General features: G+C 69.5%; 36 protein-coding genes and 2 pseudogenes (1 of these 38 only partly in view). 35 read left to right on the forward strand and 3 right to left on the reverse strand.

Translation table 11 applies throughout. The features are described 5' to 3' along the window. The 7 genes and pseudogenes from PKE99_RS25715 to PKE99_RS25740 form a co-directional block, all read left to right on the forward strand. On the forward strand, positions 1-246 hold the 3' end of the coding sequence (locus PKE99_RS25715; RefSeq protein ID WP_051738052.1) for an LLM class flavin-dependent oxidoreductase. 693 nt of this gene lie to the left of the window's left edge; 246 of the gene's 939 nt are visible here — the last part of the coding sequence; its start codon lies beyond the left edge, outside the window; its stop codon occupies positions 244-246. Continuing rightward, complete coding sequence (locus PKE99_RS25720; RefSeq protein ID WP_037051295.1) at positions 233-1,009, forward strand: SDR family NAD(P)-dependent oxidoreductase; 777 nt, start codon at positions 233-235, stop codon at positions 1,007-1,009. Before PKE99_RS25715 ends, PKE99_RS25720 begins: the two co-directional genes overlap by 14 nt. After that, a pseudogene (locus tag PKE99_RS39070) lies at positions 1,006-1,287 on the forward strand (SDR family NAD(P)-dependent oxidoreductase); the annotation flags it as partial. The gene PKE99_RS25720 and the pseudogene PKE99_RS39070, both read left to right, overlap by 4 nt. An 89-nt stretch (positions 1,288-1,376) precedes the next feature. Beyond that, positions 1,377-1,742, forward strand: coding sequence for an SDR family oxidoreductase (locus PKE99_RS25725; RefSeq protein WP_269323048.1), 366 nt, complete (start codon positions 1,377-1,379; stop codon positions 1,740-1,742). A gap of 16 nt (positions 1,743-1,758) precedes the next feature. After that, positions 1,759-2,883: an acetyl-CoA C-acyltransferase gene (locus PKE99_RS25730; protein WP_197040813.1), complete on the forward strand. Its 1,125-nt coding sequence runs from the start codon at positions 1,759-1,761 to the stop codon at positions 2,881-2,883. 1,214 nt (positions 2,884-4,097) lie between these two features. Continuing rightward, a pseudogene (locus tag PKE99_RS25735) lies at positions 4,098-5,343 on the forward strand (IS256 family transposase). Between the two features lie 824 nt (positions 5,344-6,167). Next, positions 6,168-7,646, forward strand: a complete 1,479-nt coding sequence (locus PKE99_RS25740) for an APC family permease (RefSeq protein ID WP_051738053.1) — start codon at positions 6,168-6,170, stop codon at positions 7,644-7,646. A gap of 17 nt (positions 7,647-7,663) precedes the next feature. Here PKE99_RS25740 and PKE99_RS25745 read toward each other — a convergent pair whose 3' ends face one another. After that, entirely contained in the window at positions 7,664-8,875 is a 1,212-nt protein-coding gene (locus tag PKE99_RS25745; RefSeq protein ID WP_037051297.1) for an RsbRD N-terminal domain-containing protein, read from the reverse strand. 325 nt (positions 8,876-9,200) lie between these two features. Between PKE99_RS25745 and PKE99_RS25750 the strand changes: the two genes are divergently transcribed. From PKE99_RS25750 to PKE99_RS25790, 9 genes are all read left to right on the forward strand, one after another. After that, a complete protein-coding gene (locus PKE99_RS25750) occupies positions 9,201-12,086 on the forward strand; it encodes an aminotransferase class III-fold pyridoxal phosphate-dependent enzyme (RefSeq protein WP_197040814.1) in 2,886 nt (961 codons plus the stop codon). A 9-nt stretch (positions 12,087-12,095) separates the two neighbouring features. Continuing rightward, entirely contained in the window at positions 12,096-13,532 is a 1,437-nt protein-coding gene (locus PKE99_RS25755) for a gamma-aminobutyraldehyde dehydrogenase (protein WP_037051304.1), read from the forward strand. Between the two features lie 28 nt (positions 13,533-13,560). Next, positions 13,561-13,917 carry a RedY/HapK family protein gene (locus tag PKE99_RS25760; RefSeq protein WP_037051307.1) on the forward strand — a complete coding sequence of 119 codons (357 nt, stop codon included), beginning with the start codon at positions 13,561-13,563 and terminating at the stop codon, positions 13,915-13,917. After that, positions 13,914-15,644: a phytoene desaturase family protein gene (locus PKE99_RS25765; RefSeq protein WP_037051310.1), complete on the forward strand. Its 1,731-nt coding sequence runs from the start codon at positions 13,914-13,916 to the stop codon at positions 15,642-15,644. The genes PKE99_RS25760 and PKE99_RS25765 overlap by 4 nt, the downstream gene beginning before the upstream one ends. Continuing rightward, complete coding sequence (locus PKE99_RS25770) at positions 15,637-18,444, forward strand: FAD-binding and (Fe-S)-binding domain-containing protein (protein ID WP_037051313.1); 2,808 nt, start codon at positions 15,637-15,639, stop codon at positions 18,442-18,444. The genes PKE99_RS25765 and PKE99_RS25770 overlap by 8 nt, the downstream gene beginning before the upstream one ends. Beyond that, entirely contained in the window at positions 18,441-19,916 is a 1,476-nt protein-coding gene (locus PKE99_RS25775; RefSeq protein ID WP_197040815.1) for an NAD-dependent succinate-semialdehyde dehydrogenase, read from the forward strand. The genes PKE99_RS25770 and PKE99_RS25775 overlap by 4 nt, the downstream gene beginning before the upstream one ends. Before the next feature lie 258 nt (positions 19,917-20,174). Beyond that, on the forward strand, positions 20,175-21,884 hold the full coding sequence (locus PKE99_RS25780; RefSeq protein WP_037051316.1) for a gamma-glutamyltransferase: 1,710 nt from the start codon (positions 20,175-20,177) through the stop codon (positions 21,882-21,884). Positions 21,885-21,896: 12 nt separating this feature from the next. Continuing rightward, positions 21,897-23,255: an MFS transporter gene (locus tag PKE99_RS25785; protein WP_051738054.1), complete on the forward strand. Its 1,359-nt coding sequence runs from the start codon at positions 21,897-21,899 to the stop codon at positions 23,253-23,255. Positions 23,256-23,264: 9 nt separating this feature from the next. After that, positions 23,265-24,257 carry a LacI family DNA-binding transcriptional regulator gene (locus PKE99_RS25790; RefSeq protein ID WP_051738055.1) on the forward strand — a complete coding sequence of 331 codons (993 nt, stop codon included), beginning with the start codon at positions 23,265-23,267 and terminating at the stop codon, positions 24,255-24,257. Positions 24,258-24,416: 159 nt separating this feature from the next. On the opposite strand, the gene PKE99_RS39075 is transcribed toward PKE99_RS25790, so the two are convergent. Next, complete coding sequence (locus tag PKE99_RS39075) at positions 24,417-24,773, reverse strand: hypothetical protein (RefSeq protein ID WP_369075879.1); 357 nt, start codon at positions 24,771-24,773, stop codon at positions 24,417-24,419. A gap of 196 nt (positions 24,774-24,969) precedes the next feature. Then, positions 24,970-25,263 (reverse strand): transposase, encoded by a 294-nt coding sequence (locus PKE99_RS25795; RefSeq protein WP_037051379.1) that lies wholly within the window; start codon positions 25,261-25,263, stop codon positions 24,970-24,972. A gap of 664 nt (positions 25,264-25,927) precedes the next feature. Here PKE99_RS25795 and PKE99_RS25800 point away from each other — a divergent pair. The 19 genes from PKE99_RS25800 to PKE99_RS39080 all read left to right on the forward strand — a co-directional run bounded on the left by PKE99_RS25800 (position 25,928) and on the right by PKE99_RS39080 (position 43,875). Next, a complete protein-coding gene (locus PKE99_RS25800; protein WP_156067981.1) occupies positions 25,928-27,412 on the forward strand; it encodes an ATP-binding cassette domain-containing protein in 1,485 nt (494 codons plus the stop codon). A gap of 128 nt (positions 27,413-27,540) precedes the next feature. After that, complete coding sequence (locus PKE99_RS25805; protein ID WP_156067983.1) at positions 27,541-28,644, forward strand: ABC transporter permease; 1,104 nt, start codon at positions 27,541-27,543, stop codon at positions 28,642-28,644. 89 nt (positions 28,645-28,733) lie between these two features. Beyond that, complete coding sequence (locus PKE99_RS25810) at positions 28,734-29,813, forward strand: sugar ABC transporter substrate-binding protein (RefSeq protein WP_051738056.1); 1,080 nt, start codon at positions 28,734-28,736, stop codon at positions 29,811-29,813. Between the two features lie 41 nt (positions 29,814-29,854). After that, a complete protein-coding gene (locus PKE99_RS25815) occupies positions 29,855-30,490 on the forward strand; it encodes a hypothetical protein (RefSeq protein ID WP_051738057.1) in 636 nt (211 codons plus the stop codon). A gap of 128 nt (positions 30,491-30,618) precedes the next feature. Beyond that, entirely contained in the window at positions 30,619-31,284 is a 666-nt protein-coding gene (locus PKE99_RS25820; RefSeq protein WP_037051331.1) for a hypothetical protein, read from the forward strand. A 199-nt stretch (positions 31,285-31,483) separates the two neighbouring features. Beyond that, on the forward strand, positions 31,484-32,650 hold the full coding sequence (locus PKE99_RS25825) for an acyl-CoA dehydrogenase family protein (protein ID WP_037051336.1): 1,167 nt from the start codon (positions 31,484-31,486) through the stop codon (positions 32,648-32,650). A 41-nt stretch (positions 32,651-32,691) separates the two neighbouring features. After that, positions 32,692-33,918: a CaiB/BaiF CoA transferase family protein gene (locus PKE99_RS25830; protein ID WP_037051340.1), complete on the forward strand. Its 1,227-nt coding sequence runs from the start codon at positions 32,692-32,694 to the stop codon at positions 33,916-33,918. A 79-nt stretch (positions 33,919-33,997) separates the two neighbouring features. After that, positions 33,998-35,740, forward strand: a complete 1,743-nt coding sequence (locus PKE99_RS25835) for an AMP-binding protein (RefSeq protein WP_051738062.1) — start codon at positions 33,998-34,000, stop codon at positions 35,738-35,740. A gap of 69 nt (positions 35,741-35,809) precedes the next feature. Then, the gene (locus tag PKE99_RS25840; RefSeq protein ID WP_051738058.1) at positions 35,810-36,832 is read left to right on the forward strand and encodes an SDR family NAD(P)-dependent oxidoreductase; all 1,023 of its coding nucleotides are present in this window, start codon (positions 35,810-35,812) and stop codon (positions 36,830-36,832) included. A gap of 49 nt (positions 36,833-36,881) precedes the next feature. After that, positions 36,882-37,709 carry an IclR family transcriptional regulator gene (locus PKE99_RS25845; RefSeq protein ID WP_231498381.1) on the forward strand — a complete coding sequence of 276 codons (828 nt, stop codon included), beginning with the start codon at positions 36,882-36,884 and terminating at the stop codon, positions 37,707-37,709. Between the two features lie 398 nt (positions 37,710-38,107). After that, positions 38,108-38,266: a hypothetical protein gene (locus tag PKE99_RS25850; protein WP_197040819.1), complete on the forward strand. Its 159-nt coding sequence runs from the start codon at positions 38,108-38,110 to the stop codon at positions 38,264-38,266. Position 38,267: 1 nt separating this feature from the next. Then, on the forward strand, positions 38,268-39,197 hold the full coding sequence (locus PKE99_RS25855) for a hydroxymethylglutaryl-CoA lyase (RefSeq protein ID WP_156067985.1): 930 nt from the start codon (positions 38,268-38,270) through the stop codon (positions 39,195-39,197). A gap of 34 nt (positions 39,198-39,231) precedes the next feature. After that, positions 39,232-39,996 carry a CoA transferase subunit A gene (locus PKE99_RS25860; RefSeq protein ID WP_037051346.1) on the forward strand — a complete coding sequence of 255 codons (765 nt, stop codon included), beginning with the start codon at positions 39,232-39,234 and terminating at the stop codon, positions 39,994-39,996. Further along, complete coding sequence (locus tag PKE99_RS25865) at positions 39,993-40,634, forward strand: CoA transferase subunit B (RefSeq protein WP_037051349.1); 642 nt, start codon at positions 39,993-39,995, stop codon at positions 40,632-40,634. The genes PKE99_RS25860 and PKE99_RS25865 overlap by 4 nt, the downstream gene beginning before the upstream one ends. After that, on the forward strand, positions 40,631-41,440 hold the full coding sequence (locus PKE99_RS25870; protein WP_051738059.1) for an enoyl-CoA hydratase-related protein: 810 nt from the start codon (positions 40,631-40,633) through the stop codon (positions 41,438-41,440). Before PKE99_RS25865 ends, PKE99_RS25870 begins: the two co-directional genes overlap by 4 nt. Before the next feature lie 24 nt (positions 41,441-41,464). Continuing rightward, the gene (locus tag PKE99_RS25875) at positions 41,465-41,956 is read left to right on the forward strand and encodes a VOC family protein (protein ID WP_197040817.1); all 492 of its coding nucleotides are present in this window, start codon (positions 41,465-41,467) and stop codon (positions 41,954-41,956) included. A gap of 163 nt (positions 41,957-42,119) precedes the next feature. Continuing rightward, on the forward strand, positions 42,120-42,659 hold the full coding sequence (locus PKE99_RS25880; RefSeq protein ID WP_037051352.1) for a cupin domain-containing protein: 540 nt from the start codon (positions 42,120-42,122) through the stop codon (positions 42,657-42,659). A gap of 114 nt (positions 42,660-42,773) precedes the next feature. Beyond that, positions 42,774-43,604: an SDR family NAD(P)-dependent oxidoreductase gene (locus PKE99_RS25885; protein WP_051738061.1), complete on the forward strand. Its 831-nt coding sequence runs from the start codon at positions 42,774-42,776 to the stop codon at positions 43,602-43,604. A 4-nt stretch (positions 43,605-43,608) separates the two neighbouring features. Then, positions 43,609-43,875 carry an alcohol dehydrogenase catalytic domain-containing protein gene (locus tag PKE99_RS39080; RefSeq protein ID WP_197040818.1) on the forward strand — a complete coding sequence of 89 codons (267 nt, stop codon included), beginning with the start codon at positions 43,609-43,611 and terminating at the stop codon, positions 43,873-43,875. Positions 43,876-43,943: the final 68 nt, after the last annotated feature.

Here is a 43,943-nt window from a genome sequence, read left to right on the forward strand (position 1 = left end):
CGGGCATTCGTCGGCCACGATCGGTCCCGAGGCGGTGCGCTGAACGACGTGATTACCGGCGGGCCCGCGGAGATCGTCGATCGGCTGCTCGCCGAGACCCGGGCCCTGGGCCCCAACACGGCCCTCAACCTGAGAGTGCAGCTCCCAGGCCTTGGCCAGGGCGCCGTACTCGAGCAGATCGCCGCGCTCGGCGCAGACGTGCTTCCTGCGCTCGCTCACGAATGGAGTTCCCGTGCCGCACTCTGACCGACCGGTTGCCCTGGTCACCGGTGGTTCCTCCGGGATCGGAGAGGCCACCTGCCGACTGCTCGCCGCCCAAGGCCACCGCGTGGTCGTCGGGGGGACGGACCCGCACCGGACCAAGACCGTCGCCGACTCGGTCGACGGCGTCGCCCACACCGCTGACGTGAGCGACTCCGGCCAGGTCAACGCCATGGTGGAGGCCGTGCTGCGCGATTTCGGCCGCCTCGACGTCGTCGTCACCGCTGCCGGGACCGACGACCCCGAGACGAAGGCCGTCCTCGCCGAGCAAATGCGCGCCGGGGGCCCGATCCTACGCACCCCCGACCTCACCGACACGGCCTGGCGCCGGCTCATGGCGGTCAACCTCGACGGCACGTTCTTCGTCGTCCGGGCCGCGGTGCGAGCGATGCTGCCCGCGGGCCGGGGGGCAATTGTCACGGTCGCCTCCGGGGCGGCATACGAGACAATTCCCGGCTACCCGAACTATGCCGTGTCCAAAGCCGGCGTCGTCGCGCTGACCCACAGCGTAGGCAAGGAGATGATCGGGCACGGCATCCGCGTCAACGGCGTGGCCCCGGGCCTGGTCAAGACGCCGATGCTTACTCGGTCGCCGTCCGGGCTCAAGGGGCGGCCCGGCGGACACCCGCACCGCACCCACGCCGAGCCGGAGGACATCGCCGCTGTGATCGGGTTCCTCACGTCCGACGCCGCTGTAAACATCGCGGGCGAGATCATCATCGCAAACGGTGGGCGGGCGACGGCTTGAGCACCCTGACCTTTGATTTCACCGGCCGCACGGTCGTCGTCACGGGAGCAGCCCGCGGCGTCGGAAGGGCGATCGCCGACCTGTTCCACACCTCGGGTGCGACGGTTGTCTGTGTGGACGCCGACGCCGCCGCCCTCGCCGCCACCGCAGAGGAGATCGGCGCCGTCGCCGTCGCAGCGGACGTCTCGGACACCGCGGCGATTGAGGCGCTGTTCGAGCAGGTCGTCGCCGACACCGGCCGGGTCGACGTCGTCGTAAACAACGCCGGGATACTGCGCGACGGGATGCTCTGGAAACTCAGCGACGCCGAATGGGACGCCGTCCTGGCGGTCCACGCGGCGGAACCTTCCGGACGACCCGAGCCGCCGTGCCGCACCTGCGCCGCCAGGGCGGCGGCCGGATCGTCAACGTCACCTCCTACAGCGGGCTGCACGGCAACGTCGGCCAGGCCAATTACGCCACCGCCAAGGCCGGAATCATCGGGTTCACCCGGACCGCGGCCAAGGAGCTCGGCCGCTTCGGTATCACCGTCAACGCCATCTCACCCAACGCGGACACCCGCATGATCGCATCGATTTCCCCGGAGCGGCGCCGCGAAATCGAGGCGACCATTCCGCTCGGCCGCTTCGGCGACCCCGCCGAGATGGCTGCTGCGGTTGCCTTCCTGGCTTCTGATGGCGGCGCCTACATTACTGGTGCTGTGCTGCCCATCGACGGCGGCCTCTCCATCTGATCCCTTAAGGAGGACAATGATGCGCGAGGCCGTCATCGTCTCGACAGCGCGCACCCCGATCGGCAAGGCCTACCGTGGCGCCTTCCGAGACACTCCGGCCCAGCAGCTCGCCGCTCGCGCCCTCACCGCCGCAGTCGACCGCGCCGGTGTCGAGGGCGGGGAGGTCGAGGACGTCGTGCTCGGCTGCGCTATGCCTGAGGGCCGCCAGCGGATACAACACGAGACAGGCCGCGCTGCGAGCAGGTCTGCCGACGTCCGTCGCATGACAGTCGACCGGCAGTGCGGTTCGGGCCTCATGGCCGTCGCGACTGCGGCCAAGCAGATCGTCGCCGACGGCATGCGGATCGCGATCGGCGGCGGCGTTGAGTCGATCTCCCTAGTACAGAACGAGCACCGCAACACTCACCGCGCCCAGGACCCTTGGCTGGTCGAGCACGGGCACAACATCTACGTCTCCATGCTGGACACCGCCGAGACTGTCGCCCAACGCTACGGCGTGACCCGCGAGGCGCAGGACGAGTACGCAGTCGCCTCACAGCAGCGGACGGCCGCGGCGCAGGCCGCCGGAGTCTTCGAGGACGAGATCGCGCCCCTCGAGCTCGATCTCGACGAAGGCAACCGCCCGTCGACCACGCTCGACGGGCTGGCCTCGCTGAAGCCGGTGCATCCCGGACCCGACTCGACGGTGACCGCGGGCAATGCTTCTCAGCTCTCGGACGGTGCCGCTGCTCTGATGCTCGTGGAGGTCGGCGAGGCCGCTCGCCGTGGTCTTGAGCCCCTCGGCACCGATCGCGGGATCGCCGTTGCGGGCTGCGAGCCGGACGAGATGGGTATCGGCCCGATCGTCGCCGTCCCCCGTCTGCTTGAACGCCACGGACTCACGGTGGACGATATCGATCTCTGGGAGCTAAACGAGGCCTTCGCCTCCCAGGCCGTCTACTGCCGAGACCGCCTCGGCATCGACCCCGCCCGCTACAACGTCAATGGTGGGGCGATCGCCATCGGTTACCCGCACGGGATGAGTGGCGCCCGAATGGTGGGGCACGCATTGCTTGAGGGCAGGCGCCGTGGCGGTAGGTACGTCGTTGTGACCATGTGCATCGGCGGCGGCATGGGCGCTGCCGGGCTGTTCGAGCTTTGAGGGGCAGTGGTGGCTCAGTTGGCAGCGACCCAACGGTCCGATGTAATCGGCGAGATGGGGTTCGCAGGGGCATCACCGGATTGAGCAGCCGCGACATGAAACGTCGCCGTGGGCGGCGAAGCGGGCGAGGCCTTCTGCTCGCAAAGTCAGTGAGCTTTGTGACGGTCTCGCCATAAGCAGAGGGCCGAACCCGAGCTCACAAAACAATGTCGAGCTCCAAGGTTCCGCCGCCCAAGCCCGGGAGGCGGAGCTACGTGCTTGCTTAGACGGTGCTTTCCGGCGATGCGTGCATGATCTGTTCTTGCGTGAGGACTTCTAAGGTCGTAATAGCTGCACGGGGTCGGGCACACGGGCGACCCTAGCGGGTATTACCCGGGATTCCGTTTGTTATGCCAGGTAATGACTGACGCTTGCGAATGGTGAATAGCGAGGTTGAGTTACTGCCGCGCAATGGCAGAAGAGCGATATAGATGAACTCGGCATTCCCTTGCGGATGGCGTAGACTCATTCGGTTGCCGTCCGGCTGGCTCGCGGTACGGCGGCAGGATCAGTGCTTCGTTCGCAAGCGCCGGTACGGTCCACGCATCAGGGGCGGACCACCTGCGCCCGCCTTACCACGGCAACAAGCCGATAATCCAGATTAGGACAATCCGGCAGCTAGGCGGCCGGATCCTGGCGCCCTGGCGCATGGACCGGTACCGGTGCTTGCGGACGAAGCCCTGATCCCGCCACCGCACCGCGAGCCAGAATCGCAGAGCAGGCACGGGAAGTCGCCCACGTACTGAGCCAGCGAAGTAGAAGCCGGGTTCTTGCGCGCCCAGCCTCGTCAAACTCATAACGCGTCCGCGGCCGGTACCCCACGAACTTTTCGCAAGGCCATGACCTGCGGCTTCTCGGCAGGATCAATGCGCGCTGCAGGGGCCGAGCAGGCCTCGGTACCCAGATCGGACGCCTCCAGGGAGCTCGGGCCGGGCCCTGCGGGTTCGTCGGCTCCTGCAAGCCCAGCTGACGAATTCTGCGGTTTCTGCGGTTTCCGCGGCGGGAAGACACGTGCTCGGGCTGGCGACGACCGACTTGGTGGCTTGCCCAGAGTTGCGTCCCGTGGCGTGGTGTAGGTCCAGGCCCTGACGGCGTGGGTGAGCGCGTGTAGGGGGCCATCGTGCGACGGTCAGCGAGACCGGCTCAAAGGTGCTCGCGAAAGGACACGACGCACGATGACCCTGGACCAGTCTGCCCTGCTCGAGGTGCTGGAGACACTCAAGGCTGCACATGTCGAAGACCGAGTGCGCTCCGCAGCGGAGACGATCTATCAGGCGCTGATCGAGGCCGAGCTCAGCTCGGTGATCGGTGCTGGCCCGCATGAGCGCACTGAGTCCCGCACTGCGCAGCGCAAACGGCCACCGCCCGCGCACCCTGACCACAACGGTCGGGGACCTGGAGCTGCGCATCCCAAAGCTGCGCACCGGCTCGTTCTTCCCGTCGCTGCTCGAGCGGCGCCGCCGCATCGACCAAGCCCTGTTCGCGGTGGTCATGGAGGCCTACCTGCACGGGGTCTCCACCCGCAAGGTCGACGACCTGGTCCGCGCCCTCGGCGCGGACACCGGGATCTCCAAATCCGAGGTGTCGCGGATCTGCGCCGACCTCGACGACGAAGTCGACGCGTTCCGCGACCGGCCGTTGGCCGACCAGGCGTTCCCGTATGTGTTCCTGGACGCGACCTACTGCAAGGCCCGGGTCAACCGCTGGGTGGTCTCCCAGGCGGTGGTGGTCGGCACCGGGGTGGCCGCCGACGGGCGCCGCGAGGTGCTCGGGTTCGCCGTGGGCGACTCCGAGGACGGGGCGTTCTGGACGCAGTTCCTGCGCTCGCTCAAGGCCCGTGGGCTCGGTGGGGTGCAGCTGGTCATCGCCGATGCCCACCTCGGGCTGCGCCACGCCGTGCAGGCGGTGTTCGCTGGGGCCTCGGTGCAGCGGTGTCGGGTGCATTTCCTGCGCAACGTGCTGGCCCGGGTGCCGAAAGGGTCGGCGGAGATGGTCGCCGCGGCGGTGCGCACGATCTTCGCCCAGCCCGACGCCGAGCACGTCCACGAGCACTTCGAGGTCGTGGCCACCATGCTCGGCGCTCAGTTCCCGGTCGTGGAGGCGATGCTGCGCGAGGCCGAGCCGGAGCTGCTGGCCTTCGCCGCGTTCCCGGTCAGCCATTGGAAAAAGATCTGGTCCACGAATCCGCTGGAACGGCTGAACAAGGAGATCAAACGCCGCACCGACGTGGTCGGGGTGTTCCCCAACCCGGCGGCGCTGCTGCGCCTGGCCGGCGCGGTGCTCGTCGAGGCGCACGACGAGTGGCAGGTCGCGGATCGCCGCTACCTCTCCGAAGGCTCCATGGCCGCTCTCCGCGCCAAGGCTGAAGACGAACCAGTAGCGCCCGGCGAGCTCGTCGCGGCATCATCAGCGACAAGCTGACCGCCGCGCACGATCTACACCACCCCATGGGGCGTCATCCTTGCCCAGACCGGCAAGCAGCCCCCCGGCATACTCGCCGGCCCGCCGCCGCGGCTCTGACCTGGCTGGCTGGCTCGACATGAGCCCTACCAGCGCGTCCAACTCTACGACCCACTCGTCGACTGAACCGCGCCGGCGTGTCCGGAATGTCGGGGAGGCCGAAGGATTCCTGTGGCTAGGCAGAAGTCGGCCAGCAGGCCGGGGACCGGTCGGCCGAGCAAGGTGACCTTGGTGCCGGGTGCGTCCGGCGACCGACGAGCGCGACCCCGTCGGCCGTCGCGGCCTCCACCAGCTGTTGAGCGAACTGCTGGTGATCAATCCGAGCCCACAGCCTGGGCTCGATCGTGTCGGTCATCGCTGGTCCTTCCCAGCGGCCACGCCCGGAGCTCGAGACCACTGACGCCGGACTCGAAGGCCCGACCCTGTGAGCAGCACGCCGGGCGGCCCACGCCCCTCGTCGCCGCGCCACGGTTCACCGTCGCCGACACTTGGTTGCTCACCATGCTGCTCATCGCCTCGCGGTGCTCAGCCTCGTCCCGAGCCTCACGCTGCCCGGAGAGCGGGCCGGACCTGGACCTCAGCTGGCGATCATGGGCGGCCGAGCGGAACGCCGCTGTTACCTGGGCGGCCGTCTGCGATACTCGGCAGCAACCTCTCGCAACGTCATCCTCATCTCTGTGCACCGTGCACAGCGTCTGCCCGGCAAGTATCGCTCTCAGGGCCAGTGACCCGGCCGTTCGCCGCTGCTTCACTGACTCAACCCCCACATGAGAGACGGTGATCACATGACGGCGACGCCAGTCGTGCCCTCGGCGGACCCCGCGCGGTCCGCCGCCCCGGACGGTCTGAGCCGCGACAGCATCGGGGTCGCGGGAATCGTCTTCTTCATCATCGCGGCGGCCGCCCCGCTCACCGTGGTCATCGCGCTGTTCCCGGTGATCATGGGTTCCGGCAACGGGGTCGGGACGGCCGGAGCGTTCCTCCTGGTCGCCGCGGTGCTGCTGGTCTTCGCGGTCGGCTACGTCGCGATGAGCAGGCACGTGCGCAACGCCGGAGCGTTCTACTCCTACGTCAGCCTCGGTCTCGGCCGTCCCCTCGGTCTCGGCGCGGCCGGGCTGGCGATCTTCGGCTACAACGCGATCCAGCTGGGGCTCTACGGCGGCATCGGCTACTACGCTCACGAGCTCGTCACCGGCTGGATCGGAGTGGACCTGCCGTGGTGGCTCTACTCGCTGGTCGCCCTCGCGGCCTGCCTCGCGCTGGGCGCCAATCACATCCACTCGGGCGCTCGGGTGTTGGGCGTCCTGCTGTTCCTGGAGACGGTCGTGATCGTCGTGCTGGACGTGGCAATCCTGGTGAACTCGCCGACGCCGGCGTCCCAGTGGTCGTTCGACCCGATCTCGCCGACCACGGTGTTCGCCGGGGCGATCGGGGTGGCCCTGATGTTCGCGCACGCGTCGTTCATCGGCTTCGAGGGCAGCGCGATCTACAGCGAGGAGGCCCGCGACCCGCGCCGTACGGTGCCCCGCGCCACATACATCGCCGTGGTGTTCATGGGCGTGTTCTACGCGATCACTGCCTTCCTGATCGTGAACTCGTTGGGTGTGGGCAACGCGGTGGGAGTGGCTCAGGACTCCGGCGGTGACCTCGTGTTCGTGGTCAGCGACTCGGTGCTGGGCGGCTGGATGACCGGCGCTTTCCGCGTCCTGATCATCACGAGCATGTTCGCCGCGATCGTTACCTTCCACAACAACGTAGCGCGGTACCTGTTCTCGCTGGGCCGGCAGGGTGCGCTGCCCGCGGCGCTCGGCCGAACGCACGCTCGCAAGCAGTCCCCGGTCACGGCCTGCGTGGTGCAGACGGTCATGGTCGGGCTGGTCATCGTGGTCTTCGCGATCGCCGGGCTCGACCCCTACGCTGCCCTGTTCACCTGGATGACCGGTATCGGCGCCGTCGGGATCATCCTGCTGCAGTTCGTGGCGAGCATCGCGGTCTTCGTGTGGTTCCGCCGCACGAACCACGACAAGCGGGTGTGGAACACCGTGATCGCCCCGCTGCTTGGCATCGCGGGCCTCGCTCCGTTTCTGTGGTTCGCCCTCACCGAAATTGATGTCCTGCTGGGCACCGGCGGCTGGCTGGCCGCCCTGCTCGTTGGGCTCGTCTTCCTCTCCCTGTTGGGCGCGACGGTGTGGGGGCTGTGGCTCAAGCGGGCCCGGCCCGCCGTCTACGACGGGCTGCTCACCGGGGTGGGCGACCGGGCGTGAGGCGGCCGGGCGGACGGTCAACGGTCGGGCTGCGCCTCGGCCGCCGTCCGCCCCGGACGGGAGCGCAGCCACTCCAGGGCCATCGTCAGGCGGGCCGTGTGTTGCGGGACCGACAGGTCGAGACCGGTGGCGGTCTCGACGGTCTGCAGCCGGTTCCGGATGGTGTTGCGGTGCCGGTAGGTTCGCTCGGCGACCTCGGCGATCGAGCCGAATTCGAGAAAGCTGCGCAGCGTCCCCAGCAGACCCTCCGAGTCCCGCAGCGCCAGCAACGGGGCGAGCACCTCACGGGCCATGGGTCCGGTCAGCTCGTCCTGCCCGGACATGATGGCGCCGATCCAGTGCTCCCGGATCGGGCGCAGCCCTGGCGCCGCATCGCTGCGGCTCGCGGCGCGGGCGAACCGGACGCCGCGGGGGACCTCAGCCAGCCCGGCCACGTCCGCGGTGCCGCACCGCCAGCCGCCGAGTGGCTCGAGCAGGGCGTGCACGGCGGCGCTGTCCCGCTTGCCCCGGTTGACCACGCCGAGCAGCTCGTCCCCGAGGTAGCCGAGGTAGCAGGGCAACGACGCGCGCTGCAGCGCGGTCCGGCAGGACTCAAGCCTGCGGTCCTGGGTGGGCACGCCCTCCGCGACAACCACGACCAGGGGTGCGTCGGCCGGGATCCCAAGCAGCGAGGACACGTCCGTGACCACGCTCGGGTCGCGCTCGCCCTCGAGCACCAGGCGCTCGAAGGCCCGCGCGCGGATCTCCCCGCGGTGGCTGGCCAGGTCTCGCTCGGTGCGCCGGTATGCGTCGACCACCTCGACACTGTTCGCCTCGGTGGCCTCCCAGACCAGCAGAAGGCCGTCGAGGAACCCGGGATCCTCGGTGAGCCTGCGCCGCCTTCCCTCGCTGACGATCGCCTCCCAGAGCGTGCGCAGGTCCAGCTGGAAGGAGTGGATGAGGGCGGGCAACGGGAATCCCTGCTCGGCCCGCTGCCGACCGACGTCCGCGGTGGCTCGGGCCACGTGCGGGGGCACCGGCTCGCCGGAGAGCCGGGTGAGCGCCAGCTCGAGCGTGCGCCGCATGCCGGCGAGCTTCACTCCGGGTGCGGCCTCCATCCGCGCGTAGGCGGGTTCCTCGGCGTCCAACCGCTCCTGGGCGTGCCGGGCCAGCGCGTCGAGCTGCTCGGTGAGCAGCATCCGGGCGATCGACCGCACCGCCTCGGCGTGCGGGGCGGTCGCCTCAGCCATGGAACGACGATGCCGCAGTGATGTGCATGAAGCACACTAACTCAGCCGGTGTCGATGCGCGTACATCAGCTTAAAGGATCTCACATGCTGTTTCGCAGAGGATACTTCGTTCGGTGACGAGGGTGTTGTGCGTGGGGCACAGCAGGGGCGGCCGAGATCGCGCCGCTGGCCCATTGGTCCTGGCACCCCGTTGGCGTTGTATCGAGACGTACCCCGGTGACCCGAGAAAGTGAGACCTCCCGAAATGACCTTCGCGACCACTTCGGACTCGCGCCCGGTCACGGGTGCACGCCGCCCCGTCCTGCCGGCGGAGCTCCTAGCGGAGGTGCTGCGCCGTGACTTCGGGATCGCCGCCGCCGCGCAGACCCCGCTCGGCGGCGAGGTGGACCTGAACCTGCGGGTGGACGACGAGCAGGGCAGACCGCACTTCGTCCGAGCCAGTCGCGCGGAGCCCGGATCGGCCGACATCGCCTGGCAGAACGCGTTGCTGCGGCACCTCGAGGCCACGGTCCCCGAGCTGCCGGTGCCCCGGCTGGTCCCGACCCTGACCGGCGCCGACGGCGTCGACCTGGTGCACGACGGTGCCGCCTTCACAGTCCGCGTGCTGTCCTGGGTCCCTGGCCGCACCCTGGCCGACACTGCGGAGCACCCGCCCGCCCTGCTCACTGCGTTGGGTCGGATAGCCGGGCAGCTGAACCTTGGCCTCTCTGGCATGGCCCGCCCCGAGGGCGGACTCCCTCCGCACGACTGGGACATGCGGCGCGCGGCGGAGGTGGTGGGGGAGCCCGGCGACATCGTGACCGACCCGTCGGACCTCGCGGACGTCCGGCGGATCATGGCCTGGTACGCCCGGATCCACCCCGTGCTGGCCGAACTACCCCACGGCGTCGTGCACCAGGACCTCAATGACGCCAACGTGCTCGCCCTGGACGGCGAGATCTCCGGAGTCGTCGACGTCGGCGACGCCCTTTACAGCATCCGGGTCGCCGAGGTGGCCATCGCCGCCGGCTACGCCATGGTGCGCAAGGCCGATCCGCTGGCCGCCGCCGCGCACGTCGTGGCCGGCTTCCACTCGGTGGTGCCGCTGACCGCCGAGGAGATCGCCGCGATCTACCCGCTCGCCGCGGCCCGACTCTGCATGAACGCGGTGACCTGGAATCGGCGGGTCGCCGAGTCCGGCTCGGAGTACGGGCGCACCCGCTCCAGGCACACCTGGCCCACCATCCGGATGCTCGCGCAGGTTCCGCCGGACGCCGCCGAGGCGGTCTTCCGGGTGGCCTGCGGGCTGCCCGACCACCGCCCGACCGCGCCCGCCGAGGAGCTCGCCGCGGCCGTCGAGCGCGGGTTCGCCGGGGCCGGGAACATCGTCGCCCTCGACGCGCGTCCCGCGAGCGAGCTCTACGACGACGTCGACTGGACCGACGCGGCCGCCCTACGGGCCGCCGTCACCACCAAGCTGGCGGGCCGCCCCGGCGTGCTGGGACACCTCGAGGCCTCGCTTGCCTGGTCGGCACGCCGCCGCCCAGGCTCGGCCGAGCCCGCCACCGTGCGGGTCGGCAGCACCGTGCTGCTGCCCGCCGGGACAGAGGTCGCCGCGCCTGCGAACGGCCTGGTCGTCCGCGCCGGGAGTCCCCTGGTTGTCCGGCACGGCGAGGTCTTCAGCTGCTGGTGGTCCCTGGACGCCGCCGTCGAGCCGGGCGACCCGGTGACCGCGGGCCAGGTGCTGGGCACTGTGGCCGAGGGCGACGCCGAGCCCGGTTTCGGCCCCGGCGTGCAGGTGCAGCTGGTGCGCTCGGCGGACGTGGCCGCCTGGCCGCCACCACGGCGGGTGAGCCCCTCGTGCCGACGCACTTGGCGGCTGCTCACCACTGACCCCACGCCGGAGCTCGGCCGGCTGCCCGAGGAGCTCACCGTCGACGAGGTCGTGGCGGTGCGCGGTAGGCGGATCGCCCGATCGCAGCGCAACTACTACGCCCGGCCGATGAACCTGGTTCGCGGCCGCGACGTCTGGTTCTACGACGAGGACGGCCTGGCCTACCTCGACTCGCTCAACAACGTGACCCATGTGGGCCACGCCGAGCCCCGGGTCGCCGCGGCGAGCCACCGCCAGATGCGAACCCTCAACACCAACAGCCGCTTCGTGTACCCGCAGATCGCCCGGTACGCCGAGAAGCTCGTGGCCACCCTGCCCGAGCCCCTCGAGGTGGTGTTCCTGGTGTGCACCGGCAGCGAGGCCAACGACCTGGCGCTGCGAATCGCCCGCCAGGTCACCGGCCGGGTGGATCTGGTCAACATCGACGGCGCCTACCACGGCAACACCGGCGTCGTCACCGGGATCAGCCCGAACCGCTACAAGGGCCCGGGGGGGCAGGGCGCCCCGCCGACCACGCACGAGGTGCGGATGCCGGACCGCTACCGCGGCCCCTACGGCTACGACGACCCCGGCGCCGGCGCCCGCTACGCCCACGACGCCGCCGAGGTCATCGCTCGGATCGACGCCGACGGCCGGCGCCCGGCGGCGTTCATCGCGGAGTCGCTGATGGGCAGCGGCGGCAACATCGTGTTCCCGCAGGGCTACCTGCAGGGTGCGTTCGCCGCGGCCCGAAAGGCGGGCGCACTCTGCATTTCTGACGAGGTGCAGGTGGGCGTGGGCCGGCTGGGCTCCTGGTGGGGCTTCGAGCTGCAGGGCGTGGTGCCGGACATCGTGACGATGGGCAAGCCGCTGGGCAACGGACACCCGCTCGCCGCCGTTGTCACCACCCGGGCGATCGCCAACGCCTTCGACACCGGCATGAAGTACTTCAACACCTTCGGCGGCAACCCGGTGTCGTGCGCCATCGGCGAGACCGTGCTCGACATCGTGGAGCGCGACGGGCTGCGGGACAACGCTGTGAAGGTCGGCGGGTACTTCGCCGAGCAGCTCCGGGCGCTGGCCGAGCGGCAGCCGATCATCGGTGACGTCCGCGCCGAGGGCCTCTACCTCGGCGTCGAGCTGGTCCGCGACCGGGTGACGAAGGAGCCGGCCACCCGTGAGGCCTTCGCGGTGACCGAGCTGACCAAGGAGCGCGGCGTGGTCGTGTTCCCAAACGGCGTGCACGACAACGTCCTGAAGATCAAGCCCCCCATGACCTTCCGGCGCGAGCACGTCGACACCTACGTCGAGGTGCTCGACGATGTCCTGTCCCTGCCCGAACTCACCCTCGACAAGTAAGGACCCCTGATGCCGACCGAGCTGTTCCAGTACCTCGCGGGCGAGGCTGTCCCCGCCGCCTCCGGCGCGCTGGACGACGTTCTCAACCCGGCCACGGGCGAGGTCATCGCCCGGGTCCCCGCGGGCGGCGCCGAGGACGTCGAGAAGGCTGTCGCCGCCGCCGACGCCGCGTTCTGGCCGTGGGCCGAGACCCCGCCCGCGGAGCGGTCCGCGGCGCTGCTCAAGCTGGCCGACCGGCTGGAGGGCGCCCGCGAGGAGGTGGCGGTGCTCGAGTCGGACAACGTCGGCAAGCCGCTGCACATCGCCCGCGAGGAGGTCGACTTCGCCGTCGACAACTTCCGGTTCTTCGCCGGCGCCGCGCGGGTGCTGGAGGGTAGGGCGGGCGGCGAGTACTCGGCCACCCACACCAGCTTCATCCGCCGGGACCCGCTCGGCGTCGTCGGCAGCGTGGCGCCGTGGAACTTCCCGCTGGTCATGGCGGCGTGGAAGATCGGCCCGGCGTTGATGACCGGCAACACGCTGGTGCTCAAACCCAGCGAGCAGACCCCGCTCACCGCGCTCAAGCTCGCCGAGCTGGCCGCGGACCTGTTCCCGGCAGGCGTGCTCAACGTCGTCACCGGGCACGGCGGGACCGTCGGTGAGGCGATCACCACCCACCCGAAGGTCCGGATGACCTCGCTGACCGGTGACACCGCCACCGGCAAGCGGGTCGCGGTGGCCGCCAGCGGCAACCTGAAGCGGCTGCACCTGGAGCTGGGCGGCAAGGCCCCGGTCCTGGTCTTCGCCGACGCCGATCTCGACCTGGCCGTCCGCAAGATCGTCGAGGGCGGCTACGGCAACTCCGGACAGGACTGCATGGCCGCCTCGCGGGTCTATGTCGAGGCCCCGATCCACGACGAGTTCGCCGCGGCGCTGGCCAAGGCGGTCGGGAACGTCGCGATGGGCGATCCCCGCCTGGACACGACGGAGATGGGCCCGGTCATCTCGCAGGCCCACCTGGACCGGGTGACCGGCTTCGTGGACCGCGCCACGACGACGGGGGAGGGCGAGCTCGTGGTCGGTGGCCCCGCCTCCGGGCCCGGCTTCTGGTACAAGCCGTCGCTGCTGGTCGGCGTCCCGCAGCAGGCCGAGATCGTGCAGAAGGAGGTCTTCGGCCCCGTCGTCACCACCACCCCGGTAGCGGACGAGACGCAGGCCTTCGCCTTCGCCAACGACGTCGAATACGGCCTCGCCGCCTCGGTGTTCACCTCCAGCGTGTCCCGCGCACTGCGGGCGGCCCGCCGGCTCCAGTTCGGCACCGTCTGGATCAACGAGCACCTGCCGATCGTCTCGGAGATGCCGCACGGCGGCTTCAAGCAGTCCGGGCACGGCAACGACATGTCGATGTACTCGCTCGAGGAGTACACCGAGATCAAGCACGTCATGATCAACCTGGTCGAGGGCTGAGTCCCCCACACGAGTAAGGAGCCGGCCGATGAGCCACGACGCCCCCGACGGACGCACCCTGGTCGTCAACATGTTTCGGATGCGTCCCGGTGTCGACCCGGCGAAGTTCGCCGAGTTCTCCGCCGCCGTGGACCAGCCCCTGGTGACTGCCCACGCCGAGGTGGTGACCCGCTTCGACGCCTACGTCGTCGGCGGGACCACGGCCGAGGCCCTCGATGCCGACATCGTCGAGGTCCTGGAGGTCACCGACTGGGACACCTGGGTCCGGGTACGGGACAACGACCCGTCTTTGCGGCCGGTGATGTCCGGGTTCGACGAGCTCGTCGAGCCCGGCTCCGTCCGCTCCAACTTCGTCACCCCGATCCCGAGAGGCAGCACGCCATGAGCACCAGCTACGACGCCATCGTCATCGGGGCGGGTCACAACGGCCTGATCTCCGCCAACTACCTCGCCCGCGCCGGCAAGAAGGTGGTGGTACTCGAGGCGCGGGATGTGGTGGGAGGCGCCTGTACCACCGAGGAGCTGATCCCCGGCGCGAAGTGGTCCTCCTGCGCCTTCATCCAGGGCCTGCTCCGCCCGGAGATCATCACCGAGCTGGAGCTGGCGAAGTACGGCCTGGAGATGTACCAGACCGAGGCCATGGAGGTCGTCATCTTCGACGACGCCAGCCACATGTTCATGTGGAAGGACATGGACCGCACGCTCAAGGAGCTGGAGAAGTTCTCCAAGACCGACGCCAAGGCCTACCTCGACTTCGGCGTGCGCATCAAGAAGTTTGCCCAGATCATCACGCCCTTCCTGATGAAGCCGCCGACCAGCCGCTCCGAGGTGCTGGCGGCGTTCGAGGCCGAGGGCGCCGAGGACCTGTTCGACGAGTTCGTGCTCTCGTCCACGAAGGACCTGCTGGACCGCTACTTCCATTCCGAGCACATCAAGGGCCTGTTCACCTTCTTCGGAATGATCTCGGTGTGGGGCGGACCGTCGACCCCTGGCACCGGGTACGTCTACGGCCACCACTCGGTCGGCGAGTTCGAGGGTCACCTCGGGCAGTGGGGCCTGGTCAAGGGCGGCATGGGCGGCATCACGCTGGCTATGACCCGGGCCGCGGAGGCGCACGGCGCAGTCGTCCGGACCGGGGCGCCGGTGCAACAGGTGCTGGTCTCCGGCACGAAGGTCACGGGCGTCCGGTTGAAGTCCGGCGAGGAGATCCTCGCGCCGGTGGTGCTGTCCAACGCCGACCCGGCCCGCTCAATCCTGCAGCTGCTGCCCAAGGGCACGGTCAAGCCGTCGATCGAGAAGGCGGTGCAGCAGTACGACAACCGCGGCTCGATGGCCCGGATCCACCTGCTGGTCGACGAGCTGCCCGAGTACATCGGCTTTCCCGCCGGCCAGGGCCCACAACACGAGGCCCAGGCGATCATGGGCGCATCGGTGGAGAACTTCGAGCGCGCCTGGGAGGCCCAGCGCCGTGGCGAGCTGCCCGAGGACTTCGTGATCGAGGCGATGATCCAGTCGGTCACCGACCCGGGCCTGGCGCCGGAGGGCAAGCACACGCTGACCCTCGGCGTACAGCAGCTGCCCTTCGAGCTCAAGGGCACCACCTGGGACGAGATGCGGGACAAGTTCGCCGACGCCGTGCTGCAGGTGCTGTTCCGCTACGCGCCGAACCTGCGCGACCACATCCTCGACCGCGTGGTGATCACGCCGCTGGACCTGGAGCGTGACTACGGGCTCACCGGCGGGAATATCTTCCACGGGGCGATGTTCCTGGACCAGCTGTTCGGCAGCCGGCCCGCGCCGGAGCTGGCGGACTACCGCACCCCCGTCACGGGCTACTACCTCTGCGGCTCGGGCACGCACCCGGGCGGCGGGGTCATGGGCGCCAACGGGCACAACGCGGCCAAGGTCGTCCTCGACGACATGCACCACCCGGCCGGTCGGACCCCGGCGGCGGCGCAGGCGAGGCCCGCCGTCACAGGCCGGACGCCGGTCACGGACCGGTTCATGTCAGCTGTGATGGGCACGAAGTGGGGCCGCGAGCTCGGCTACCGCGTGGCCCGGCAGCCCGCGCTGCGCAAGGTCGTCAAGATCTTCACCCGCAGCGGTGTCTGAGACGCCTGTCGACCGCGCCGGCATCGACCGATCGGCCGGCACCCGTTCGCTCTACGCCTACGACGCATCGAGCTACCGGGTCCTCCCGGCCGGAGTCGCCTTCCCCGGCGACATCGCCGAGGTGCAGCGGATCCTCGCCGAGTGCCTGGGCAACGGGGTCCCGGTCACCTGCCGCGGTGCCGGGACCTCAATGGCGGGCAACGCCGTCGGCGCAGGGGTGGTGCTGGACTTCTCGCGGCACATGAACCGGGTCCGCGCGATCGACCCGGTCGCCCGCACCGCGACCGTCGAGCCTGGCGTGGTGCTCGACGCGCTGCAGGCCGAGCTTGCCCCGTACGGGCTGATGTTCGCCCCGGACCCGTCCTCGCACAGTCGAGCGACGGTCGGGGGGATGATCGGCAACGACGCGTGCGGCAACCACTCGGTGCGCTACGGCCGCACGTCCGGGCACGTCGTGGCCCTGGAGCTGCTGCTGGCCGACGGGACGCACCTGGTCGCCGAGCGCGGCGGCCTGCGTGCCGCCGACCCCACGGACGCCGCCGCCGTGGCCCGCGCCGCGGAGCTGGCGGAGGGCCTGCGCGGGATCATGGGGGAGCACCTCGGCCGGATCCGACTCGACCTCGGCCGGGTCCCGCGCCAGGTCTCGGGCTACCAGCTCCAGCATCTGCTGCCGGAGAACGGGTTCGACGTGGCCCGGGCGCTGGTGGGCAGTGAGGGCACCTGTGCGGTGGTCGTCGGGATCACGGTGTCCCTGGTGCCCCGGCCCGAGGCCGTGCAGCTCGTGGTGCTGGGCTATCCGGACATCGTGACCGGCGCGCGGGACGTGCCGGCCCTGCTGGAGTCCGCGCCAGCGGCCGTCGAGGGGATCGAGGAGACGATCGTCGACGCCCTGCGCGCCCGGCGCGGCCCGGCCAGCGTCGCCGGGCTGCCCGAAGGCCGCGCGTGGCTGTTCGTGGAGCTGGAGGGCCCCAATCCGGAGGCGCTCGCCCTGGAGGGCAAGCAGCTCGTGACGCGGCTGGAGGGGCTGGGCGGGCTGACCGCCGGGCGGATCGTCACCGACCCCGGGGAGCGCGCCGCGCTGTGGCGGGTCCGCGAGGACGGCGCCGGGCTCGTCGCCCGCCGACCCGACGGACGGTCCACCTGGGCCGGCTGGGAGGACTCCGCCGTCGACCCGGCGAACCTGGCCGACTACCTCGCCGACCTGCGGGCACTGCTCATCGCGCACGGCCTCGACGGCGTGTTCTACGGCCACCTCGGCGCCGGCTGCGTGCACATCCGGATCGACTTCGATCTGGAGACCGAGCAGGGCGTGGCCGCGATGGCCGCCTTCGCCGCCGACGCCGCGGACCTGGTGCGCGGGCACGGCGGCAGCGTCTCCGGGGAGCACGGCGACGGACGGGCCCGCAGCGCGCTGCTGGAGCGGCTGTACGGCCCGGAGCTGATCGCGGCGTTCGCGCAGTTCAAGCGGCTGTTCGATCCCGGGGACCTGCTCAACCCGGGGATAATCGTGGACCCGGCCCCGCTCGACGTCGACCTGGCCCCCTTCGTGCCCCTCCCACTCCCCGTGGGGTCCACCGCGTTCGCCTACCCCGAGGACCCCGCCGGGTTCGCGGGCGCAGCCGGCCGGTGCATCGGCGTGGGCCGCTGCCGCGCCGACGGCGGGGCGATGTGCCCCAGCTACCAGGCCACCCGCGAGGAGCGCGACTCCACCCGCGGCCGCGCCCGGATGCTGCAGGAGATGATCCGGCAGGGCCCGGTCGCCGACGGCTGGCGCTCCACCGAGGTGCGGGACGCCCTGGACCTCTGCCTGTCCTGCCGAGCCTGCGCGAGCGACTGCCCGGCCGGGGTGGACATGGCCACCTACAAGGCCGAGTTCCTGCACCTCCACCACAAGGGCCGGATCCGCCCGCGCACCCACTACTCGCTGGGCTGGCTGCCGGCGGCCGCCGCGCTCGCCCGCCGGGTCCCCGCGCTCGCGAACGCGGTGCTGCGGGCACCGGGAACCGCGTGGCTCGCCGGCATCGCACCGGAACGGGCGATGCCGCGCTTCGCCCGGCGCGGGGCGTACCGGCGGGCCCGCGCCCTGCCCGCGACCGGCGGCGGCCGGCTGTTCGTGGACTCCTTCACCCGGGCCTTCCGCCCCGAGGTGCTCGGTGCGGCGCAACGCGTGCTCGGCAGCGCGGGCGGCGCTCCGCAGCCGATCGACGGCGTGTGCTGCGGGCTGACCTGGATCAGCACCGGGCAGCTGGGCGTGGCCCGGCGGGTGCTGCGTCGCACGGTCGCGCGGCTCTCCTGGGGCACGGACCCGATCGTCGTCCTGGAGCCCAGCTGCGCCGCCGCCCTGAAGCACGACGCCCCGCGGCTGCTCTGCACCCCCGAGGCGGCCGCCGTGGCCGCGCGGGTGCGGACGTTCGCCGAGGAGCTGGAGCACCGGCTCGACGCGGGCTGGACGCCCCCGCCGCTGCCCGGGCCCGCCGTACTGCAGACGCATTGCCACGAGCGCGCCGTGTTCGGCGCAGGCCAGTCCCGGCTGCTCGCCCGGCTGGGGATCACCGGCGTCGCCGAGGCCACGGGCTGCTGCGGGCTGGCCGGGAACTTCGGGGTGGAGCGCGGCCACCACGAGGTCTCGACCGCCGTCGCCGAGCTGTCCCTGGCCCCTGCCCTGCGCGCGGCCGCACGGGACACCGCGGTGCTCGCCGACGGCTTCAGCTGCCGCACCCAGATCGACCACCTCGGCTCGCCGACCCGCCCCCGCCACCTCGCCGAGCTGATCGCCGACCACCTGGAGGAACCCCGTTGACCACCACCCTCAGCTCGCCCGCCGACGTGATCGGCACCGTCGACACCCGGTTGGTGATCGGCGGTAGGCGCACCGAGGCGAGCGACGGCGCCCGGTTCGACGTGCTCGACCCGGCCACCGGCGAGGTCCTCGCCGCGGTCGCCGACGCCACCCCGCAGGACGGTCGGGCGGCGGTGGTCGCGGCCGTCGCGGCCCAGGCCGGCTGGGCCGCCGTCCCGGCCCGCAAGCGCGGCGAGATCCTGCGCCGCGCCCACGAGGCGCTGCTCGCCGACACCGAGCGGCTCGCCACGATCATGACTCTGGAGATGGGCAAGTCCCTCACCGAGGCCCGAGGCGAGGTCCGCTACGCCGCCGAGTTCTTCCGCTGGTTCGCCGAGGAGGCTGTGCGGCTCGAGGGCTGGTACGGCCACACGCCGGACGGCGCGTCCCGGGCGATCGTGGCGAGCCAGCCGGTCGGCCCCTGCCTGCTGATCACGCCATGGAACTTTCCGCTGGCCATGGGCACCCGCAAGATCGGGCCCGCGCTCGCGGCGGGCTGCACGGTCGTGCTCAAGCCGGCGCCGCAGACGCCGTTGTCCAGCCTCGCGCTGGCCGACGTGCTGGCCGCGTCGGGCGTCCCCGAGGGCGTGGTCAGCGTGCTGCCCGGCAGCCGCGCCGCCGAGGTCGTCGAGCCGCTGCTGCGCGGCGGAGACATCCGCAAGCTCTCCTTCACCGGCTCGACGGCGGTCGGCCGGATCCTGCTGGAGCAGGCGTCCACGGCGATCGTGCGGACCTCGCTGGAGCTGGGCGGCAACGCACCCTTCGTGGTCCTCGCCGACGCCGACCTCGACGAGGCCGTCGACGGCGCGATGGCCGCCAAGATGCGCAACATGGGGGAGGCCTGCACCGCGGCCAACCGGATGTTCGTGCACCGCTCGCTCGCCGCAGAGTTCGGCCGCAGGCTCGCCGAGCGGATGGGCGCGCTGCGCGTGGGCAACGGGCTCGACGAGGGCACCGAGGTCGGTCCACTGATCGACGCACCGAGCCTGGCCAAGGTGGGCTCGCTGGTCGACGACGCGGTTTCCCGCGGCGCGCAGGTGCTGGTCGGCGGCGCGCCCGCCGAAGGCCCCGGCTACTTCTACCCGCCGACCGTGCTCACCGACGTCGCCCCGGACAGCGCGCTGTGCGCCACCGAAATCTTCGGCCCGGTCGCCGCCATTCAGGTGTTCGACGACGTCGACGACGCGATCGCGCGGGCCAACGCCACCGAGTGGGGGCTAGTGGGCTATGTGTTCACCCGCGACGTCGACCGGGCGCTGGCGGTCTCCGAGGCCCTCGAGGTCGGCATGGTGGGGCTCAACGTGGGCGTGGTGTCCAATCCTGCGCTGCCCTTCGGCGGTGTGAAGCAGTCCGGGCTGGGCCGCGAGGGCGGCCGGCACGGCATCGCCGAGTTCCTGGAGCAGAAGCTGGTGGTCCTGCCCAAGCGCGGCTGATCCGCGCCCGAGAACCGGCCCCCGCCCAACCCTCCCGGGCGGGGGCCCCTCGGCGTGCCCGGAGCCGGTTTCACACCCGCTGAGCAGGAAATACAACCTTCACGCAGGGTGGACGCAAACAACGCAAAGGCGATTGAGGCCACCCCGGCGGGCTCCCTACCTTCCTCCCCACCGAGCCCGACCGAAGGGCTCACCGGCCCGAGAAGTGAGGACATGGCGTCGCACAGGACTTCCACCAGCCCGGCCCTCCGGGAGGACGTGGACGGCACCGTGGCCGCCCCGCACGAGGTCTCGGTGCGGGCCGGCCTGGAGATGCTGGAGCGCGGCGGCACGGCCGTGGACGCGGCGGTGGCCGCCGCGCTCGTGGCCGGTGTCGTCGAGCCCGCCGAGACCACCCTGGCCGGCAGCGGCTTCCTGGTGCTGGCCGACCCGGCCGACGGCGCGTGGTCGGTCGAGTTCGGGCCGCGCGCCCCCCGCACGGCGCACTCCACGATGTACGCCCTCGACCTCGACTCGCAGGACTACCCGGTCAACGGGGTCGCCGCCGTCGTGGGCAAGGCGAACAGCGACGGTCCGCTGGCCACGGGAGTGCCCCGCACCCTGCTGGGCCTGCTTACCGCCCAGGAGCGGTTCGGCAGGCTGCCCCGCCGGATGGTCCTGGCACCTGCGATCGCCGCGGCCGCCGACGGTTTCGCGATCGATCCGTTCTTCCTGGTCTCGGCGCTGGGCGACCTGGGAAGGCTGGGCCGCGACGCCGGTGCCCGCGCCACCTTCCTCGACGCGGAGGGCCTGCCGCTGGGTCGGACCTCCGGCAGCCACGCCGGAACCAGCTACGCGCCCCCGTCCCGGCTCCCGCAGCCGGTGCTCGCGGCGACGTTGGCCGAGGTGGCCGACGCTCCGGACCTCGACCTGCTGCGCACCGGCGCGGTGGCCGAGCGGATCGTCGCCACCTCCGGGGAGCTGGGTGGGATCCTCACCGCGGCGGACCTCGCCGCGTCCGCACCGGACATCGTCCGGCCGCTGAGCACGGTCTTCCGCGGGCACGAGATCCTCGTGCCGGCCGCGCCGAGCGGCGGGCTCACCCAGCTGCAGGCGCTGGCAACCTGGCAGGCCCTGCACCCCGAGGGCGGGCCGATCGAGGACACCGCCGAGCGCACCCGGCAGCTGGCCGCGGTACTGCTGCACGCCTTCGCCGACCGCTACCACTGGCTCGGCGACCCGGACGTGGTGCCGGTGCCGCCGGCGTCGGCCCTGCTGGCGCCGGGCTACATCCGGCTGCTCGCCGAGCAAGTGCGCGCCAGGGCCGTTCCGACCACAGAGGGCGCTCCGCCGTGGAGCTTCTACGCGGGCCGGGCCGAGCACGACCCGTGGGCGTTCGCCACGAGCCACGTCCCGGCCTGGGAGCCCGAGCTGGCCTCAACCCCGACCGCCGGGACCACCCACGTCTCCGTGGTCGACGCCGAGGGCCGGGCGGTGTCGGTCACCCACACCGCCGCCCACCCCTTCGGCTCCGCGATCGTCTGCTCGCGGACCGGCCTGCTGCTCGACTCGGCGATGGCGTGGTTCAACGCCGCGCCGGGCGCAGCGAACAGCATCCGCCCCGGGGCCCGGCCGCTGGCCAACATGGGCCCCACGGTGATCACCCACGAGGGCCGCCCGGTCGCGGCGCTCGGCGCGTCGGGTGGCCGCCGGATCATCAGCACGATGGTCCAGCTGGTGATCAACCTGCTGGACCGGCGAACGTCGCTCACGGATGCCCTGGCGGCCCCGCGGGTCGACGCGAGCGGGCCCGAGCTGTTGCTGCAGGGCTCGCTCGGCACGCACGCCCCGGAGCTCGCCGATCTTGCCGCGGTCGCCGTCCGCGGCACCAACGCGCCCTTCACCACGGACTTCGCCCGGGCCAATGGCGCGGTCCGGCACGCAGGCGGGACCCGCTCCGCCGTCGACGCCCTTTGCTTCGCCCCCTAGGAGAGACCCGCCATGACCACCGACGACGTCACCCGCCCCGAGGCTCCCGACGGAGCGGCCCCGCGCCAGTCACCGATCCGGACCTTCCTGGTCTCCGGGGTCGGCACGGCCCTGGAGTACTACGACTTCGCCATCTACGGCCTGGCCGCGGCCGTCGTGTTCAACACACAGTTCTTCCCCGGCGACGATCCGCTGCTCGGTACGCTCTACGCCTTCGCCGCCTTCGGCACCGGGTTCGTCGCCCGCCCGATCGGCGGGATGGTCATCGGCCACTTCGGTGACCGCGTAGGCCGCCGCAAGATGCTCATCCTCACCCTCACCGTGATGGGGCTCACCACCTTCCTCATCGGCTGCCTGCCCGGCTACGCGACGCTCGGCTGGCTGGCACCGGCGCTGCTGGTGCTGCTGCGGCTGGTGCAGGGCTTCGCCGCCGGCGGTGAGTGGGGTGGTGCGGCGCTGTTCGGGATCGAGGCCGCCCCACGCGGCAAGCGCGGGCTGTGGGGCAGCTTCACCAGCATGGGTGTGGGGCTCGGCGGCATGCTCGGTGCCGCGGTGTTCGCGATCGTGAGCGCGGTGTTCGCCGACAGCCTGACCGACTGGGCGTGGCGGCTGCCGTTCTGGATCGGCGGCGTGCTCGTGCTCGCCGGCCTGATGGCCCGCCTCGCCATGCCGCAGGAGGAGGCGATCGAGGTCGACAAGGAGGCGGGGCTGCCGATCGTGCGGGCCTTCAAGCACGCGCCCAAGACGATCCTGCTCGGCATCGGCGTCGCCTACGGGTACAACACCATCGCCTACGTCGGCTCCACGTTCTTCCTGTCCTACCTCACCCAGCACGGCTACGGGTCGACGTTCTCGCTGATCATGCAGCTGGTGCACAACGGCGTCCTGATGACGGCGGCCCCGTTCTGGGCGATGCTGTCCGACCGGGCCGGCCGCAAGAAGGTCATGGTCGCGGGCGCAATCGCCTACACGGTGTTCCTGTTCGTCTTCTTCCCGGTGATCGGGCTGGGCAGCGCGGTGTTCGCGGTCTTCGCCTTCGTGTTCAACGGGATCACGATGGGGCTGACCCAGGGCCCGCTGCCGGCCTTCCTCGGCGAGCAGTTCCCGGCGAAGATCCGCTACACCGGCATCTCGACCGTCTACCAGATCGGGGCCGCGCTGGGCGGTGGCACCGGTGCCTTCGTCGCCGCAGCGCTGCTGCTGGCCTCCGGGGGTAACGCGGTGGTCGTGTCGCTCTACGGCGGGTTCGCGATGCTGATCCTGGCGCTCTGCGTGCTGGGCCTGCGCGAGACGGCCAAGGCCACCACCGAGCAGGTGAACGAGGGCGTCGCCGGGCGCAGCGCGACCGTCGGCCACGCGCAGCCCGCCTAGGCTGGCGGGATGGCCGGTGGCAGGCGGGTGCGGCTGTCCGACGTGGCGCGGGCCGCGGGGGTGTCCCCCACGACGGCGTCCCACGCGTTCAGCGGGCACAGGCCCGTCTCCCCGGCCACCCGCAAGGCGGTGCTGCAGGCGGCCTTCGAGCTCGGCTACACGGGCGCGGAGGCCGCCCACCGCTTGACTGTGGGCCTGCTCATTCGGCCGCCGGAGGCGATCCCCGGGCTGGCCTTCGGCACCACGTCGCTGGCCGCGGAGACCGGCGCGACCGTGCTGGCCCTGCTGGGGGAGGGCTTCTCGGTCACCGCGATGAACGGGCTGGAGGACGTCGGCGAGCAGCTGGGCTGGCTCGACGGGTTCGTGCTGCTGGCCCCGAACCGCTGCGATCCGGTGCTCGAGGTGCTGCGCGCCCGGGACATCCCGACGGTCACCTACGAGGAGCCCGTTGGGGTGGCGGACTTCGACTGGTGGGTCGGCAACGACTTCGTGGAGTCCAGCGCGAAGGTGGTGCGGCACCTGCACGCGGCCGGGGCCCGGCGTGTGGCGTTGGTAGCTGGGCTGACGGACAACGCCTACCAGCGCAAGGTCATCAGCGGGTACCTCGCGGAGGTACGCCACGTCGGCCATAGTCCGATGCTGCGTCGTGCAGACCCCGCTCGCGGCGGGCTGGCCGGGCGTCGGGCCGCCGGAGACCTGCTCGCGTCGGCCACCCCGCCCGACGCGATACTGGCAACCTCAGGGGTGTTCGCGGTCGCGGCGCTGGAGGAGGCAAATGGGCGGGGGCTCGCGGTGCCGGACGACCTACTGGTCGCCGCGACGATGGACGGCCCACTCGGCGCCCACGCCCGAGTGCCGATCACCGCTTTGCGGTCCAACGCCAACGATCTCGCCCACGCCGTCGCCGGGCTCATGACGAGCCGTCTTTCCGGCGGTGTTCCGCCTGCTCTACACGACAAGGTCGTGCTTGAGCTCGCAGTCCGCCTCTCGACGACACGCTGAAGCCCGTGGGGGAACATTAGCTCCGCGCGCAGAGCAAGGGCAAGAATGCTGAATTCGTTCGTGTGGGTCGCTTACCCCCGCTGAGCTTGGCCTCCAGCGCCGGACACTGGCGGTGTGGGGTCAGCAATCTTGGTGTGGCGGTGTGCGGGCTGCTTCGAGTCAGCCGGGGAGAGCATTCCGATGCTGGAATGTCGCCGTAGCGGGTTGTACCAGCAGTCTATTCATTCGAAGATCGCGGTAGCAAGATCGGCACGGGTTTCCCACTTCTTCGAGTCGAGAAGCTCGAGTTGCATGGTGCCCCAAAACGACTCGACCAGCGAATTGTCGTAGCAGTCGCCTATCGACCCCATCGACAGCACGAGTCGACCAGGTCGTCGTAGGGGTCGGTGTGCTGGTCGCGCCCGGTGCAGCCGCGACTTCGGCGCCGATAGAGCTAATCCCGACTTCACGCATGAGTTGAGCCACCCGCTTGTGGTTGACCGCCAGGCCCAATCCGAGGGTGAGTTCGGCGTGCACCCGCGGCTAGCCGTAGGTGCCGCGAGACTTGCCGTGGATCCGCTCGATGTGCTTCGCAAGAAGTCCTTCTCCAGGGCCCGCTGTGATTTCACCCTGGAGCGCCATTCGTGGTAGGCCTGGCGGCGCAGGCCAAGGACCCGGCAGATCATCGCGACGGAGAATCCGTCGTCGGCGAGTTGGCGGACCAGTGGAAGAGCTACAGTGAGAGGACGTTCTTCCGGGCGAAATAAGCGGCGGCGCGCTTGAGGATCTCGTTCTTCATTTCAAGCCAGCGGGCTTTCTTGCGCAGCTCGGCGAGTTCGCATTTCTCGTCGCTGGACAGACGCGAGGGACTCGAGCCGCTCTCGTCTGCGTCGGCCTGAGCGAGCCAGTGCCGCAGGCAGGACTCCGAGATTGAAAGCTCCTTGGCGATCTCGGCGATGGTCTTGACCTTCGCGCGAGCGAGGTCCACTGCGCGCTGCCGGAACTCGGGCGGGTGAGGAGCGGGCACGAACGACATCCTTCCCGGCGGACGGGGTCCGCCTCAGGAGAGGTGTCCGGTGTCCGGGGCCAAGCTCAGCGCTGCCTGAACGCCGACTGTCCGACGTCGTCTACCGCCAGCTCCAAGCCGACAGCCAACGTTCCGGGGCGGACCAGGGGGACACACGAGGGCGGCTGCATAGTCCGGCGCGGCCTGCTCCTACGTCGAACGCCAGCTCTTCGGACATCACTTCCCGGGCCCCCCGCCCCGCCACTACAACCCCGCCGCAAGATCCACTTGACACGCACGCTGCCACCCCGACGCCCGAGCCATGCTCGCCCGCCGCAAGGCCGCTGGCGGTGGGATGGAAGCCCTCCGGATTCTCAAGCGTCGACTCTCCGACGTCGTCTACCGAGCGTTACAGGCAGACGCCCAGGTCAGTCCCGCCCGACTCGCCGCTTGACCGAGGAGCTAGCGACAGTCCCTCGTCAGGAACGGAGCACCGGCGAAGTTTGGCTCGTAAGTCTGGCTCGTCGAGGGAGGCCGGGCAGTCTCGCGGGCGGCCTCGTGTGGCTTCTGCCGGCCGCTCGGCCGGCCTTGTCCGGCGGCTCCGAAGCCGTTGACAAGTTGGCGGAGGGACTTCATAGTCGTGCAGCAGTATGAAGGCTCGTTCCTATATAAGCATGGAGACGTCATGGATGCCGCTCCGGTCGAGGCTCGGCCCGCAGGACCCCCAGGTGCGTTGCCGTCTTTGCGCCTTACCGATGTCCGCAAGTCGTTCAGCGGGAACGCTGTCCTTCGTGGGATCTCGCTGAACCTTCGCGGCGGTGAGATCGTCGGTCTGATGGGGCCGAACGGGGCGGGCAAGTCAACGCTGCTGAAGGTGCTCGACGGTTTTCACCGCATGGACAGCGGCCGGATCGAGGTCGACGGGGTGCAAGTGCCCTCCCTCGCCGGTCGTAGCGACGTCGCCTTCATCCATCAGGACCTCGGCCTGGTCGAGGATCTCAGCGTCACGGATAACCTGCGCCTGGGTCAGCCGTGGGCGTCTCGGTTCGGTCCGATGATTGATCGCGACCGCGAGCGGGACATGGCTGTCGCGGCGCTGCGGGCGGTGCGGCTCGAGGTGGATCCCGCGGTGCTGATCAGGGATCTACCCCCAGGTGAGCGGACCTTGGTGGCGATCGCCCGGGCGCTCGCGCTCGGGGCGACCAAGCTTTTCGTTGACGAGGCCACGTCGAATCTGACGAAGGCGGACTCGTTTAGCGTCTTGGCGGTGTTGAAGGAGCTGGCCCTCGACGGTGCCCTGATCGTGATCGTGACCCACAAGTTGTCCGAGGTCTTCGAGTGTGCGCACCGAGCGGTCGTCCTCGTCGACGGCGAGCTGGTCGCGGACGATCTGATGCGTGACCTCGACCGGGCTGCCCTGGTGAGCAAGCTTCTCGCTCACGAGACCGAGGCCGGGTTGGCGCTCGCGACGGAGTCCACGAGCGAGGTGGGCCCAGAGGTCATTCGATTTGTCAACGCCCGGACCTGCAAGATCGGTGCGGTCAACCTTGTGGTGCGGCGCGGTGAAGCGGTTGGGCTCACCGGCACGGCCGGTTCGGGGCTGCACGAGGTCGCGCTCCTCGCGGCCGGTCACGCGCCGCTCACTGCCGGGGCTGTGGAGGTCGATCGGGCGGTGCGCATTGCACTCGTTCCGCCCCAACGGGAGACACAGGGCGGCTTCCCGGCCCTCGCCGTGGCGCAGAACATGGCGATCTCCAGTCTGCGTCGGCGCCGCATCCTCGCCGGGCTGGTGTCGGGGGCGCGGGAGCGTGCGGACGTCGAGCAGATGGCGGATGAGCTGTCGGTCGTCCCGCGATCCGTCACCACCGAGTTCGGCGTTCTTTCCGGTGGAAACAAACAGAAGGTCATCCTCGGGCGGGCGCTCCTCACTGATCCCGATCTCCTCGTCCTGTGCGAGCCGACCCGCGGGGTGGACATCCGGACCAGGGCAGAGATCTACCGAACTGTCGCGAAGGCGAAGGCGGCAGGGGCAGCTGTTCTCGTGGTGAGCTCGGACTACGAGGACCTGGCAGCGATGTGTGATCGGGTAGGTGTGGTCACAGCGGAGGGAACGAGTGACCCGCGCCCGAAGGATGAAGTCTCGCTTGACCAATTCGAGGAGTACCTGTGACACCATCGATCGCGCCTGCGAGGAAGCAGGACAGCGACCGCGATCCGGACGCTCGCGCGGGGGAGACCGGGCGTCGGGATCCCCGACTCCGGACGAGGTTGGCCGGGAGCTGGACGCTTCTCGCCTTCGTGGTCATCTTCGTCGGCTACTCACTTTGGCTGGGCGAGAAGTTCCTCGTCGTGCAGAACCGGATGTTCGACATCCACTCCATCGTGCCGATCCTGCTGCTGGCACTCGCCGCGGTGGCCACGCTGCTTGCCGGGAAGTTTGATCTCTCGATCAGCGGGATGGCGACCCTCTCGGCGTTCCTGACGATCGGGCTCGCCAGCAAACAGGGACTACCGATGGGGATGGTCCTGGTAATCGTGCTGGTCGTCGGGATCCTGGGCGGGCTGCTGAACGCGCTGCTCGTCGTCGGACTCGGGATCAACACCTTCATCGCGACCTTGGGCACGAGTGGTCTGTTCCTCGGGGCCTCGGCGGTGTACTCCGGCGGTACGCAGGTGGCGCCGGACTCTACCGACACTCCGTTGCCCACGTGGTTCAGCAACTTCGGGTCCTTCACTGGAAAGCCCCCGACGGCCCTCGTAGTCGTCGTGGTCCTGGTCGGCGGTGTGCTCGCGGCGGTTGCGGTCCTCCGGGCGCGTCCCGCCCGCTTCTCCGCGCGGGCTTGGAGGCCGCTCGCGCTGAGTCTCGGTGGTGTCATCTTGCTCGGTCTGCTCGGTGTGCTCGTCTTCACGCCCTGGCTGAGCGACCTGTCCTGGGCGACGACCGCCCTACTTTTGGTAGCGACCGCATTGTGGGTTGTGGTCGATAAGACTGTCTTCGGGCGCGAGTTGCGCGCCACGGGAGCGAACCCCGAGGCGGCGAAGCTCGCCGGCGTGCACACCGCTCGTACCACGGTTGTCGCCTACGCGTTGACCGGTCTGCTCTCGGCCATGGCCGGCGTCGTCGCCGCCGCGAGCCTTGGAGCGGCACAGCCGGCCCTGGGCGTGCCGCTGCTGCTGCCGGCCTTCGCGGCAGCCTTCCTCTCGACCGTGCTGTTCTCGCGCGGGCACTTCAACGTGTGGGGTGCGGTCGTCGGCGGGGTGTTCCTGCAGTGGGTCAGTCAGGGACTTGTCAACGGCGGGCTCGCTTTCACGTGGAACGACGTGGTGAACGGCTTTGTGCTGGTCCTCGCGGTCTCCATCTCCTCGCTTATGACGCGCTCATCGTCCTCCACCGGTCACTGACCGCTCGCCCGTCCACATCCAGTCAAGGAGCTTCGTTGACAAGACACTCCTCTTCCAGGCGGCGGAGCCTGCCGCGGATCGCCGCGGCGGTGGCCCTCACCTGCGGCCTGGCCGGCTGCAGCGCCGGTGCCGAGGTCGCGACCGGAGACGTCTCCGATGCCGGGCTCAAGGCGGCGCAGGCGCTGGTAGCCGAGGCGACAGTGCTGTCGGCCACTGACCTCCCACTGCCGAGCGAGCCCGTTGCGCGGCAGAAGCTCAGGGTGTTCGTGGTGTCGCCCAATGCCTCGAACCCGTACTCCACCCTGATGGTCCAGTCCTTCCAGGAGGCCGCGGGGGTGATGGGCTGGGAGCTCTCGCCGGCGTACGACGCCGCATCCTCGGCCACGAAAGGCGCCGGCTTCATCCGTCAGGCCGTGCAAGAGGGTTACAACGCTATCTATTACCCGTCCATGCAGGTCGACGCGCTCCGTGGGCCGGTGCAGGAGGCGCTCGCCGCGGGGCTGACCATCGCGTGCCCGGACTGTGCCCCGCAGCAGCTCGGTGACTCCTTCATCACGCCGACGACGGACAACGCCGAGATCGGCAGGCGGCTCGCGGCGCACGCGATCACCACGCTGCAGGGTAAGGGGACCATCCTCACCTACCCCGATCCCGAGTACAGCACCATCACCCAGCGGTTCGAGGCGTTCGACGAATACATCGCCCAGAACTGCCCGGCCTGCACGGTGAAGCCGACGCAGTTCACCGCGGCCAGCCTGGCCCAGCCCGGACCGCCTGTCTGGGCCTCGGCCCTCTCCACCAACCCACCGGGCACGGTGGATCTGGCCGTAGCGCCCTTCGCGGTCGCCTCACGGCTATTCGCCACCACGCAGCAGAGCCGCGGTCGAAGCGACATCAAGATCATGGACACCGGGAACTCCGATGTCCAGCAGCTCGACCTACTGGCAACGAAGAGCCTGCCCTACATCGGCTCGACGGCGGTCCCGGAGCAGTACGAGGCGTGGGCATCGGTCGACCTGATCGCCAGGGTCCGCGCAGGCCAGCCACTTTACGACGTCACGAAGCTGCCGTCGGTGCTCGCCACCCCGGACAACGCCGTGCAGTTCAAGTCCGGCTCGGCCGAGCCGGACATCGACTACAAGACCAGGTTCACCGAACTCTGGCGGTAGCTCGCAGTTTCCTAGATCTGTTGAGAAGAAAGGACCGACAGTTGAGCAAGTACGAGGCCGAGTTCCTCGCCCAGAAGGACGACCTGATGGATCTCCTCGCGGTGACGACGAACCCTCTCCACCGGAAGATCCTCAAGAACTACCGCCGTCACAGCCTGCTGGAGATCTCGGGGCGCAGCGACGACATCCTCTCGCCGGAGATGACCGTCGAGCACCCGGTGTACAAGATCTTCGAAGGCGGCAAGGCGATGGTCTTCGACGGGATGGAGGAGGTCCGCGGGTTCTACGACGCGCTCGCGTCGACCGACTCGCTCGTGATGTGGACGAGCAACGCGAAGCTCGCCGTCGCGGATTGGGGCTTCGCGGGTGAGGTGCAGTTCAACCAGTTCGTCAAGGGGTCCGTGCTTCGGGAGGGTGTCTTCGCCGGGATCGCAGACGCCGCTTCCACGGACGGCGCCGAGCGCAGCGCGGAGGAGTACGACGCCGACGCGATCTACCTCGTGCGCCGTCCGATCGCCTACGTGTGGCCGTACGCGCCGGACGGGCGGCTGCAGGGGGAGCAGGTCTACGAGGACTCCTCGTGGCGGTCCGTGGAGAAGGTCGACCCCGAGGACGTGATCACGCCCGAGCGTGCGCGGGAGCTGCTGGCCCCGCAGCTCGAGACACATTGGCCCTGATCCGGCCGTCTCTGCACACAAGAACGAAGAGCGGATGACGACAAACCCGCGCGCCTGGTAACCGGGGGAGTCAACCGGCATCGCTCTGGTCACCGGTCAACACCTGTGCGAAGCAAGGGATCTTCAGGATGACGAGTAAGTACGAGGAAGAGTTCCTCGCGCAGAAGGACGACCTCCACGCCCTGCTCGAGGTCACCACCAACCCGCTACACCGGAAGATCCTCAAGAACTATCGGCGCCACAGCCTGCTGGAGATCTCCGGGCGGCTGGACGAGTGCATCGCTCCAGACATGATCGTCGAGCACCCGGTCTACAAGTTCTTCGAGGGCGGCGAAGCGATGATCCTCGACGGCATGGAGGCCGTCCGCGGGTTCTACGACGCGCTCAAGTCCACGTCCTCGATGGTGCAGTGGACCGGGAAGTCGAAGATCGCCGTAGCGGACTGGGGCTTCGCAGGCGAGATCCAGTTCAACCAGTTCGTGCCCGGCTCGCTGCTGCGCGAGGGCGGCTTCGCCGACATGGCGGAGGCGGCGGCCGCCGCAGAGTCCGACGCCGCGCCGGCGGCGAGGACCGCCACGGAGGGCTCGGAGCAGTACGACCACGACGCCGTCTACCTGGTGCGGCGCAAGTTCGCCTACGTCTGGCCCTACGCCAGTGACGGGCGACTGGCCGGGGAGCAACTCTACGAGGACACGTCCGAGCGGACGATCATCAAGGTGGAGCCCGAGGACGTGATCACACTGGAGCGGGCCCGGGAGCTCCTCGAGCCGATGCTCGAAACCCACTGGCCGTGAGCCGGACGGCTCCGTTCTCCACCGAACGATGCAGGTGAGCCCAGCGGGAAAAGCGCGGACGCGAAGCCGTGATCCTCGACTGGTCTGGTCGCCGCCTCGTCACGGTGTCGGAACGCCGCGAGCTCCGGCTCGCGCCGCTGACCCACCACGTACCTGCTGATCGCCTGTCAGATCGTGACGGTGTAGCCGAGAGGAAGTCATGCACTTTGAGCTGAGCACAGACCAGGAGGATCTGCGGCGAGCGGCGCGCGAGCTCGCCCGCAGTTTCTCGGACGAATACTGGGCCGAGCGGGACGAGAAGTGTGAGTTCCCGTGGGAGTTCTACGAGGCGTTCGCGAAGGGGGGTTGGCTGGGCATCGCCATTCCCACCGAGTACGGGGGCGGTGGCCTCGGCATTCTCGAGGCCTCGCTCCTACTGGAAGAGGTCGCTGCCTCCGGTGCGGGGATGAACGGGTGCAGCACCATGCACCTGACGATCTTCGGCCTGAACACGATCGTCAAACACGGCAGCAGGGAACTCGCCGAGAGCATCCTGCCCGCTGCCGCCGACGGGTCCCTGCACGTCTGCTTCGGGGTGACCGAGCCTGACGCCGGCACCGACACCACGCGGATCTCCACCTTCGCCAAGCGGGTGCCCGGCGGGTACGTGCTCAACGGGCGCAAGGTGTGGATCACCAAGGCCGGGCAGTCGCAGAAGATGGTGCTCATCGCGCGGACCACCCGTCTCGACGAGGTGTCGAAGCCGACCGAGGGCATGTCACTGTTCTTGATCGACGTCGACCCTGAGCACGTCGCCCTGCGGCCGATCCCCAAGATGGGGCGCAATGCCGTGTCGTCGTACGAGGTATTCATCGACGACTACTTCGTCCCGGACAGTGCCCGCATCGGCGAGGAGGGTAGGGGGTTCACCTACCTGCTCGACGGGTTGAACCCGGAGCGCATCCTGCTCGCTCACGAGGCGTTGGGCATCGGGCGCGCCGCGCTCGAGCGGGCCGTGCGGTATGCGCAGGAGCGGGTCGTGTTCGGGCGGCCGATCGGCCAGAACCAGGGCGTGGCGTTCCCGTTGGCCGAGGCGGCGACCCGGCTCGACGCGGCCGAACTGATGGCGCGCAAGGCGGCGTGGCGCTACGACCGCGGGTTGTCCTGCGGGCGGGAGGCCAATATGGCGAAGTGGTTGTGCGCCGACGCCGGTTTCCGGGCGGCGGATCAGGCGATCCAGACGCACGGTGGGATGGGTTATGCCCGCGAGTACCACGTGGAGCGGTACTTCCGCGAGTCCCGCATCCTGCGGCTCGCCCCGGTCAGCCAGGAGATGGTGATGAACTACGTCTCCCAGCACGTCCTCGGGCTTCCCAAGTCGTACTAGGTCTCGGTCAGCGACAGCACAGCGGACAGCAAGGAATCATCGTGCAGGTAAGTCACTCCGATCCCCGCGGAAGTCTCACAGGTGTTCGCGTCGTCGACCTGTCGCGTGTGCTGGCGGGACCGCTGTGTTCGCAGATGCTCGCCGACCACGGCGCACAGGTGGTGAAGGTAGAGCCCCCGGCCGGGGATGACACCCGGGCATGGGGGCCTCCGTTCGTCGGAGAGAACATGAGCGCCTACTTCTCTGCGCTCAACCGGAACAAGGCGAATCTCTGTCTGGATCTCAGTGTCGCCGAGGGCCAGGCGGTCCTCGCCGACCTGCTCCGCGATGCTGATGTCCTCGTCGAGAACTTCAAGAGCGGGACGTTGGGCCGGTGGGGTTTCGCCGAGGAGACGCTGCGCGAGCGGTATCCCCGACTCGTGCACTGCAGGATCACGGGATTCGGTGTAGACGGCCCGATGGGAGCCATGCCCGGTTACGACGCCGTCGTCCAGGCCTACTCCGGACTGATGAGCATCAACGGTGAGGAGGAGGGCCCGCCACTGCGGATCGGGGTACCCGTCGTCGACATGGTCACCGGCGCCTACGCCGCGACGGGGATCCTGCTGGCGCTGCTCGATCGCGCACGCACGGGCCTGGGGCAGCTGGTGGACAGCACCTTGATCGACACCGCGGTCTCGCTGCTGCATCCGCACTCCAGCGCGCACCTCGCCGACGGGCGGATCCCAGCGCGCACCGGCTCGGCGCACCCCACGATCGCTCCGTACGACACCTTCCCGGCAGCGGACGGGCCGATCTTCATCGGAGTGGGCAATGACCAGCAGTTCCGCCGGTTCCTCGCCGTCCTCGGCGCCGATCACCTGGCCGAGGACCCCCGCTTCTCCACGAACGCGGACCGGCTGGCCAATCTCGGCGAGCTGCGTCCGCTGCTCGACGAGTGCGTCTGTCGATACGACCGGCACAGTCTCGCCAAGGAGCTCCTCGCGCAGGGCGTTCCGGCCTCGGCGGTGAACAATGTCGCCGAGGCGCTGAGTGATCCCCACGTGCTGCACCGGCGGATGGTCGCCGAGGAGAACGGGGAGCCGGTGGTCGGGATCCCCATCAAGCTGAGCCGCTCGCCCGGCAGTATTCGGGCGGCACCGCGCGACCGCGGCGCCGACACCCGCCGCGTCCTCGCCGGACTCGGCTACAGCACCGAGCGGGTCGATGCGCTCGTGAACGCCGGCGTCGCGCAGGTGCCACGCGCGGAGGTCGACCATCCGCTGTAGTCCCGCCGGGCGTTCCCGGGACAGTCCCTCGGCGGATCCACGAGAGGGACGCCGCCGCACCGAGAGAAGGATGAGGATCATGAACGTCGGAGCGATTGAGTTTCACTCCACGCACCCCCGCGACGCCCACGACGTGCTGCGCCGGGCCCGGGATCTGCTCCTCGACAGCCCGGGCCGCCGGGACGAGATCGCGGACGGCTTCGCGTGGCCGGATCTCGGTGCATCCTTCAACTGGGCCGTGGACTGGTTCGACCGGATCGCCCGCGCGAACGACGCGCCGGCCCTGCGGATCGTCGAGGAGGGAGGCGCGGACTCCACCTACAGCTTTGAGGAGCTGCGGCACCGGTCTGACCAGGTTGCCCGCCGGCTGGAGCAGCTCGGCGTCGGGCGCGGAGATCCGGTGATTCTGATGCTGGGCAACCAGGTCGAGCTGTGGGAGTCGATGCTGGCGGTGATGAAGATCGGCGCCGTCCTGGTGCCCACGACGACCGCGCTGGGCCCGTCGGACCTCGCTGATCGGGTCCGGCGAAGTGGTGCCCGTGCCGTCGTCGCAAACGCCGCGGACACGCCGAAGTTCGACGGGATCGGAGGGGACCACCTTCGGCTCGTGGTCGGGCAGGCATCCGGATGGACGGAGTACCAGACGTGCCGGGCGATCGAGTCGCCCGCCCCGTTCGCGTCCACCACGGTGCCGGAAGACCGCATGCTGATGTACTTCACCTCTGGGACGACGAGTAAGCCCAAGCTCGTCGAGCACACTCAGGCCTCCTACGGCCTGGGGCACCTGACCACCATGTACTTCCTCGGTCTACGACCGGGCGACGTCCACCTCAACATCAGCTCGCCGGGGTGGGCAAAGCACTCCTGGAGCTGCTTCTTCGCGCCATGGCTCGCCGAGGCAACAGTCTTTGTTTACAACTACTCGCGCTTCGACGCCGCCGCGCTGCTCGCCGAGATCCGACGCTGCGGGGTCACCAGCCTGTGCGCGCCGCCCACGGTGTGGCGGATGCTGATTCAGGCCGACATCTCCGGCGGCAGCGGGCAGCTCCGGGAGCTCCTCAGCGCGGGTGAGCCACTGAATGCCGAGGTCATCGCTCATATTCGCATGCACTGGGGGCTCACGATCCGGGACGGCTTCGGCCAGACGGAAACCACCGCGCTGGTGGGGAACCCGCCCGGCGCCCCGCTCAAGGTCGGGTCGATGGGCAAGCCCCTGCCGGGCGTGCCCGTGACCGTCGTGGACCCGGTCACCGGCTCGCCCGTGGACGAGGGTGAGATCTGCCTCGACCTGACGCAGCGGCCGGTCAACCTCATGGTCGGCTACGTCGACGACCCTGAGAACACCGCGGAGGTCATGGCAGCGGGGCTCTACCACACCGGTGACGTTGCATCCCGGGACGCCGACGGCTATCTCACCTACATCGGCCGCACGGACGACGTCTTCAAGGCCTCCGATTACAAGGTCTCGCCGTTCGAGCTCGAGAGCGTCCTGCTGGAGCATCCGGCAATCGCCGAGGCCGCCGTCGTGCCGGCGCCGGACCCGACCAGACTGGCAGTCCCCAAGGCGTACGTGACCCTCGCGGCCGGCTGGTCCCCGGACGACGACACCGCCTTCGAGATCCTGCGCTTCGCTCGCCAGCGGTTGGCGCCCTATCAGCGTGTTCGTCGGATCGAGTTCGCTGCGCTTCCGAAGACCATCTCCGGAAAGATCCGGCGCGCCGAGCTGCGTGAGCGGGAGAGCTCGGGGAAACGCCCGCAGCGGGAGTGGAGGGACGACCAGTTCCCTGCCCTGAAGGGGCCCGCGGGCGACCGGGGTCGCTGACCGCTGCACCCACACCAGGCGGGGTCGGCACCGACCGATCCCATTGAGAGATCGACGGGAGAGTTCGCCATGTCCGAGAACGGGGCTGAACTGCGGTTCGACGGCCGGGTCGCAGTCGTGACCGGTGCGGGAAGCGGGCTCGGTCGCGCCCACGCGGAGCTGCTCGCGTCGCGGGGTGCCCGCGTCGTCGTCAGCGAGCTGCCGGCGTCCGAGCAGCGCGCCCTCGAGGTGTGTGCAGGCATCGCTGCACAAGGCGGCCAGGCCGTGCCGGTTCTCGGGCGGGTCGGGGATGCCGCCCACGCCGAGGAGCTGGTCGTCGCGGCCCTCGATCATTTCGGCCGGATCGACATCGTCGTCAACAACGCCGGGACCCCCGGAACGGTCGGGATGACCGCGGAGTACGCGCCGACGGAGACCCTCGAGGCACAGTACGACGTGCACCTGCGCGGGCCCATGCAGATCAACCGTGCGGCCTGGCCGCACTTCGTGGACCAACGCTACGGGCGGATCCTGCTGACCTCGTCTCCCAACGGCACCGGCTGGATGCCCGGAGCGGCCGGCTACGAGATCGACTACGCCACGGCAAAGGGTGCGATATTCGCGCTCGCCCGGCAGACGGCGGGCGCGGGGATCGCCCATGGCATCAAGGTCAACGCGCTCATGCCGTGGGCCTACACGACCATGGTGCGCACCAACTACGGCACCTCCGAGATGGGGCGCTGGATGGAGGCCAACCTCCGCGCGGACCTTGCCGTCGCCGGTGTGCTGCCGCTGCTGCACGAGGACTGCCCGACGACCGGCGAGACCATCTCCTCAGCGGGTGGCCGCGTCGCCCGGGTCTTCTTCGCGGCGACCCGCGGCTACTTCGGTCCGAAGCTCACGCCCGAGACCGTCATGGCGAATTGGTCGCAGGTCATGGGCACGGTCGGGGAGACCGGCGAACTACAGGACGCCTTCGAACAGACCTTCGTCCGCGAGCGCGAGGTGCTCTACCGGACGCTGAACGAGGGCGCGGTCCCGGATCTCCCGTGGATCGTGCACCAGGTGCTGAAGCCGTCCTCGGCCGAAGACACATCTGCCCGGATCCCGTGACCCGCCCGCCGGGCGGGCGGGCGCAGGAGAGGCTGAGAGGTGGGGGAGCATGCGGACGACGACGGTCGACATCGACGTCGATAGAATGGGCCGTACGACGGTGGTGTCGCACCCGCCGGATGGTCGGCCGGTAGGCGGGGAGGACGAGAACGTGACGGAGCCGGCGCTCAAGGCGCACCGCACGGTCTCTAGGGTCACCTCGATCCTGGAACACGTGGCACAACAGCCGCGTGTCCCGCTGAGCAGGCTGACGACGATCCTCGACGCCCCGAAGTCCTCGGTCTTCGCTCTGGTGAAGGGCCTGGTCTCGGAGGGTTACCTCGTCGAGGACGAGCTCGGCTACTCGCTCGGGCCGGCCGTGGCGAACCTCCTCAGGTCCGAAGGGCCGACCCTGGCAGACATTGCCCAGGCCACGCTCGTGGAGCTGCGCGACCTGTTCGACGAGACCGTGATGCTGGCGACGCGAGTCGGGGACTCGTTGATCTACATCGCCTCCGCGGAGTCGCGTCAGCCGATCCGCTACTCCGCCCCTCTCCGTGTGCGCAGGCCTCTCTACCCGACGAGCACCGGCAAGGTCTTCCTCGCCTGGTCCACGCGCCGCCGTCGCCGCACCTACCTGCGTTCGTTGATCGACGACGAGCGCACACTGCTAGACGCCGAGGCGGAGTTGGAGCAGGTCCGACGCGAAGGAGTCTCCTACAACCGGGGAGAGACCTTGCCGGACGTCTCCGCCGTTGCACGGCCGATCCTCGTCCGCGACGAGGTCGTCGGTGTCATCGCTGTGGCCGGCCCGACCGTCCGAATGCCGCCAACGCTGGACCATGCGCCGGAAGCTCTGGCACAAGCAACGGGTCGGTTGGCGGAACGACTGTCGTGACTCACTCACTGACGCTCACGGAGAGCGACGGCAGAGGCTCGGCCTAGACCTCCCCCCACGGTGTGACGAAGTCGCATCTCCTGAACCGACGAGGGGCTGACCTCACCGGTGGCGAGAGCAGCGGTCGGTCTGGTTTGTGCCCGAACAACGGGAGAGTGAGCTCGCGAGCGAGTCACCCCAGGACGTCGCCAGCCCGCCAGCTAGTGCGAACGTGACTTCGATTCAGCACGAGCGCGAGCTGATTTGGCCCCTCAACAAAGGTCATACCCGAACACACCCGCCGACGGTTATGAGGGGCTCACCCTCACCACCGGCCTGACCCGCTCAGCCGCAGATCTCAAGAAGACCGTCTCACGGCATGACGGCCGCGGGCGGCATCGATCGTACGAGGAGCTCCTATGACCCCCTGGTGGCACCCGCGTGACCCGTCTGTCGGTATAGAGCTCGGCGAGGAGCTCAGGAAGGCCCACACAAGCGAGCTCAACGAGGTAGAGATGCGCGGCACGTCCCTGCAGGCCCGCCGACTCGGCGGCGTCCTCACCTTCCGGAATGCCTGACATGGATTTCGGAGTCACATCGCTCGATGGTCTGCCGCTGCCTCCGCGGGTCACGATCTGCGAGGTCGGGCCGCGGGATGGGCTGCAGAACGAGTCCACCGTGTTGCCGGTCGAGGTGAAGGCGGAGTTCGTGGAGCGCCTGGTCGATGCCGGGCACACCGTGGTCGAGACGACGAGCTTCGTGCATCCGAGGTGGGTACCTCAGCTGGCCGATGCCGAGAACCTCCTGCGTGCGCTCACCCCAGTGCCCGGAGTGCGCTACCCGGTGCTGGTGCCCAACCCGCGTGGTCTGGACCGTGCCCTCGACCTCGGTGTCCAGGACGTCGCGGTGTTCGGCAGCGTGACCGAGACCTTCGCCCGCCGCAACCTCAACCGCACCGTTGACCAGTCGTTGAAGATGTTCGCCCCGGTGGTGGCCCGGGCCCGCGAGGCGGGGCTGCGAGTCCGCGGCTACCTGTCGATGTGCTTCGGCGACCCCTGGGAAGGCGAGGTCTCGCCACGCCAGGTGCTCGACGCCGCGACCCGGATGATGGCCTTGGGCTGCACCGAGCTCAGCCTCGGTGACACCATCGGCGTCGCGACGCCCGGCCGAGTCATTGCCGTTCTCGACGCCCTGATCGCCTCTGGCATCGGCGTCGACTCGATCGCCGTGCACTTCCACGACACCTACGGCCAGGCGCTGGCCAACGCCCTGACTGCTTTGCGCCGCGGCGTGACCACCTTCGACGCCTCCGCAGGAGGCCTGGGGGGATGCCCGTACGCCGGCAGCGCGACCGGCAACCTCGCCACCGAGGACCTGCTGTGGCAGCTGCACGGGCTGGGCATCGACACCGGCATCGACTTGCAGAAGATGGTCGACACCAGCACGTGGTTGGCCAAAGAGCTCGGCCGCCCGAGCCCGTCGCGCACCGTCACGGCCCTCGCCGGCTGACACCCCACCGTCTATCTCGCCCCAGGAGGAACGCATGGACAAGGTGCTCACTGCGGAGCAGGCACTGGCCGGTATCGGCGATGGCGCGACACTGGCGGTCGGTGGGTTCGGGCTCTGCGGCATCCCATCCACCCTCATCGCCGCCCTGCACCGGGCCGGGGTGAGCGACCTGCGAGTCGTGTCGAACAACTGCGGCGTGGACGACTGGGGGTTGGGGATCCTGCTCGCCGACCGCCGGATCAGCCGGGTCACCGGCTCCTATGTCGGGGAGAACAAGGAGTTCGCCCGCCAGTACCTGTCCGGCGAGCTTGAGGTCGAACTCTGTCCGCAGGGAACCCTCGCCGAACGGCTGCGCGCTGGCGGCTGCGGCATCCCCGCCTTCTTCACCCCCGCCGGGGTCGGCACCCAGATCGCCGACGGCGGGCTGCCCTGGCGCTACCACCTCGACGGCACCGTCGCCGTCGCCTCCCCGGCCAAGGAGGTCCGCGAGTTCGGCGGCGTCGCGCACGTGCTCGAGGAAGCCATCGTCACCGACTACGCCCTCGTCGCCGCCGCCCGCGGCGACCGGCACGGCAACCTCGTGTTCGACAAGACCGCGCAGAACTTCAACCCGCTGTGCGCCATGGCCGGCCGGGTCACCATCGCCGAAGTCCAGGAGCTGGTCGAACCCGGCGAGTTCGACCCCGCCCAGATCCACCTTCCAGGAATCTTCGTCCAACACGTCGTGCACGGCCCGGACGTCGAGAAGCGCATCGAGAAGACCACCGTCACCGACACTGCCCCGAAGGCGACCCGATGAGCCTGACCCGCACCCAGATGGCCGCCCGTGCCGCAGCCGAGCTGCGCGACGGCCAGTACGTCAACCTCGGCATCGGCCTGCCCACCCTCATCCCAGGCTTCCTGCCCGAGGGTGTGCACGTGGTGCTGCACAGCGAGAACGGCCTGCTCGGCACCGGCCCCTACCCCACCCCCGACGCCGTCGACCCCGACCTGATCAACGCCGGCAAGGAGACCGTCACCATCCGCCCCGGCGCCTCCTACTTCGACTCGGCTCTGTCCTTCGGGATCATCCGCGGCGGCCACCTCGACGTCGCCCTCCTCGGCGCCATGCAGGTCTCTGAGCACGGCGACCTGTCGAACTGGGCCGTCCCGGGGAAGATGGTCAAGGGCATGGGCGGGGCCATGGACCTCGTCCACGGCGCCCGCCGCGTGATCGTGCTGATGGAGCACACCGTCAAGGACGGGTCACCGAAGATCCTTCGCGAGAACACCCTGCCCTACACCGGGCTGCGCGTGGTGAACCGGATCATCACCGACCTCGCCGTCCTCGACGTCACCGACGACGGGCTCGTCCTGGTCGAGACCGCGCCGGGCGTCACCGTCGGCGAGGTCCGCGCCGCCACCGACGCACCCCTGCAGATTGGGGTAGCGGCGTGAGCGAGCTCGTCCACCGCGACACCACCGACGGCGTCGCGACGATCACCCTCGACTCCCCCGCCAACCGCAACGCGCTGTCGGCGCAGCTACGCCGCGAGCTGATCGACCACCTCGACACCGCGCTCGCCGACGACGCCGTGCGGATGATCGTGCTGACCCACACCGGCACCGTCTTCTGCGCCGGTATGGACCTCAAGGAATCAAAGGGGCAGAGCGCCGGGCAGCAGGGGGTCACCGAGGTTCCGCGCATCCTCGAGACGATCTGGACCTCGCCCAAGCCCATCCTCGCGCGGCTCACCGGCCCGGCCCGCGCCGGCGGCCTCGGCCTCGTCGCCGCCTGCGACTTCGCCGTCGCCGCCAACACCGCCACCTTCGCCTTCACCGAGGTGTGGCTGGGGCTGGTGCCCGCCGTCATCTCAGTGACGGTGCTACCCCGGCTGCTGCCGCGTGCCGCGCACGAGCTCTTCCTCACCGGCGAAACCTTCGACGCCGCCCGCGCTGCCACCATCGGCCTGATCAACCGCGCCGTCCCCACCGACGAGGTCGACGCCGAGATCAGCCGCTACCTCGACATGCTCCGGCGCGGCGCACCCGGCGCCCTCGCCGGGGTCAAGGACCTGCTGCGCCGCGAACGCCCGAGTTCAATGTCCGACGACTTCGCACAGATGAACGCCCTGTCCGCCGACTTCTTCGCAAGCACCGAAGGCCAGGAAGGCATACGCGCCTTCGCCGAAAAGCGTTGTCCCACCTGGGTGTATCGAGACGACTCCCTCTTTTCTGCGCTGACGACACCCAAGTCGACCTAATAGATCCGGAGGAAGTATATGCACATGGCTGACCTGTACCACACTGGTCTTGTCGTGAAGGATCTCCGTTCGTCCATCGAGACTTATGGGGCATTGATGGGGACAGAGTTCACGCCGCCCCAACTCCGTTGTTTGGATTTGCGTGACGACGCCGCGGAGTACCACGTCGATCTCACAATCGCCTACTCGCGGCAGGGCCCGCATCGAGTCGAGTTGATCGAGGCGGTTCCGGGCACACTGTGGGACGTCCGCGAGGGTGCTCCGACAGCACACCACCTGGGCATCTGGTGCGACGACGTTCCCGGCGAGTCGGCGAAGCTCAGCGCCGCGGGCAATCCACTCCTCGCGACCCTGGCGGCGGATCCCGAGCGCGCGACATACCTCGCATACCACAGGCTGCCCGACGGCTCCCTCATCGAGCTGGTCGATGCATCGGCTCGGGACAGGCTCGAGGCGTGGTTCGCGGGCGCAGAGTACGCGGGCCCAGCCGGCCGGCACGCGCGGCCTTCAGAGTAGTACCTGCCTCGTACTGATGGCCGGAGCGCGAAAGGGAGCGGAAGGCGCTCGGCCGGCAGGTCTGCAGGCAGCGGCGCCAACGCTCAGCACGCGTAAGACAGAGCGGGGGAGTGACGACCGTCTTGTCGCGACCAAGCATGTCAAACAGAGGGGAGCAGGAAGCATGATCACGCAAATTCGCCAGATCATTACTGGCCACGACGAGAATGGGAAGTCGATACTCGTCTCAGACCATGTGATGGAGCCGGTGCAAGTCGCTGCGATCTACGGCTCCGAGTTCTACATGGTGTGGGGAACTGAAGGCCCTGAGGCACGCGTGGGGATGTCGGCTGAAGGGCCGACAACGACCCCGTTCTTTCCCCGTCTCGGGGGCACGCGGTTCGTGTTGCTGCGCTACGCACCGGACTCCTCGGTACCGGAGAACATCGGTGATCCCGATGAGGTCGCAGCGGAGGTGGCCGAGAAGCTCGATGGGATGTTCGAGCCCTTTGAAGCCGGCAATCCCAAGATGCACACCACCGACTCGATCGACTACGCGTTCTGCGTCGAGGGTGAGATGTGGATGGAGCTCGATGACGGCCAGGAGGTGCACCTGACCCCGGGAACCTGTCTCGTCCAGCGTGGCACGCGGCACGCTTGGCACAACCGAAGCGACAAACCGTCGCTGATGCTCTACGTGCTCGTTGGAGCCTCGCGCTCATGAACGCCGACTCCAGCCTGTCGACACGGGTTGCGGCTACTGCCCAGGAGCCTGTGCTCGCTGCTCCACCCTCAAAGGAGAGCGCTGTGCGAGTCGCGCGCAAAGGGGGAGAGCCGCATGGCTCAGCTTGACAAAGTCGTTCTTGTCACGGGCGCGGCATCCGGAATAGGGGAGGCCGCTACGCGCCTCTTCATCGAGCGTGGCGCGTGCGTCGTCGCAACGGACAGGGACGCGAGGAAGCTCGAGATGGTCGCCGACTCGCTGCCGTCCGGACAGCTGTTGACGCTCGTCGGTGACGTGACGTCGTCGGAGCACGGGCGACTCACTGTGCAACGCGCCGTTGAGGCATTCGGCCGACTGGATGTGGTCTGTAACGTGGCAGGGATCGGTGCGCGGTTCTCTCTCCGCGAGCTGCCCGAGGACACCTTTGACCGCGTCCTTGCAGTGAATGTCAAAGGGCCGTGGCTCTACACGAAGTACGCCTCCGAGCAGATGCTTGCGCAGGGCACGGGCGGGTCGATCATCACGGTGAGCTCGATCGCCGCGGGGTTCGGCCTGCCGATGCAGACGGCCTACGGGCCGTCCAAGGCGGCAGCCCTTCAACTGATGCGCTCCGCCGCAATGGAACTAGCGCCATTCGGAATACGATGCAACTCGGTACTGCCGGGCATCGTGGCCACCCCCATCCTCGTTGACGCTCCGAGTGAGGATCCCGACGAGTTGAAGCGTCAACTGGCACCATTTCGACAGGGAGCCCAGAATGTTCCCCTGGGGCGCGTCGGCGAGCCAGGCGACATCGCCAGTACGTTAGCGTTCCTCGCCTCGGACGAGAGCTCCTACATCACCGGGACCCAGATCGTGGTGGACGGTGGGTGGACCGCAGGTTCCGCCACACGCGGAGTGCTCGCCCCATCCCCTGACTCAACCCCCGACCAGAAACGGCGGTAGAAACGTGCGCGCTCTGCAATTGACAGCTCCAGGCGTTCTCGAGGTCCGAGACGTCCCGGTTCCCGAGATCGGTCATGACGAGGTCCTGGTCAAGGTTGCGGGCGCGGGGCTGTGCCACTCCGATGTCCGTGTCCGGTATCGCGAGTCCCCGGCGTTCTCGTTTCCATTGACACTGGGCCACGAAACGGCCGGCTTCGTCGCTGCCCGGGGGAAGTCTGTCGTCGGATTCGCCGAAGGCGACCTGAGCTTGGCCCCCAGCGCCGGACACTGACGGTGTGGGGTCAGTGATCTGGGTGTGGTGGGGTGTGGGCTGCTTCGAAGTCGACCGGGGAGAGCATT

Origin of the sequence: Pseudonocardia halophobica, assembly GCF_027922425.1 — a bacterium.
Classification (GTDB): Bacteria; Actinomycetota; Actinomycetes; order Mycobacteriales; family Pseudonocardiaceae; genus Pseudonocardia; species Pseudonocardia halophobica.

What these genes read in the sequence shown, in the direction of transcription:
- PKE99_RS25730 (WP_197040813.1), top strand. Translation starts at nt 1,759, where the DNA reads ATGATGCGCGAGGCCGTCATCGTCTCGACAGCGCGCACCCCGATCGGC.
- PKE99_RS25740 (WP_051738053.1), top strand. Translation starts at nt 6,168, where the DNA reads ATGACGGCGACGCCAGTCGTGCCCTCGGCGGACCCCGCGCGGTCCGCC.
- PKE99_RS25745 (WP_037051297.1), bottom strand. Translation starts at nt 8,875, where the DNA reads ATGGCTGAGGCGACCGCCCCGCACGCCGAGGCGGTGCGGTCGATCGCC.
- PKE99_RS25755 (WP_037051304.1), top strand. Translation starts at nt 12,096, where the DNA reads ATGCCGACCGAGCTGTTCCAGTACCTCGCGGGCGAGGCTGTCCCCGCC.
- PKE99_RS25760 (WP_037051307.1), top strand. Translation starts at nt 13,561, where the DNA reads ATGAGCCACGACGCCCCCGACGGACGCACCCTGGTCGTCAACATGTTT.
- PKE99_RS25765 (WP_037051310.1), top strand. Translation starts at nt 13,914, where the DNA reads ATGAGCACCAGCTACGACGCCATCGTCATCGGGGCGGGTCACAACGGC.
- PKE99_RS25785 (WP_051738054.1), top strand. Translation starts at nt 21,897, where the DNA reads ATGACCACCGACGACGTCACCCGCCCCGAGGCTCCCGACGGAGCGGCC.
- PKE99_RS25790 (WP_051738055.1), top strand. Translation starts at nt 23,265, where the DNA reads ATGGCCGGTGGCAGGCGGGTGCGGCTGTCCGACGTGGCGCGGGCCGCG.
- PKE99_RS25800 (WP_156067981.1), top strand. Translation starts at nt 25,928, where the DNA reads ATGGATGCCGCTCCGGTCGAGGCTCGGCCCGCAGGACCCCCAGGTGCG.
- PKE99_RS25820 (WP_037051331.1), top strand. Translation starts at nt 30,619, where the DNA reads ATGACGAGTAAGTACGAGGAAGAGTTCCTCGCGCAGAAGGACGACCTC.
- PKE99_RS25825 (WP_037051336.1), top strand. Translation starts at nt 31,484, where the DNA reads ATGCACTTTGAGCTGAGCACAGACCAGGAGGATCTGCGGCGAGCGGCG.
- PKE99_RS25835 (WP_051738062.1), top strand. Translation starts at nt 33,998, where the DNA reads ATGAACGTCGGAGCGATTGAGTTTCACTCCACGCACCCCCGCGACGCC.
- PKE99_RS25840 (WP_051738058.1), top strand. Translation starts at nt 35,810, where the DNA reads ATGTCCGAGAACGGGGCTGAACTGCGGTTCGACGGCCGGGTCGCAGTC.
- PKE99_RS25845 (WP_231498381.1), top strand. Translation starts at nt 36,882, where the DNA reads ATGCGGACGACGACGGTCGACATCGACGTCGATAGAATGGGCCGTACG.
- PKE99_RS25850 (WP_197040819.1), top strand. Translation starts at nt 38,108, where the DNA reads ATGACCCCCTGGTGGCACCCGCGTGACCCGTCTGTCGGTATAGAGCTC.
- PKE99_RS25855 (WP_156067985.1), top strand. Translation starts at nt 38,268, where the DNA reads ATGGATTTCGGAGTCACATCGCTCGATGGTCTGCCGCTGCCTCCGCGG.
- PKE99_RS25860 (WP_037051346.1), top strand. Translation starts at nt 39,232, where the DNA reads ATGGACAAGGTGCTCACTGCGGAGCAGGCACTGGCCGGTATCGGCGAT.
- PKE99_RS25865 (WP_037051349.1), top strand. Translation starts at nt 39,993, where the DNA reads ATGAGCCTGACCCGCACCCAGATGGCCGCCCGTGCCGCAGCCGAGCTG.
- PKE99_RS25875 (WP_197040817.1), top strand. Translation starts at nt 41,465, where the DNA reads ATGGCTGACCTGTACCACACTGGTCTTGTCGTGAAGGATCTCCGTTCG.
- PKE99_RS25880 (WP_037051352.1), top strand. Translation starts at nt 42,120, where the DNA reads ATGATCACGCAAATTCGCCAGATCATTACTGGCCACGACGAGAATGGG.
- PKE99_RS25885 (WP_051738061.1), top strand. Translation starts at nt 42,774, where the DNA reads ATGGCTCAGCTTGACAAAGTCGTTCTTGTCACGGGCGCGGCATCCGGA.